Source organism: Duncaniella muris, from assembly GCF_003024805.1.
Classification (GTDB): domain Bacteria; phylum Bacteroidota; class Bacteroidia; order Bacteroidales; family Muribaculaceae; genus Duncaniella; species Duncaniella muris.
On sequence record NZ_PUEC01000023.1, the window covers coordinates 1 to 57671 of the forward strand.

Annotated in this window: 45 protein-coding genes and 1 pseudogene (1 of these 46 running past the window's edge); 31 read left to right on the forward strand and 15 right to left on the reverse strand. The window is 47.9% G+C overall.

Features of this window, described 5'->3' with window-relative positions; all coding sequences use genetic code 11:
• The first annotated feature begins 520 nt into the window (after positions 1–520).
• Both C5O23_RS10035 and C5O23_RS10045 read left to right on the forward strand, forming a co-directional pair.
• Positions 521–1765, forward strand: a complete 1245-nt coding sequence (locus C5O23_RS10035; RefSeq protein ID WP_107032812.1) for a tyrosine-type recombinase/integrase — start codon at positions 521–523, stop codon at positions 1763–1765.
• A 761-nt stretch (positions 1766–2526) separates the two neighbouring features.
• Complete coding sequence (locus C5O23_RS10045) at positions 2527–4617, forward strand: TonB-dependent receptor (RefSeq protein WP_107032814.1); 2091 nt, start codon at positions 2527–2529, stop codon at positions 4615–4617.
• A gap of 66 nt (positions 4618–4683) precedes the next feature.
• Here C5O23_RS10045 and mobV read toward each other — a convergent pair whose 3' ends face one another.
• The 5 genes from mobV to C5O23_RS10070 form a co-directional block, all read right to left on the reverse strand.
• On the reverse strand, positions 4684–6309 hold the full coding sequence (gene mobV, locus C5O23_RS10050) for a MobV family relaxase (protein ID WP_107032815.1): 1626 nt from the start codon (positions 6307–6309) through the stop codon (positions 4684–4686).
• Between the two features lie 398 nt (positions 6310–6707).
• Complete coding sequence (locus C5O23_RS10055; RefSeq protein ID WP_107032816.1) at positions 6708–8252, reverse strand: DUF3987 domain-containing protein; 1545 nt, start codon at positions 8250–8252, stop codon at positions 6708–6710.
• Positions 8249–8635: a helix-turn-helix domain-containing protein gene (locus C5O23_RS10060; RefSeq protein WP_124031007.1), complete on the reverse strand. Its 387-nt coding sequence runs from the start codon at positions 8633–8635 to the stop codon at positions 8249–8251. Before C5O23_RS10060 ends, C5O23_RS10055 begins: the two co-directional genes overlap by 4 nt.
• A 683-nt stretch (positions 8636–9318) precedes the next feature.
• Entirely contained in the window at positions 9319–10122 is an 804-nt protein-coding gene (locus C5O23_RS10065) for a KilA-N domain-containing protein (RefSeq protein ID WP_107032818.1), read from the reverse strand.
• Between the two features lie 327 nt (positions 10123–10449).
• On the reverse strand, positions 10450–11709 hold the full coding sequence (locus C5O23_RS10070; protein WP_107032819.1) for a tyrosine-type recombinase/integrase: 1260 nt from the start codon (positions 11707–11709) through the stop codon (positions 10450–10452).
• A gap of 1317 nt (positions 11710–13026) precedes the next feature.
• Here C5O23_RS10070 and dcm point away from each other — a divergent pair.
• The 5 genes from dcm to C5O23_RS10095 are packed head-to-tail and all read left to right on the forward strand — an operon-like array spanning position 13027 to position 19557.
• Positions 13027–15597 (forward strand): DNA (cytosine-5-)-methyltransferase, encoded by a 2571-nt coding sequence (gene dcm, locus C5O23_RS10075; protein WP_205743444.1) that lies wholly within the window; start codon positions 13027–13029, stop codon positions 15595–15597.
• Positions 15594–16769, forward strand: coding sequence for a hypothetical protein (locus C5O23_RS10080; protein WP_107032820.1), 1176 nt, complete (start codon positions 15594–15596; stop codon positions 16767–16769). The genes dcm and C5O23_RS10080 overlap by 4 nt, the downstream gene beginning before the upstream one ends.
• 1 nt (position 16770) lies before the next feature.
• Positions 16771–17847, forward strand: a complete 1077-nt coding sequence (locus C5O23_RS10085) for a DNA cytosine methyltransferase (RefSeq protein WP_107032821.1) — start codon at positions 16771–16773, stop codon at positions 17845–17847.
• Positions 17823–18902, forward strand: a complete 1080-nt coding sequence (locus tag C5O23_RS10090; protein ID WP_107032822.1) for a DUF262 domain-containing protein — start codon at positions 17823–17825, stop codon at positions 18900–18902. Before C5O23_RS10085 ends, C5O23_RS10090 begins: the two co-directional genes overlap by 25 nt.
• On the forward strand, positions 18883–19557 hold the full coding sequence (locus C5O23_RS10095) for an MAE_28990/MAE_18760 family HEPN-like nuclease (RefSeq protein ID WP_128714370.1): 675 nt from the start codon (positions 18883–18885) through the stop codon (positions 19555–19557). Before C5O23_RS10090 ends, C5O23_RS10095 begins: the two co-directional genes overlap by 20 nt.
• A gap of 8 nt (positions 19558–19565) precedes the next feature.
• On the opposite strand, the gene C5O23_RS10100 is transcribed toward C5O23_RS10095, so the two are convergent.
• Positions 19566–20339, reverse strand: coding sequence for an IS5 family transposase (locus C5O23_RS10100; protein ID WP_107032824.1), 774 nt, complete (start codon positions 20337–20339; stop codon positions 19566–19568).
• A 959-nt stretch (positions 20340–21298) separates the two neighbouring features.
• Here C5O23_RS10100 and C5O23_RS10105 point away from each other — a divergent pair.
• From C5O23_RS10105 to C5O23_RS10185, 17 genes and pseudogenes are all read left to right on the forward strand, one after another.
• Complete coding sequence (locus tag C5O23_RS10105) at positions 21299–24367, forward strand: hypothetical protein (RefSeq protein ID WP_153062495.1); 3069 nt, start codon at positions 21299–21301, stop codon at positions 24365–24367.
• 290 nt (positions 24368–24657) lie between these two features.
• Positions 24658–24804, forward strand: a pseudogene (locus C5O23_RS10110) (OB-fold nucleic acid binding domain-containing protein); the annotation flags it as partial.
• Positions 24805–25232: 428 nt separating this feature from the next.
• A complete protein-coding gene (locus C5O23_RS10115) occupies positions 25233–26378 on the forward strand; it encodes a phosphatidylserine decarboxylase (RefSeq protein ID WP_107032826.1) in 1146 nt (381 codons plus the stop codon).
• Positions 26379–26514: 136 nt separating this feature from the next.
• A complete protein-coding gene (gene gadC, locus C5O23_RS10120) occupies positions 26515–28218 on the forward strand; it encodes a putative glutamine/gamma-aminobutyrate antiporter GadC (protein ID WP_107032827.1) in 1704 nt (567 codons plus the stop codon).
• A 104-nt stretch (positions 28219–28322) separates the two neighbouring features.
• Positions 28323–29663: an MFS transporter gene (locus C5O23_RS10125; protein ID WP_107032828.1), complete on the forward strand. Its 1341-nt coding sequence runs from the start codon at positions 28323–28325 to the stop codon at positions 29661–29663.
• Between the two features lie 21 nt (positions 29664–29684).
• Entirely contained in the window at positions 29685–30989 is a 1305-nt protein-coding gene (locus C5O23_RS10130) for a porin (RefSeq protein WP_107032829.1), read from the forward strand.
• Positions 30990–31205: 216 nt separating this feature from the next.
• Positions 31206–32966: an aspartate--tRNA ligase gene (aspS, locus tag C5O23_RS10135; RefSeq protein ID WP_107032830.1), complete on the forward strand. Its 1761-nt coding sequence runs from the start codon at positions 31206–31208 to the stop codon at positions 32964–32966.
• 12 nt (positions 32967–32978) lie between these two features.
• Positions 32979–33782 (forward strand): Nif3-like dinuclear metal center hexameric protein, encoded by an 804-nt coding sequence (locus tag C5O23_RS10140; RefSeq protein WP_107032831.1) that lies wholly within the window; start codon positions 32979–32981, stop codon positions 33780–33782.
• A 26-nt stretch (positions 33783–33808) separates the two neighbouring features.
• Positions 33809–34582, forward strand: a complete 774-nt coding sequence (locus C5O23_RS10145) for a zinc ribbon domain-containing protein (RefSeq protein ID WP_107032832.1) — start codon at positions 33809–33811, stop codon at positions 34580–34582.
• A 57-nt stretch (positions 34583–34639) separates the two neighbouring features.
• Positions 34640–35209: an FKBP-type peptidyl-prolyl cis-trans isomerase gene (locus C5O23_RS10150; RefSeq protein WP_107032833.1), complete on the forward strand. Its 570-nt coding sequence runs from the start codon at positions 34640–34642 to the stop codon at positions 35207–35209.
• A 71-nt stretch (positions 35210–35280) separates the two neighbouring features.
• Entirely contained in the window at positions 35281–35847 is a 567-nt protein-coding gene (efp, locus tag C5O23_RS10155; protein WP_107032834.1) for an elongation factor P, read from the forward strand.
• Positions 35848–36083: 236 nt separating this feature from the next.
• A complete protein-coding gene (locus C5O23_RS10160; RefSeq protein WP_107032835.1) occupies positions 36084–37280 on the forward strand; it encodes an FprA family A-type flavoprotein in 1197 nt (398 codons plus the stop codon).
• A gap of 41 nt (positions 37281–37321) precedes the next feature.
• Positions 37322–37915: a uracil-DNA glycosylase family protein gene (locus C5O23_RS10165; RefSeq protein ID WP_107032836.1), complete on the forward strand. Its 594-nt coding sequence runs from the start codon at positions 37322–37324 to the stop codon at positions 37913–37915.
• A 119-nt stretch (positions 37916–38034) separates the two neighbouring features.
• Positions 38035–38673, forward strand: a complete 639-nt coding sequence (locus C5O23_RS10170; RefSeq protein ID WP_107032855.1) for a DedA family protein — start codon at positions 38035–38037, stop codon at positions 38671–38673.
• A 160-nt stretch (positions 38674–38833) separates the two neighbouring features.
• The gene (rpe, locus tag C5O23_RS10175; RefSeq protein ID WP_107032856.1) at positions 38834–39487 is read left to right on the forward strand and encodes a ribulose-phosphate 3-epimerase; all 654 of its coding nucleotides are present in this window, start codon (positions 38834–38836) and stop codon (positions 39485–39487) included.
• Complete coding sequence (locus C5O23_RS10180; RefSeq protein WP_107032837.1) at positions 39484–40716, forward strand: S-adenosylmethionine:tRNA ribosyltransferase-isomerase; 1233 nt, start codon at positions 39484–39486, stop codon at positions 40714–40716. The genes rpe and C5O23_RS10180 overlap by 4 nt, the downstream gene beginning before the upstream one ends.
• Positions 40717–41003: 287 nt before the next feature.
• Entirely contained in the window at positions 41004–41402 is a 399-nt protein-coding gene (locus C5O23_RS10185; RefSeq protein ID WP_107032838.1) for an FKBP-type peptidyl-prolyl cis-trans isomerase, read from the forward strand.
• A gap of 80 nt (positions 41403–41482) precedes the next feature.
• Here C5O23_RS10185 and C5O23_RS10190 read toward each other — a convergent pair whose 3' ends face one another.
• The 8 genes from C5O23_RS10190 to C5O23_RS10225 all read right to left on the reverse strand — a co-directional run bounded on the left by C5O23_RS10190 (position 41483) and on the right by C5O23_RS10225 (position 49865).
• On the reverse strand, positions 41483–42463 hold the full coding sequence (locus C5O23_RS10190; RefSeq protein ID WP_107032839.1) for a hypothetical protein: 981 nt from the start codon (positions 42461–42463) through the stop codon (positions 41483–41485).
• A 207-nt stretch (positions 42464–42670) separates the two neighbouring features.
• Positions 42671–43249: a hypothetical protein gene (locus tag C5O23_RS14185; RefSeq protein WP_133166546.1), complete on the reverse strand. Its 579-nt coding sequence runs from the start codon at positions 43247–43249 to the stop codon at positions 42671–42673.
• Between the two features lie 210 nt (positions 43250–43459).
• Positions 43460–43846, reverse strand: coding sequence for a hypothetical protein (locus tag C5O23_RS14190; protein ID WP_133166547.1), 387 nt, complete (start codon positions 43844–43846; stop codon positions 43460–43462).
• Positions 43847–44231: 385 nt separating this feature from the next.
• The gene (locus C5O23_RS10205; RefSeq protein WP_107032842.1) at positions 44232–45878 is read right to left on the reverse strand and encodes a tetratricopeptide repeat protein; all 1647 of its coding nucleotides are present in this window, start codon (positions 45876–45878) and stop codon (positions 44232–44234) included.
• Between the two features lie 61 nt (positions 45879–45939).
• Positions 45940–46980 (reverse strand): MBL fold metallo-hydrolase, encoded by a 1041-nt coding sequence (locus C5O23_RS10210; protein WP_107032843.1) that lies wholly within the window; start codon positions 46978–46980, stop codon positions 45940–45942.
• A 54-nt stretch (positions 46981–47034) separates the two neighbouring features.
• Positions 47035–47775, reverse strand: a complete 741-nt coding sequence (locus C5O23_RS10215) for an SAM-dependent methyltransferase (RefSeq protein ID WP_107032844.1) — start codon at positions 47773–47775, stop codon at positions 47035–47037.
• Positions 47772–49247, reverse strand: a complete 1476-nt coding sequence (sufB, locus tag C5O23_RS10220; RefSeq protein WP_369699876.1) for a Fe-S cluster assembly protein SufB — start codon at positions 49245–49247, stop codon at positions 47772–47774. Before sufB ends, C5O23_RS10215 begins: the two co-directional genes overlap by 4 nt.
• A gap of 48 nt (positions 49248–49295) precedes the next feature.
• Complete coding sequence (locus C5O23_RS10225) at positions 49296–49865, reverse strand: CvpA family protein (protein ID WP_107032846.1); 570 nt, start codon at positions 49863–49865, stop codon at positions 49296–49298.
• A 341-nt stretch (positions 49866–50206) separates the two neighbouring features.
• Between C5O23_RS10225 and C5O23_RS10230 the strand changes: the two genes are divergently transcribed.
• From C5O23_RS10230 to C5O23_RS14325, 7 genes are all read left to right on the forward strand, one after another.
• Positions 50207–51424 carry an OmpA family protein gene (locus C5O23_RS10230; protein ID WP_107032847.1) on the forward strand — a complete coding sequence of 406 codons (1218 nt, stop codon included), beginning with the start codon at positions 50207–50209 and terminating at the stop codon, positions 51422–51424.
• Positions 51425–51800: 376 nt separating this feature from the next.
• On the forward strand, positions 51801–52898 hold the full coding sequence (locus C5O23_RS10235; RefSeq protein WP_107032848.1) for an acyltransferase family protein: 1098 nt from the start codon (positions 51801–51803) through the stop codon (positions 52896–52898).
• A 155-nt stretch (positions 52899–53053) separates the two neighbouring features.
• A complete protein-coding gene (gene tsaD / locus C5O23_RS10240) occupies positions 53054–54070 on the forward strand; it encodes a tRNA (adenosine(37)-N6)-threonylcarbamoyltransferase complex transferase subunit TsaD (RefSeq protein WP_107032849.1) in 1017 nt (338 codons plus the stop codon).
• A gap of 26 nt (positions 54071–54096) precedes the next feature.
• Complete coding sequence (locus C5O23_RS10245) at positions 54097–55356, forward strand: CinA family nicotinamide mononucleotide deamidase-related protein (protein ID WP_107032850.1); 1260 nt, start codon at positions 54097–54099, stop codon at positions 55354–55356.
• 12 nt (positions 55357–55368) lie between these two features.
• Positions 55369–55755 (forward strand): thioredoxin family protein, encoded by a 387-nt coding sequence (locus C5O23_RS10250; protein WP_262497267.1) that lies wholly within the window; start codon positions 55369–55371, stop codon positions 55753–55755.
• Between the two features lie 66 nt (positions 55756–55821).
• Positions 55822–56865: a vitamin K epoxide reductase family protein gene (locus C5O23_RS10255; protein WP_107032852.1), complete on the forward strand. Its 1044-nt coding sequence runs from the start codon at positions 55822–55824 to the stop codon at positions 56863–56865.
• Between the two features lie 87 nt (positions 56866–56952).
• On the forward strand, positions 56953–57108 hold the full coding sequence (locus C5O23_RS14325) for a hypothetical protein (protein ID WP_161553591.1): 156 nt from the start codon (positions 56953–56955) through the stop codon (positions 57106–57108).
• A 31-nt stretch (positions 57109–57139) separates the two neighbouring features.
• Here C5O23_RS14325 and C5O23_RS10260 read toward each other — a convergent pair whose 3' ends face one another.
• Positions 57140–57671: the 3' portion of a hypothetical protein gene (locus C5O23_RS10260; RefSeq protein WP_133166548.1), read on the reverse strand. The gene runs 56 nt beyond the window's last position; only the last 532 of its 588 coding nucleotides appear in the window; its start codon lies beyond the right edge, outside the window; it ends in the stop codon at positions 57140–57142.

Here is a 57671-nt window from a genome sequence, read left to right on the forward strand (position 1 = left end):
TGGCCAAATTTTCATTGCACTTATTTTCTTGAAAATCAGAGGTTAAAGCCTCTCCGCCCGTACTGCTCTCGCTATAAAATAACACATTTGTCGAGAATGAGACGAAATCTTAAATGAAAGAGCCGTGGCTGAAAATCAGAAATATTTTCTCCGCCCTATTGCCGAAATGAAAAATACTCCATATCTTTGCCAACGCATATCGTCCGCAGAAGCCCGATATGGGTCACGTGGGCGGGAATGCAAAAGACATAATTGAAAAGCGTTTATCCGCGCTGATTCTTGACGTTCAGAAATTCTCGCAAGAGTTAGGAGGGATTATTTGAGGATTTGCCATCTTTTTCTTTCCGTTGCTAATCAGCATATTATAAGATTTTGGATTTTGCCTGAATTGGGCCTATTTGGGGAATTTTCGCATTCAGTACACAATTTGTACGATTCAGTTGTTAATAGTTGTATAGGGCGATTTTTGCGGATTATTAGTTCGCACTAACTTTGCGTATAAACACAAAATTAGGCTCTTATGGCAAAAATCGAAACAAAGAACAAACAGAATCCGAAACTCGTGCAAACTACCCTCAAGGATGGTCGTGCAAGTCTTGCGTTGGAGTATTATCTCGGTCGCTCGGAGTCGCCTGTCCTTGATGACGAGGGTAATCAGGTATTCTATACTTCCGGCGCAATGTCAGGCAAACCGAAATACAAAGTCAAGCACAACCGCAAGCGCGAGAATCTGAATCTTTATATATGGATTCATCCGCGCTCACCTCAGGAGCGCACACAAAACCGCAATACTCTCGCTCTCGCCGAAAAGATACGTTTTGAGCGTGAACAGGAATTCCTTGAAGACCGCGAGGGATACCGACTGAAAAAGGAGAAAGAGGTGGACTTGCTGCGCTACTTCCGCAAGCATCGCGAAGATGAGGTATATGCCCGTTCCACCCGTATCGGCTTCGGCACGGCTTATCGCCGTTTCATTGACTTTCTTGGCAGTATGCCAAAATACAAGAAGTATGTCGATTTTCTCCGCATGGATCTTCTGACTCCTGAAATGGTCGGCGGATATGTGGAGTATCTGAAAAAAGTGTCTGTCGGAGATGGCGGCGCACGAACTTACGGACTATTTAAGAAAGTCATCACCACTGCTGTGGAAGAAAGCTTGATGAAAAAGAATCCGTGCAAAGGTATCGCCATGCGCAAGGATGCCTATGCAATCAAAAAGCAGATTTTGACGCTTGATGAGATAAGGAGGCTTGCCTCAACTCCCTTTGCCGGGAGTTATCCCGACATAAGGAGAGCGTTTCTTTTCAGTCTCTACACAGGTATCAGATGGCGAGATGTAAGCCAGCTCACTTATGAGAATGTCGATTTGTCTTCCGGCTTATTAAAATTCGAGCAGAGCAAGATTGCAGGGCGTAGCAAAAGTAGTAGTGTGGTTACACCGTTGAGTCCGATGTTGCATAAGATTATCGGAGAGCCTGAAGTGCATGGAGATTGCCGACAGCTTATTTTCTCGCTGCCCACATGGTCAACTTGTGTGAAACAGTTAGACGCTTGGGTAAAGGCGGCAGGAATAGGAAAGCATATAACATGGCATTGCGCCCGGCATTCTTTCGCCGTGAACATCCTTAACGGCGGAGCGAACATCAAAACCGTCCAATCATTGATGGGCCACGCCAGCATAGAGATGACGGAAAAATATCTGCGTGTGGTCGATGAACTGAAACACAAGGCTATCAACAGCCTCCCCGAATTGGATTACGAGTGATAATGCGCAGACAGTATATTGGCATGAAGATGGCAGTGTGCTGTCAGTGCATTATCCTGTGTTTCGTTGTTCTTCAATTGAAATCGCCCTATAAACAAAAAACACAATCTTTCGGTCGTGCAATCTTCGTCACTACAAGACGATGTTTGCACGGCTTTTTCTTTTCGCCGCCAATCCCAATGAAAACAAAAAAGAAAAATGGAGTGTGAAAATCGGCAATGGGGATTACGACTTTGGAGTAAGACCAACCTAACATTCGGCAAGGGTTTTGAGCAGCTAAATCTATTTCGCGCTGCTCAAAACATACCTTATCTAATTTTATTGTTCGTAACTGTACTGAAATACAAGATATTATAAAATTGATGGTGTACTCGTGGTGTACTAATTAGTTGGAGAAATCGAAAATCAGATGCTCAATTTTAGGATTTTTAAGGGGCGTTAGTTATATTTAATTCGATTCTTTTTCTCTTAGACGCCGTAGATTTGAGGCTCTGAACAGCGGTTCATTGAGAAAAAATCGCTAATTTTGCAGTCGGATTGACACAGGTCATTCCACTACATTTTGGAAACGAAGCATTATGTTTATCTTATGGTAGGAAACCTGAGAAACTTTCAACCGAGCAGAGAAAGCATAGTGGTTCTCACGCATATAGCGTGGGCTGCTATTGTTATATCTGCTCACAGGCTTTCTCAGGGCCTCCTATCAAGACGTGACATAGTTGCTCACGCTTCTTGTAAGGTAAATCATTAACCGAATTATTATGCGTAAAGTAATACTAACTTCGTTGTTTCTTATTCCTCTTTTGGGATATGCTCAAACAGAAATTCCGGATAGCATAGAGGGAAAAGAACTTAATGAGGTGGTTGTGGAAGCCTCCAATCAGCGGACTTCGTCGAACATATCCACCTATATTCCAATGGCTCGTCAAAAGAACGCTGCTGCCGATGCAATCTCCCTTTTGAGCCAGATGGCGATTCCCCAAATTGAGGTCGATCCTATCGGTCAGGCAGTGAAGACTGCTTCTGGGCAGGGTGTCTCAATATTTATTGACTTTCTCCCTGCAACCGCCCAAGACCTGCAAGGAATGAGGACTCAAGATGTGAAAAAGGTTGAGTATTATCTGCACCCGACTGACCCACGATTTCAAGGCGCACACTACGCCATTAACTTCATTATGCAGAAGTATGAATGGGGTGGATATACCAAAGTCACAGCCAATAAATGGTTCGGTGTAAACCGAACTGAAGGAGAAGTTTACTCCAAAATGGCATACAAGTCGATGATTTTTGATTTGTATGCCGATGAAATATATCTCACAAACCGTCATGGTGGCACTGCCTCGACTGAAACATTCAGGTTTGAGGATTTATATGGCAATGGTCCGCAGACTATTCAACGGACTTCCGAAACCAACTCTTCTCTATACCGCAACAACAGCAACGATATTGCCTTGCGAGCCTTATATAACAGCGACAAGGCAAGAATCTCAAACCGCATTTCTTATAGCCTAACAAATGTACCTCACAATGATGCGGTCAATTCACTGCTCTATTCCTCCGAATTGTTCCCTAATGCAAGCGCCACATCTCTGAAATCAAGCCACAATTGGGCCCTCTCATATAATGGTAATTATTCCTACAGATTTTCTCCTAAGTTATCATTTGAAGCTGTGGCAATCTACACTTACGGCAAAAATAAATCCTACTCTTTTTATTCTTCCGGTAAAGATTTATCCATTACAAACAACGCCTCTGAAGATGCACATCACCTTCAGATAAATCCTCGTTTATATTGGAGACTTAATAAGAGAAATACTTTTATTTTCTACCTGGCTTCCATACAAAATTGGAATACCATTGATTATTCCGGCGACTCCCCATCTCGTCAGAAATATAATGTCGGAGGATATTCTGCCGGCGCACATTATAATTTAAGTCTTGAAAAATGGGATATTGGAGGAGAATTTTGCTGGGTATGGGAACGCAACCATATTAGCAACAGCCGCATGAACGATAATTTTCCACGTGCGATTGCGTATGCCACTTACTCTCCCAATGACAAGCATCAGTTTGAGGTTAACTGGAATTATAGCAAGGATGTTCCCGACGCATCGCAGAAAAGTCCTAATATGCTTCAACAAGACGAACTTATGTGGTATCAGGGCACACCTACACTTTCAGATTATTCTTACCATAATGCAGGTTTGACCTATACTTGGCTCCCGAACAACAGATGGCAACTTTCGGCTGACGGATACATCTATATGCTCGGCAATCGTTGTGTAACTATATATTCACCTACCGCTCCCGAAGGAACTATGTTGCGTAAATATGTCAACGACGGGAATTATCGTAGCGGTATGTTAGGAGTTTCCGCAACCGCCAAATTCTTCGGAGGTAAACTTGTAGCCAAACTGCGCCCGCAATACTGGCTGCGAAAGACTACCGGAGCATACGCAAGCACAAGAAATGAACTTACATGCACCGCACAACTCACATATTATTTTGATAAATTCTATCTTTGGGGCTGGTATATGACACCAAGTCATTATCAGGAAGAACAAAGCGGTATAGTCGAGCGTACCCCAGCAAAATATCAGATTCAGTTTGGCTGGGGCGACAAGGGTTGGAACATCAGAGCCGGGGTTTACAACTTTCTGCGTACATCGTGGGAATCATCGCATCAGACCCTTACAAGCGAATATTACACTTTTGACCGCAAAGAGTTCTCAACCGCCCAGCATTGGCGCATCACGTTAGCTGTATCATACACTTTCGGCTACGGCAAGAAAGTTGACCACCACGATGAAGTGAGTGGTTCAGGGACTGTCGGGTCTGCAATCTTGAAATAACAATATCTCTCAAATCATATTAAAAAATGGAGCCACAAGTTTTTTGCCTGTGGCTCCTTTTTTGAATTATTTAATTCCGAAGCCTCGCTTTACCGTCTGTGTCAGCCGTTGCCATTGGTCTTTGAGCCATTGGAATATCCGGATGCCATTGACATGGAGATGGAATTTGTTGTCCGTGGGGTCTCGCTTGATTTGTACCTTTGCCCCCGAAGCGTCCACCTCTCTCCGCTGGAACGGATAATAGAGTGTCGTGCCTGACTTTAAGACATATTCATTCATTGAGAGAAGCCCCTTTATGGAGTTGTCATTCAATCCCACGTCCTGACATTCCTCTATCGCCGGAAGCATAGCAACAGCATCGGGAAAGAACTTGACGAAGTTACCAATCTTCCATTCATAGCTGCGGACGGTGTCTGCCTCATGTTCTTTCTGCCGTCTCAGGCTATCCGATAGATTGGATATTTCACGGTGTAAATCCCGCTCCCGCGCCTCTGCACGGTCTTTCATCTCGCGGATTTCATTATCCTTTCTGACAATCTCGGCTTCAAGCCTCTTGGTCTTGCTCCCGGTGAATATATTGGCGATGTTGCTGCCGAGTTCCTTGCGTTGCGCATCCCGCTCGGCTTTCGCCTCATCGCGCTCACGGATGGCGTTCCGGGCTTCTTTTCTCGCCTCGTCAGTCTGAGCCTCGTATGCCTTTTTCTCGGCGGTCAGCCTGTCGGTATCCTCTGCAAGCCCTTTCCGTTGCTCCGCAAGTCTGACGGATTCCTCCGACAGTCCTGCGTTGGTATCGGCAAGCGATTTGTTTTCGGCGGCGAGAGAAGAATTAGCCTCGGTCAACCTGGAATTTTCGGAATAGAGTTCATTGTTCTGCTGCCGTATCTCCTCGTTGACCTGCGTGAGCATTTTCTTCCGGGTGTCGAGGGCGGTTGTCCGGCACTCAAGGCTCTCCACTTTGCTCTCAAGAGATTTTTTCTCTTTATCGAGTTTCCTTTTCTCAATGGAGAGATTGCCGATGTCTTCTTCAAGACCTTTCTTCTTCACCATGCAGTCGCGGTAATATTCGTGCTGCCCGATGTGCCGCGCCTCGGAACCACGGATACCACGCTCCAGACCGTATTTCGCCATAGCCTCGGCATAGATGTCCTGATAGCGGCTCATCTTTCCGCGCTCCATTATGTCGTCGGCGCACAGCCTCGGACGGTTGGCGGCTTTTGTGCGGTAACGCTTCTTTGCTGTCGCCTCCCTCGCTTTCTTCTTTCTCTCGGCGGTCACTATCGGAACGACGGCGATGTGAAGATGCGGAGTGCGCTCGTCCATGTGCAGTGCGGCTCCGACAACATTGTCGCCGCCGAATGTGTCGCGCGCCCACTTTATGTTGTCGGCAATCCACTCGTCGAGCTTGCCGCTGTCGATGATTTTCTGCATACCTTCGTTGTCGGAGGTCATAACCAAGTTGAGGCACCGAACCTGCCTGTCGGAGATTTTGCGGGTAATCCCTGCATTGGATATACGGTGTTCGACAGCCGCCGCAAGCCCGGTTATCCCGTCGGGATATTCGACCAGATTGTAGCGGTTGAGATGCGTCCTCGCCAGGTCCGCGTTTTCGGGATGGGCGGTGCGCTCGATATGCTTGGCTATCGAGTTCAGTGACGAGTTCGCCTTGATGATGTGTAACACTGCGTAGCTCATAGGCGGACGAGTTTAAGTTGCGGAGCAATCGGAGTGTACGGCTTTCTGTTAAGCCGTTCCGGGGTTTCCAAAGGGGTTGACCTCTTTGGCATATTGGGGACATTTTCAGCGTATCGGAACGATATGCGGCTCGGAAAATTCCCTAATATGCTAAGGAATTTCCGGATGGCGTAATTTCCGTGCCGCCACTGCACGGATGGTACTGCACTGCCATAGCAGTGATGCACCGCTATAACCACTGCACTGAATGCAATGGTTTCTTCAATGAAAAAAGAATGTTTCACGGGATTTCAGTTTTGGATTTACCCCCTGGCACTTTCGGCATTTTGGCATAAAGGGAAGCGTAAGCATCTCCGTCAGAAATGCCAAAGTGCCAATAATGCCAAGGGGTAGATGGGTTATAACTTGGTGTAATTTCCGTGGGTGTTGCGGGTGAAAAGCACTCCCTTTCTGTCTCTGAGGAATCTCTTGAAACTGCGCTCGGGCATACCGCATTTCCCGGCGATCGCCACGCCCTCGGCGGTGGTGAAGCCGTCGGGAAGTTCCGAAAGGACGGCAAGCTGCAGCTCGGTCAGGGCATCCTCGCTGATGATGCCCTGCACCTTTGAGGCACTTATGCGAAAATACTCCGCAAGGCGTATCGCCCTCTCCACAGTGTCCACATCTATCTGTTTTTTCTCACTGCCGCACGCCCAATCGGAGAGGGCCAGCAAGAGAGAAAAGCGGATAGCGTAGATTTCGAGTTTGCTTGCAATGGATGTAAGGGTATCACTCCCGTCGGCGTTGCAACGGTCGGTCTGCTCGTTCTGCCACTGATAGAGGCGGTCGAGAGCGTCCGATGAAAATGGAACATCTTCGGATATTATCTCTCCGTCTGCGTCCACCTTGGGAACAATGTCGATAAGCCGGAAAAGGATGCCGTGCCATTCTGCGGCGATGTCAAAAGAAGGCATCCGGCGACTCCGGTTCCATTTAGGTTTCGTCTGGTCGGACGGGAATACATAGAGTATGCGCTCCATGAATCCGTTGGCGTTGCGGTTCCCGGCGGCAAGGTCGGTCAAAACCTTCGGCTGGATAGTTCCGATTACGCAAAGGAACGGATTGCGGATAAACACGCCGCTCTGACTGCCTTTGCGGTCAGACATGGCAACCTTGTGGTTGAACACCGACATCCAGAACTCCGATTCAGAGCCGTTGTTGTAGCGGTTGAAGTTCTTGACCCATCCGGCAAGCTCGTCATACATCAGGATCAGTCCACGACTGTTTTCCGACAATATGCGGTGAACCGCCTCGTTGGTCACATCCTGCATCATGAAGCGGATGCGGTGCGGCTCAACGGGATTGAGGTTGTAGCCGTTTGGAACACGTTCTTTCGGCGGCAGCTCCATCGCAGCGTTGTAGCGTTTCAACGCCTCTGCGAACTGTGCCGCTTTCTCCGCGTCGTGGTCGATGAGCGGTTGCATGACATAACTCAGCGGATGGCTCTTGCACACTCCGGGACATCCGACAAGGGCAACGAAAAGAATAGCATATTCTTTCCATCCTGCCATAGCCTCGGCGTGATGGGTGTTGCCTATTACCGCCGCCATTGCCGAAAGCATCGCTCCAGCCATGTAGTCAACAGGGAAACCGAGAGTGGCGTTTGCCTCCTTGATGATTTCCTGTAATCTTGACGGCAGGACATCAATCGGGAACTGATTGGTTTTCTTGCTGTTGTCTGTGTCTGCAATCAAGTACTCGGAGGTTGACGGAGGTACAGACTGACTGTTCAGTCGGTCAGGAGCATGATTTGTCACTTCCTCATTTTCGTGACAAGTCACTTGTGTATCTGTGATTGCAGGTGTATCACTGACATCATTGTTTTTCTTTTTGACGGAGGTTTTCTTCTTATTGCCTTTTGGCTTTGAGGCTGTCTTTACTGATGATTCGGTTTCTTTTTTCATCGGCTACCTCCTTTCTTCTTTGGTCTGTCTTCCGCATTCAGCACGCCTACGGCTTTGCCGTTGACAAGTCTGCTTTCAGCCCAGCTCAGCAACTCTGATTCCTTGAAGTGAAGCTTATTGTTGAATTTCCAGTGCGGTATGGTCCCGTTGCTCGTTTCCTTGTAGAGCTGCCCGATTTTCATGGGATAGCCGTTTTCGTTCAGGAACTCGAGTGCTTCGGTCACTTTCAGCCCATCGGGATCCCGCTTTTTTGATTTTGCGGAAGCGTTGGCGAGTGTCGCCAGCACTCCCGATTCAGCAAGGCAGTCCTTGACCGCGTCTTTCAGGAGGCGCTTCAGAACCTCGATGAAAGGAAGATTCAGGTAATCTGTAATTGTGTTCATTTGGATAGGGGGATTAGTGGTTTGGGGATTTGTTTTTTTCTCACGCATCAGTTTTCGGATGATAAGTGATATGCCGTATGTTCAACATACTCTTGGTGGGTGTCGTCAGATCATAGTGATAGCGTCTGTCAGCCCGATGACTACACCCGGAGGATTAAAGGCTGGCGGACACTGCAAAATTAATACAGGACTTGCGTCCTTCTGAGGTGCGTAAAGGCGAATATCATTGAAATGTCTACGGGCTATATGTTTTGTTGCCCTTCCGGACGAGCAATAAAAAAGCGGGGCCGCGCCGATATGTCTTTCCTGACATGCCTTTGGCGAGGTCTCGTTATTATGTTTTCAGTCCTTACTTGATATATTTCCGATTAATGAATAATCGCCCTTGTCGCAAGGGGTGTGGCAGGGGTGCGTCAACCGTCACCGCCCTGCCGGGTCGGTGCTTCGCGTTGCCGCGTGGGGTCAGGGCTACTGCCACCTAACCACTTTGATATTTTTCCAACAAAAGAAAAAACGGAATTGTTCAGCGGTGTCCGGTTTATTCCGGCGATTGCCGATGTGTGTCTTTCTTTCCTGACGGATATGATTCCGTCACGGCCGCGAAGTTACGAAACGGGGTCGATATATGCAAGTTTTTTGAACCCAGGAGGGCCAATCTGCGTAATGAAGCTGTTTTTGACGGGCTATTTCAGCAGTTTTCTGTCGTTGTCGCCGCTTTCAAGTACGCTCATCTGATGGATGGCGATTTGATTGAGCTTGATGAGCCGCTCATGCTGTGGCATTCCCTGTTCAATGAATACAGCGTTGAGATTCTCCATGTTGGAAAGGCATATAAGTTCGTTTATGGAGGCGTAATCCCGGATATTGCCTTTGAGGTCGGGATTGGCGTCACGCCACTGTTTTGCAGTCATGCCGAACATGGCTACATTCAGCACATCGGCTTCATTGGCATAAATGATGCTCGCCTGAGCCTTTGTTATCTCGGCAGGTATGAGATTATGCTTGATGGCATCGGTGTGAATTCTATAGTTTATCTTGGACAGCTCACGCTTAGCAGACCAGCCGATAAGACGCTGTTCTTCCTCTTTGAGACGCTGAAATTCCTTGACGATATAAACCTTGAATTCAGGACTTATCCACATTGCGAACTCAAACGCAATGTCCTTATGGGCATATGTGCCACCATAACGCCCCGCTTTTGCTTGCAATGAGACCGCGTTGGTCCTCGCAACGAATTCCTTTACGCTTATTTTGAAGTTATTAAGACCTGCATGATTTCTAATTGTGGCGAATTCGCCATAATTAAAATTTGGATTATATACCTTTTCCCAAATGCCGATAAACTCCAAGGTATTTCGGTTGCGCAGCCAGTCGGTGATGAAGAAGTCCCCATCTTTGGCACGCATCATGTCAGTAAGACAGATGTAATCTTCTCCGTTGACTTTCACAACGTTGACCTCAGTATCTTTTACTGTGATTTTTGTCATCTCTCGTAAATTTTAATGTATCGAAATCGGTACTTTTGGCAGATTGGACTGAAAGTATTACCTTTGCAGTGTTGATTCCCGGTAGCCCCTGACTCGTCAAGCTATCGGGTTTAGTTTTTTGTATCTGCAAAGATAATCATTTTCATCGGATTGGGCAACAGTGAGAAAAAGGACACCGGGTATCCCTCCCGATGTCCAACCACTAATCCGCGTCAGGATGAAACAATAACATGATGACTGCGAATCTTGATGCAAAGGTAGTGTTTTTCAGCCGTATGCACAACTCTATAACAACATAAAGAGCCAAAGCGCCGGAAATGCCATGGGCTATTTTGCCGTTTCCGTGTCAAACGCGACTTTGCCGAGTTTGTTTATGGCTTTCTGTTTGCGCTGGTCGATCACATGAAGATATTTCTCAGTCATCTTGATGCTCGCGTGTCCGAGAAGAGAGGATACTGTCTTTATGTCGGTTCCGGCATTCAGAAGATTTACGGCGAAACTGTGCCTGGCGCAGTGCCATGTGATGCTCTTCTTGATTCCTGCGTTCTTCACCCATCGGGCGAGATGCTTTCTCGCCGTACCCTTGTGAGGCAGGTCGAATATTCTCTCCCTCGGGTTATCATCATCTTTAGGCTGTCCAATCAGCTTTATAAGCTCATCGTTGAGCGGCATCACTACGGCGGCATGTGCGCTGCGTCCCGCGCTTTTCTTCTGGTTAAACCTCATCACCATGCTCTCGTAATCGACATTGGCGAATGTCAGTTCCGACACATCGCAGTACCGCAGTCCGGTGAAACAGCAGAAGATAAATGCCCGCTGCACCTCTCGGTGTTCGCCGTCATATCGGAACGCCGCGAGGGTGTTTATCTCTTTCGGTGTGAGAATCTCCTTCAGCATAATGTTTGTGTCGTACACTATGCGGATTCCACGGCAGGGATTCTTTTTTATCAGTTCTTCATCGACAGCATCTGCAAGCACCTTCTTGAACCAGTGGTAATTCTTTCGCGGTCCCTCTCCGGTGCATTTCTTCCGGAGATAGTTGGTGAATCCGAGAACCATGTCCGGAGTGACGGCATCCATCGGCAGGACATCCTTGTATTTTGAGAACTGTGGAGTTAGCTCAAGATACTCGATGAAGCGTGTCAGAGAATATTTGTAAGACCTGCGGACTGGCAGTGTGAACGCTTCGTTGTCCCGGTGTTGCCGGAAGTACCTGAGGAAGTTACTCTCCTTCTCCCTTTTCAGGCGGTAACCCTTTCGGTCTTCAAGCATCTCCTGCTCTTTCTCAAACCGTATCTTCTCGGCGAGGGCGATGGTGTTCTTGTTCTGCTGCCGTTCCTGAGCCGAGCGGGGATGAACCCATACATACAGATTAAGAGCCTCCTTCTTGCGCAGGTGCTGCACCTTGTATTTAAGTTTTCCTTTCATCGCCCCGGATTCATACACGACATGGTTGCCGTCATCGTCATAGACGGGCGATTCGCTACGGCCGAGATAGTATTCCAGCCATAGACTCGCACGTCCGTCTGACATCTCCCTCTGGATGAGCTTGGGATTTTGTTTCTGTTTATTTGGCAGTCTGCCCATAATGAATTAATTTTGTGTTTGTGGAGCAAAGGTAATAACGGATTGTGAGACACGAAAATCGCCCACAACATCTATTAACAATCGAAATGGGCAAATGGTGTACTTATGGTGTACTAAATGCGAAAAAAGATACAATCAGGAGAAACTGAATAGAAAGCCTGATTTATCTAATATGCTGATATTCACCGATAATAGTTATAACGGGTTATATCGGTTTTCCCTATGAAAAAACATACCTTGCCGAATCCCGACGGATTCCGTTGTACGTTAAGTAATTATATAAGGTTGTGGAATACGGGACCCCGGATTTTATGCCGGATTCATGTCTGAAATCGGGAAAATTGGCATTTCAGTCTGTTTGAATGTAAAATGGATATAAAAATTCGGGATGGCAATGAGGGAAGAATAAGATTTTGCAAAGGATAGTTAAGGTCGTTTCGGACTAAATATGTAATGAAGTTATGGTTTTAAAAGGAATAAACCGCAATAATACAGATAGTTAACGATAGCGGTCTTGATTGCAAGACGGCTGAAATGATGTAATGACGTAATGACGTATTGACGTATTTATTTATGAATGTCATGACGTAATGATGTATTTACGTGTTGATGTGCTTATGTATGATTGTATTGGAATATTTTAGTCTGAATGTATGGATAGATGACTGAATGACTGGGGTTTCAAATGATTGACTGATTGAATGACTGAATGATTGAGTGATTGTTCATTCAGATGATTGGCTGATTGAATGACTGAGTGATTGAGAGACTGATTGACTGACTGGTCATTCAGTTGATTGAATGATTGAATGACTGACAGACTGAATGATTGATTGGCTGAGTGATTGGTCATAAAACAAGCCTTATGACTGCCCAATTGAAGTAAAGACCGTCCAATCTGTCCGTTGATTTTCAGCCATTAGATTTTTCATCATGCAATTTTGAAATCAGAACTTCCAAGCTTGTTTTAGAGAAGTTGACTTCCGATATTGAGATATCCGATTTTAGATAATACCAATGGCATCTAATCTTTAGGTCTGTTGATGATTTTTATTCGGATTGAGTTTCGCTGATTTTACGAGTCTTAAAGGATTTTGAGGTTGTGAGCCTAAAATTTAATTTGCTCTTCGCCATAGAATCAAACGAAATTTTTTGTAACTTTGCAATCTACTATGCGTAGTAGACTGACAAAGACCACGACATGATAAAATAGATTATCTCAACATATAAAGGAGCTTCCTTGTAGTCGCATAAAGGCTTGGTCGCCTGTCAGAACTATAAGGAGGCTCTTTTGTTTTCGCCAAAGGACATCTTACCGTGAGCAAAAAGACGAAAACATACGACATACCCGATGAGGTAGCCGAAGCAATTGTCGCAGAGCGAAAGTCGCTGTACGGCATAAAATCTTATGTCAGCCTGTTTAGTAGTGCTGGCATTGGTTGCTATGGCTTCAAAGAAGCAGGGTATAGCTGTATTGCCACGGTCGAATTATTAGAACGTCGCCTGAAGATTCAGAAGTACAACAATAAATGTATGTTGTCATCTGGATATATTTGTGGTGATATGACTCTTCCTGGGACAAAAGATAAAGTTTTCCATGAATTGAAAGTTTGGAAAGAGTGCTTTGGTGTTGATGATTTAGATGTTCTGATTGCAACTCCACCATGTCAAGGAATGTCCGTTGCTAATCATAAGAAAGGTGATGAGCTTAAACGAAATTCTTTGGTGGTAGAATCCATAAAGATAACACAAGAAGTAAAGCCAAAATTCTTTATTTTTGAAAATGTACGCGCATTCTTAAATTCAATATGTACTGATATTGATGGAAAGGATAAAACAATTCAAGAGGCAATCTCTATGAATTTAGGCGGTCATTACAATATCCTTTATAGGATTGTGAATTTCAAAGATTATGGTTGTCCGTCAAGTAGAACGAGAACACTTGTAATTGGCGTTAGAAAGGATTTGCAAGACATCGCCCCATTTGATATTTTCCCTACGCAGACATCAGAAAAAACCTTGCGAGAAACGATTGGTCATCTCCCTGAACTTACTGAGATGGGCGAGATTTCTACAGATGACATATATCATAATTTTAGAAAATATGCACCCCACATGGAAAGGTGGATTTCTGAAATTAAGGAAGGTCAATCTGCATTTGACAACGAGGATATTACAAGAATCCCTCACACCGTCAAGAATGGCGTAGTTGTTTATAATGCTAAGAAAAATGGTGATAAATATACACGCCAATATTGGGATAAAGTTGCGCCCTGCATCCATACTCGCAATGACATTATGGCGAGTCAAAATACTGTACATCCAACTGACAACCGCGTATTTAGTATTCGAGAGGTAATGCTTATGATGTCAGTCCCTTATTCCTTTCAGTGGACTGATATACCATTCGACCAATTAAATGCTCTTCCATTAAAAGAAAAGCAAGCTTTTCTTAAAAAGGAGGAAATGAATATAAGACAAAATCTTGGAGAAGCTGTTCCGACGATTATATTCAGACAAATTGCAAACAAAATTCGTAAATATCTTGAACGTCCAACATTTACAAATGCTGATGCGCTTGCATTGGTAAAAGATAACCAATTATGGACTCAGGAAAGAATAATTAGATATATTCGTCAAAGCCAGTCATCTTTCTCTCGCCTTTCTCGAATAGTTGAAATGGCAAATTCAGAGAGAGATAATACTGCCGCATACTATACTCGCCAAGATATTTGTTTCAGCATTGTCAACAACTTACCTGAAGCAAAGAATTTTTCCACACTATCTATTTTAGAACCGTCTATCGGAGTGGGGAATTTTTTGCCGGCTTTAATTGATAGATATGCTAATGTTTCTAATGTAACGATTGATGTTGTTGATATAAATCCCACATCAATTCAATTGCTAAAAGAAATGCTCCTGCATATCAATATTCCAGCCAATGTCAAGATTAATTTTATTGAGGGCGATTTCTTGTTACTTGAGTTTGATAAAAAATACGATATTGTAATCGGTAATCCTCCATACATGAAATTGACTAAAGAGAAATCTTTAGCCACTAAGTATAAGGCTGGTGCAATCAATAAAGACACGAATAATATCTTTGCTTTCTTTGTTGAAAAAGCCATAAAGTTGGGTTCGTATGTTTCTCTAATAGTTCCTAAAAGCATAATAAATGCGCCCGAATTCAATAAAACACGTGAGATAATGAATTACCATTCAATATCCCATATCATTGACTTTGGGGAAAAGGCATTTAAAGGCGTTAAAATTGAAACTATCTCTTTCACAATAAATACTACCCGGAAATCCGGTGAAACTTTGGTATCTTCATATATCAATAATTCGGTTCGTCTGCTTCCGCAAAAATATATTACTGATTCTTTCTTCCCTTATTGGCTTCTATATCGAAATGAGGATTTCGACAGGGTGGCAAATTCTATGAGTTTTGGTATCTTCAAATCATATCGAGATAGAGTAATCACCAAAGCCGTTACTAAGTCGAGAGGGAAATTTCGGGTGCTTAAATCAAGGAACATAGGTAATAATGAGGTTATTGACATCCCGGATTATGATTGTTATGTGGATGATATATCATCTTTTGATGTATCAAAATTTCTGAACCATACGGAATGTGTTCTACTTCCTAACTTAACATACAATCCAAGAGCTTGTTTTTTACCAAAGAACTGTATTGCAGATGGCTCTGTCGCTATTTTATCCTTGTCTGACCCCGATGTAACAGTCACGGCAAAAGATCTTGAATTTTATGCCACTGATGAATTTATCCAATTTTATGCCATAGCGCGAAACTTGGGTACACGTTCTTTGAACATTGACAATAATTCCGTATTTTTCTTTGGGAAACAAATAATAACAGAATCATGAGAGAAGTTATAAACGAATATTTGAACAAGTTTGATTTTGACATACGAAAGTCGCATGATTCGAGGTATGTTGACCAAAAATGTACACCAGACATCGTTTGTTTCTTGGCAGATTGCATACTAAACATCGCAGCCTCCCACCCAACATTTACGGCTAATGATATATGGCAAAGTCAATATTTCAAGCATAATTGCCGAGTGGTATTCAACAAGCCGTATGCTGATGACAAAAGAGCAAAGAATGAATACAATAAATGGTTTTCGCAGCCATTAAAGTTATTCCATACTGCTGGAATTCTTGATGCAGATTTTTCGACACGCCCTGCCACATATTCAATAAAGAATGAGGAGTTATTGGATTATATTTCCCGGCGTGAAAGAAACTCGTACAACTTTCTATATTGTTACTTTTCAAAGGTTCTGAAGGATAGTGGCTTTTGGCGATATTTTGAAGAATATTTGCATAATGTAACTGATAATCGCATTGCTGCCAAAAATGAGTTATATGATAGATATTATCGTTTGATAAGTGGGAATACTCCAACACAATCCAAATTGGACATATATCGAATGTTTCACAAGGTGTTGAATGTGTTGGCGACTGAACATAATGTTCCCGGTAGCAGTGGAAAGGAGGCACGAATGTTCTCTGATTTGATGTACAATCGTAAGAATTGGCGGGATTTGAACAAGGAGAAATCCATTACACGGCAGGAAGCGGCTGAGGAGCATATTGATGAACAACAAGAAGCATATAATTCCTACTATGTTCAGAAAGCAACGAATCTGCTGAAGAAAATTCAAAAAGAAAGTGAGGTGCATGATTCATGGGCAAATGGGTCAGCAACCCATGCTCACCACATCTTCCCTAAAGCACAGTATCCTCAGATTGCTCACTATATTGAGAATCTTATTATGTTGACAGCAACCCAGCATAACACAAAAGCACATCCAAACAACAATACTCAAATGATTGATAAGGATTATCAATTAGTTTGTTTGTTGGCGAAAGCGGATACAATTGAGCAATCGTTAAGGCGAATGGGCGAAAGGTATTATCGCAAAGAGTCTTTCCTATTTGTGATAAAGACTGGCTTAGATTGTGAGTTGAGTATGCAACTCTCATTCCAAGACATTAAGAATTGTTTAATCCAAATATATAATAGAGCTTAAAATGGCTAAACGAGGAATAAAAGTCATAGACCTATTTTGCGGCATTGGAGGACTCTCTCAGGGCTTTGTCCAAGAGGATTTTAATGTCGTTGCAGGCTTTGACGTTGATGAAACCTGCCGTTTTGCATATCAAGCCAATAATAACTCAAGATTCTATAATACTGATATAACCGCATTAGAGGGCAAAAAATTAAAAAAATTATATGGGAAATCATTGAAAATTTTAGTAGGATGCGCTCCGTGCCAACCATTTTCTTCCTATAGTTTCAAGATTAAGGAAAAAGATTCCAAAAAAGTGAATTTGCTGTATTCTTTTCTTAAGCTTGTTCAAGAAACAGAACCAACTATTATTTCAATGGAGAATGTTCCCCAATTGACCAGATTTGACAATGGTCAAATTTTTAATGATTTCTGTATTGGTCTTGAAGCATTAGGTTATAAATATTCCTATCAGATAGTTTATTGTCCTGATTATGGCATTCCACAAAGGCGTCGTCGCCTTGTATTATTGGCGTCAAAACTTGGGGGAATTAAGCTTATGTCACCTACCCATGAAAAGTCATCCTATGTAACTGTTAGAGATGTCATTTCAGATCTTGCTCCAATAAACGCGGGGGAAACAGATCCTAATGATTCCCTACATAAAGCGCGTGTCCTTTCTGAAATTAATTTAAGACGAATACAGGTATCTACGCAAGGAGGAAGTTGGAGAGATTGGCCAGAGGAATTGATTCTGACTTGTTTTAAGAAAGAATCAGGAAGAACGTATAGTAGTGTTTATGGCAGGATGAGATGGGATGAACCAGCTCCAACAATGACAACACAATGTACTGGATTGGGTAATGGTCGCTTTGGTCATCCAGAACAAGATAGAGCTATATCTCTTAGAGAAGCTGCTCGATTTCAAACATTTCCAGATACATACAAATTCTATGAAGATGACGCGAACTTCAATCCCTCAGTTATTTGTCGTCAAATAGGAAATGCAGTTCCTCCTCTCTTAGGGCGTGTTATAGCAAAAAGCATTAAGAAACATCTACAAATTCATGGTATATGGCGAAGAAAAAAAGACAACTGACACCTGAACTCGCGGCTCAATTGGAAGATCAATTGGCTTCCGCAAGTATGCCATACAATTACGATACAAAAGAATATCCAATTGAGGTAATCTTAGCAAAATATGCTAAGGAGGAAATATTTGTACCTCCCTATCAACGAGATTTTATATGGAAAGCGAGTCAGAAAGCTTGTTTTATAGAATCACTATTTTTAGGAGTCCCAATAATGCCGATATTTGTTTCAGTCTCCGGTGATAATGCAGAATTGGAGGTTATAGATGGATCTCAGCGTATTCGTACAATTGTAGAATATTGCAATAATAATCTGAAATTGCAAGGATTGGAAGCATTGACGATGTTGAATGGGACATATTTTTCTGACCTACCAATATCACGACAGAATAAATTTAAATTACGTGATATCCGTGTCCATGTTGTAACAGACAAAGCCGATGCCGCTACTCGTGCCGATATATTCAAAAGAGTCAATACAAGTAGCTCACGTTTAACTCCAAGTGAAACAAGAAAAGGAGCCTACCAAAGTGAGTTCTATCAATTTATCATTGATTCTGCAAAAGATCCTTTGTTGAGAGAACTTTGTCCTATCTCAGAAAGTAAGATAAAACGTGGTGAATATGATGAGTTGGTTCTTCGATTCTTTGCATATTCAGAAGAATATCTGAAGTTTAAACATGATGTAGCACCATTCTTGGATGCTTTTGTCAAGAATCATAAGGACAACTTTGATAAAGATGCACTTAGCTCGAAATTTCAACGAATGCTTAGTTTTGTAAAAAACACATTTCCGAAGCCATATTTTGCTCGGTCTATAAATGATGGAAGTACGCCTCGCGTTAGATTCGAGGCATTATCAGTAGGCGTTCATCTTGCATTGGAGGAAGATAGTTCAATTCATCCTACGAATTTTGAATGGCTAAATTCAATAGAATTTAAACGACATACAACTTCGGATGCCAGTAATAATCCGGGCCGTCTGCGTGACCGGGTCGAATTTGTAAGAGATGTCCTTTTAGGTAGAATTACATCCTTTACTTATGCTGACAACGAGGAGTGAATTTGCACGTCGCTTAAGCGAAATTGATTCCTACTTTTCTGTTCTATCACCATTGGACAGCTGTTCTTGTGTCTTTGAAAGTCGAGATTTATCTGGAACTGTTAGTAGATTGACAATTGATGAAGAATTGAGCAAGATATTGAAAGCTAATGGATTTATTCTTCTATATAATCTTTTGGAGGCAACTGTGCGCAATTCAATTAAAGCAATTGGCAATGTTATTGAATCAGAGGGCATAAAATATCAAGATTTTTCGGAAAATCTTAAGAAACTTTGGATAAACCATTCCTTTAAAAGTGTTGACGCACAACGCATCAAGCATGAAACTATTGGTCCAATATTAGATCAGATTGTCAATAATGAATTTCTAAGATTGGAAGAAGATGCGATTTCGTTTAGTGGAAATATAGATGCTCAAAAAATCAGAGAAATTGCAAAACGAATAGGATATAAAGCTCCTAAAGATGGTCGAGAACTTGTGACAATAAAAGAAAAGAGGAATCAACTTGCTCATGGAGAAAAGACATTTTGTGAAATTGGCCGAAATTTTACTGTAGGTGAATTAGTGAGATTGAAAGATGCCATGACTTCATACATATCTGAAGTTCTTGATAATGTCCAAGATTATATTGATACAAAAGCATATAGGATCTAAGAGATTGTCTAAATTTTATTGATTAAAAATTTTATGGCAGCGAAATCAATCATTTCTTCCGCTGATTCATTTGATATTTCATAATTTCGAGCGAGTCTGCGGCAAGAATCAAGCCATGCGAAAGTCCTCTCAACCACCCATCTGAGCGGCTTTGGCAGGAATCCCTTAACTCCATTGGGGGTATTGGATACCTCAAGCTCGATGCCGAAGTCTTTTTCAATGTCTTTGTCCACGTCTCCCCGATACCCTCGGTCGGACAATACCTTGCGCAGGTCTTCCCATACATCATCCGCCAGTCCGCATAGCTCATGAGCCATTTTTGAATCGTGAATACCGGCGTTACAGACTTTCCTCGCAAGGATGAAGCCATTGCGGTCGGTGATGATATTCCTTTTGACACCCTTGACTTTTTTGTTGTCGTCATATCCGTTATCTCCTTGTCTGCTACCCCATTTGACACTTTGGGCATCCATCGCGCCAACACTCGGACTTGATGCCTGGCCGCGTTTGCGACGTATCTTTCTGACGAGTTTCTCAAGGAAATGCTCGACACGACCCTCTTGTCTCCATTTATGGTAGTAATAATAGACACTTTTCCACGCGGGATAGTCGTGAGGCAACCTTCGCCATTGGCAACCGCTGACCAATAGGTAGAGGATAGCTTCAAAAACTGATTGTAGTGAATATTTTCTCTTGCGTCTATCATTTTCAAGGAATTCTTTGTTTATATAAGACCACTGACCCTCGGTCAGATGTGTTTGATAGAGATTGATTTCGTGCATAATATTAGCCTTTTCTCCTTCAACACTCTGATTGAGGGTTTGTTATGCCTAATAACATTATTTCGCACTAATTTTTAGACAATCTCTAACTAAAATCCACCAAAAACGGATATTTTTTCTTGGTGGTTTTATTACAGATTGATGCCATATACGTTTGGATTGCCCATTATTTTTTGAACATCTCTTATCAAGTAAAAATAGGCAAATCAACTCAGCTAAAGATTCTTAACATATTATAAATATCGCAAATTTCTTTGTCTGTGGTTGCTGTCATCTTCTTATAAAGTACAAATTTAGTACAATAACTAACCTGCTATGCGCTGATATATAGGAACTTATATGTCCTAATGGAAATTCTCGCAAAATTTCATAATAAAGTCAAGGATTGAGCAACGGTAGATGCCCGTGGATGTGTAATATCCTGCATCCGGCATCGTATTCCGAGAGGAATATGGCCGGGGCATTTATTGCATATACAAGCGTGGGCTTCTGCGTTGCCGTCCGACTTTATTAGGGCAATGCGAGAAGCCTCTGAACGTAGGACGGTAACAGATACAGACTCCTACGCTTTTTTTGTATGAACCAATAATAATATGGCTATCAAGGGGAGCATAGTAGCGACAATTGCAATATAAATGCAGTATGAATAAAGTAGCTCGGATATTTTATCTAATACTTATTGGATCGTTTCAGATTGTCTTATACCCACTTTTCGCTCTTGTTACTGATATCACTTGTCATTGATAACAATGGCGTTAAGGTCGATTTTACTAGGAAAATTCAGGGTTACGAATATCTTTTTACTCTATGCTAACGGGATATTATAAGTTATGTTTCAATGATGCATAGGGATGCCATCATAGATATAAAAATCGACATTGAGCCTTACATAATCCAATGAATCTTTCCAACTCAACGAAAATATCTTTTGTGTATGCACAAATAACATTCTCATTTATTTGCGCTACAAATATATTAATATTACTTACTTCAATAATACCTTAGCAAATTATTTAAATATATTGAATATGATGTCCATTACGAAACAATTACCCAAATTTTTGCTCCTGTTTGTAGCTATCTTTTTCTCGGATAATAGTTATGTAAATGCTGCGAATATTAACGAGAATAAAAAAACTTATGAGATAACCTCATCAAGTGATTTTTCCGAATTTTATGGGATGTTGTGTGCTGGTAACACGTTTGCTGATTATACAGTTGTCCTAACAAAGGATATTTCTTTTGAGACAGGAGGCAAAGTAGGAAATAGGATTTTTGAAGGTAAATTTGAAGGACAAGGTCACAAAATAAATGATATAACGACACCTCTGTTCACAGATAACCGAGGAGACATTTATAATCTCCATATTGCATCCGGTTTATTGAGGCAGTCTGGAACTTTTTGTATTAAAAATCATGGTTGTATAAAGGATTGTAAAAACTCTGCCAATATTGTTTTTTCATCATCATCAAATGAAGGGATTCATGCAGGAGCTTTCTGTGATTCTAATTATGGTGATATTATTAATTGTATTAATGAAGGAAATGTCACGTTAGAGTTAGAAGCAATTTATGGATCATGGAGTAAAGCAGTATCCAGTTGCGGTGGAATTTGTGCATATTCTGGGCCTAGATCATCAATAGTATACTGTATTAATAAAGGGGCAATAAAGAATTCTGGAATATATTCAGCAGTGACAGGTGGAGTTGTCGCTAATGCTGAATATTGTTCAATTGTTGGATGTGATAACAAAGGTGAGGTTTATAGTTATTTACTAAACTCATCTCCAAGTAAGGGCAATATAACCGTGGAGTCCTATCAATTACAACATGTGGGTGGCATCGCCGGTCATGTGCTGTATTGTGTTCTTAACCGTTGCCGAAACTATGGAACAGTGCAAAGCAATTTTCAATATCTTGGCGGCATAGCAGGATATGTGGGCAATACGGATGTATATAATCTTGAAAATTTTGGTGACTTATATGGATTTGAAGGCTATGGATTCCATTCTGTTTCAGGAATAATCCCATATTATAGCAATCCGTATAAAAGGCAATATTTCATTAATTGCATAAATCATGGCGATATTTTCGTTGCTGCAAAATATGGCGTTGCTACTGGCGCTGGTATTAGTGCTGAAATTAAAAATGCCTATATAGCAAACTGTTATAATCTGGGGGCCATTTCAACTATACATACGGGTAACATGAGTGCGGAATTTAGCATTCCTCAATATAATTGTGAAAACAGTGAAGAATTGAATACGGAAATTAGTAATATAACCGATGCAAATGCATTTATTGCATTATACGATAGCCCCGTAACACTATTGAAATGGGTTTATGATACAGGTATAATTACTTTAAGTAGTAATTATTTGTCGCATCCGATTGCAAAACATGGGAGTTGCTGGGTTTATGTCTATCCTGAGGATTCGGATAAGCAATACAGATTGAAAATTTGGGCAAAGGATGAAACATTGGTCGAAACGATATCGAAGACATCGAGATCACCAATAATGATCATGGGGCTTCAGCCAGATACTGAGTATTATTTTGAAATATATTCAGAGGATAATACACAATTTCTTGACAATGGAAATTTCAAAACATTGAAACCAAATATTGCAATTATAGCATCATCTATTGGATATGACAAAATAGAATTCAAACAATCTTGTGATGCAAAGGGGATCTCTGACATAGATGCGTATTTACTTTTTCACGATAAAGAACAGAATTCCAAAAAGATTGAAGTTATTGATTCAACAATTATAGTGGGTGGACTTGATGAAGAAACAGAATATTTTGCAGAGTTAATATATACACTTAACGGGAAGGTGTATAAAAGTAACCAAATAAATGTCACAACCAAGCCTATAATACCACAGTTTAGCTTAATATCCAGAACTCCGTACTCATTGACCTTAAAGTGTGATAATTTTGAAGAGTTAAAAGACTTTGTTCCATGTTTGTATGCGGAAGATCTCAAACTTTATGATTTTGGCGGATTTAAGACTGTGGAAAATAAGATTTATGAATTAGATAATGAGGGTAAAATTACTTTAGATAGTTTGCTTTATAGTTACTCTCCACAGTTACATAGCAAATATATTATTCGCGGAGAAGAAAGATTTAGAGAGGTCGATGCATTTTCAACATTGAATTGGGGAGGAGAAGGGATAATACAATTATCACCTAATGCAGCAATGGTGCATGGGCTTTTTTATGGGATGGGACAGTCTGTCAATGGTAGTAATAACCGTTATGATACAGCCCGATTTTATTTTAGGGATGCGACTGCTGTGGATGACAATACAGAGACGTCTGTTATAGGTGCTTGCATTGATAATAGAAATGATTATGCCGTAACGATACCAATAAATAGTATATTATATCAATATTATATTAGTTTACAGTATAGTAGATATATAGATCCAAAGAATAATTCAAAAAATGGAGAATGGCAAATAATTGATGCTCGAAAACCGACAGTTGAGATTGTCGAACCTAGATTTTATAATATTAGATTCCAAAATAGCACACTATATTGCAGTTGTATAGCAGGAGAAGAAAAAATATCATCAAAGGAATTGCAATATAAAATAGAAGAAATGGATCATTATAATAGTATTACATTATCTACAAATACTCGTACTGAATCATTATCAAGAACTTTAACATCAATAGTTCCGCAATTAACTTACCTTATAAGAATGGTATGTTACACTGAGAATGGGAAAACATATTACAGTTCTATTTATAGATTAAAGAATGGAATATTGGAACTTGCAACTGATATCAACAACCAGCAATCAACTATAAATAATGTTGATGTAAGTAAGATACAAGTACATGCAATAAATGATCAGATAGTTATTGAAGGGAAGGGTATTAATGACATAGTTAAGATCTATAATGCATATGGAACATGTGTTTATATTGGACAAGAAAGTAACATTCAATTATCTTCAAAAGGTGTATTTATTGTTTTATTAGGAAATAAGGCATATAAATTGTTGTTGTAAAATAAAAATATAACAATTGGTCAGTAATTAAAAGACAACAAAAAATCATATAGATATATGAAGTGCGCCACAAAAGTTAGATACAAAACTTTTGTGGCGCACTTAAGTTCATTATTCCATTATGGCCTAAATCAAATATATTCTTAACTCCTCTTCCCCTCCTGCAATTTTTTTTGATTTTCTATGCGATTCTTTGTAATTTTGCACCTTTGAAGCTGAGGGCTTGCGTCTTGGGCAATGTCTGATGCAGATTTTTAACCGGATTAAATCAAAAACCATATCAGGTTCTTATGTATAGAACGAAAACATGCGGAGAACTCCGCCTTTGTGATGCCGGACAGGAGGTTACCCTCGCCGGCTGGGTGCAGCGCGCCCGAAAAATGGGTGGCATGACCTTTGTAGACGTGCGTGACCGCTACGGTTTTACCAAACTGATGAGATTTTTAAGCCAAAAATGATTTTTTTAAGATTTTGATAAAAAGTTAAACTGCTAACATGCAACCGATACAAATTACCCGGCTCAATGACGGACCGGGTAAGGGAACTATGACTTTATTTGCTGATTAAATGAAAGAGCCGTGGATTGACCCTTATAAAACAGGTTAAGAGTTCTTTATCCGAGGTGTGCGGGGCCGGATTCGGCCAATGTTAAATCAGGGGAGGATTAAGATAAAATAGCATTAAAAATGTGAAACCGAAAAGATTTTCAGCCGTTTGTGTGTTCATTAATCAATGCGAGGATAAAATATCCGCATTGGACGTGATTGAAACACACACAGCCATGACGGTGGCGGAGAATACTTCTTCCAAGCCTGATTGACTCAGATATAAATATTTTACAAACTTAAAAAACACATCAATTATTATGGCTGACAAGAAGTATTCTCCTGCAGTGCAGGAACTCGCTGACCTTATCAAGGAAAACAACTGGGAAGACAAGTTCAATCAGGCTATCGCAAATGTCGTGGCCTACAAGATTCCAGGCCTTTCCGACATGAAGACCATCGAAGACTATCTCGATTACCTTGAAGCTTACATGCACTGGGTACCTGCTGAAAACAAAGAAGGCACACACGTCTACCAGCACCTTTTCCGTTCATTCTTCCTCCTGGATCAGGAACCGGTCAAATCGCTCCAGACTCCGTGTGCGCCTGCCGACCGGCAACCCGAACTCACCCCGCTGTCAAAATGGATGACCAATTACTGCTATGCTATCGGCGACTGGCTTGACAGTCCTGAGTCAATCACTGATGACAGTGTCAAGTCGTTCTATGACTGCGCCGTCTACAACATGGACGAATATCTCGAACCACGTGGCGGATGGAAGACATTCAACCAGATGTTTGCCCGCCACGTGAAACCCGGCTACCGTCCTATCGCCGCCATTGACGATGACAAGATCATAGTCCATCCGGCCGATGCCTGCTTCGGAGGCCAGTGGGAAATCCGCCCTGACACCCATGTGCGCATCAAAGGTCTCGACTGGAGTATTGACGAGCTTCTCGAAGGCAGTCCATATAAAGATAAATTCAAAGGCGGCATGTGGTGCCACTCATTCCTGAGCTGGACCGACTATCACCGCCAGCATGCACCGCTTTCAGGTATCGTCCGTGAAGCCCGTGTCATCCAGGGCGCATGTTATGTCGACCTTGTCGCAGTGCCTGACAAGGTAAATCCCGCCACCAACCAGGTTGAGGCATGGCGTGCCACTGCTCCTGACCAGGCCGGCTACGAATTCATGCAGACCAGGGGGCTTATTGTCCTTGAAACCAAATACGGCTACGTGGCTGTCCTGCCTATCGCCATGCCGCAGGTTTCATCAGTGGTCATCACAGCCGAAGAAGGCATGGCTCTTAAGAAGGGCGATGAAATCTCTTACTTCCAGTTCGGCGGTTCGGATATAGTCTACCTCTTCTCCGCCAATATGAATGTCTCTATGTCAGCCCATCTCGGCACACACTATAAAGTCGGAACCAAGATCGGCGAAGTCTATCCCGTAGTGGAGCTCTGACGCGCCGGACTCTTATCGGCCTCTTGTTCTAAGGAATGACCGATTACTCATCTTATTGACAGACGGGGCCGGCATTACCGCCGGTCCTGTCTGTTTCCGTAAGTTTCCCGTTTCACATTTAATTTCTGATATATATATGGCTAATTCTAATCCCTCAAAGCCGGGTCCGCAGGCCAAAGGCGGCAAAGCGCCGCAGGCTTTGATCTCAACAGGTGCCATGACTGTGATGATCATCACCACTGTAGTAAGTCTGCGAGGACTTCCGTCACAGGCTGAGTTCGGCATCCAGTCCATATTCTACTATCTTTTCGCCGCAATCGTCTTTCTGATTCCGTTTTCGCTTGTCTGCGCCGAACTTGCCTCTACCTACACCCATTCCGGCGGTCTCTACCGCTGGGTCGCCGAGGCTTTCGGGCCGAAATGGGGCTGGACGGCTATGTATCTCGAATGGCAGACCCTCGTGATCTGGTTTCCGGCCGTGCTCATGTTCGCTGCGGTCTCGCTCGCATATATATTTTGGCCTGAATCATTTGACGCCAGGCTGTCGGCCAACAAGATATATACCCTTGTCGTGGTGCTTGCCGTCTACTGGATCACTAACTTCATAGCCTTCCGTGGCATGAAGTCATCAAAGATTCTGAGCACTCTCGGCGGTCTGTTCGGCACCATAGTCCCCGGCGCGATTCTTATAATACTCGGTGTGGCCTATCTCTGCATGGGCAAACCGATAATGCTTGCTCATGAGTCATTCTTCCCTGACTTCTCCAAGATAGGCACCATAGTGCTTGCCGCTTCCATCTTCCTCTTCTACGGAGGCATGGAGATGAACGCCGTTCATGTGCAGAACATGAAGAACCCTGCACGTCAGTTTCCGCGCGCCATCTTTCTTGCCGTGGCCGTGATCGTGCTCCTGTTCGTGTTCGCCACTCTGGCCATCGGTTTCGTGGTGCCTGCCAAGGACATCAACCTGCTGGCCTCGCTCCTTGTGGCCTACAATGATCTCTGGGCTGCTGTCGGAGTGCCTTGGCTCGGCAATGTCATGGCTCTGCTCATAACCTTCGGTGTTATCGGACAGGTCAGCGTCATCATCGCCGGACCGTCGACCGGTCTTGTGGCCGTCGGCGAGAGCGGTTATCTGCCACGGAGTCTTCAGAAAACCAATGCGCAAGGTGTCAACAAACCTATCCTTTATGTCCAGGCCATATTTGTCAGTCTTCTGTCGCTTGTACTCGTGGTGCTCCCCTCAGTTGAATCGGCCTATCAGGTAATGTCACAGATGGCCACCGTGATCTATCTGATACTGGTGCTGATGATTTATTTCGCCTTTATCCGTCTGCGTCACACCCAGCCTCAGAAACAGCGCGGATTCCGTATCCCCGGCGGTAAGCTGGGCGAAGTCGTGGTGGCCGGTATCGGTATCCTCGGCGCTGTCGTGGCTATGGTGCTGAGCTTCTTCCCGCCGTCACAGATCAACACCGGCAGTCCGGTGGTCTACGTGCTGATCATATTCTGCGGTGCGCTGCTCTTCTTCTGTGTGCCTCTGATCGTCTTTTCGAAGCGTAAACCGTCATGGCGAAACCCGAAAGCCAATTTCTATCCCTTCGACTGGCAGATAGAAAACCGAAGGCCATCGGAAGTGTCGAAATGGAGCCCGACCTATCAGCCCACGCCTGCTCAGATAGCCGGAACCGATGCCCGTATTCTTGCCGAGGAAAACGGCGCTTCGCCCGCCGAGGCCGAAAAGATTGCCGCCGAAGCCGAGAAAGCCTATGATGGATCTGAAAATCCCCAGGCCGAGGCTTATGATATATTGGATAAAGACAAAGGTACGGGGGCATAATACGGAATTTTCATACATGCCGGTGGGAGACTGCGGCCCGTTTTCGCGGAGCCGCAGCCCCCGCCCGCATCTTCCAAGGCTCTACCATCCACCTTCATAAAAACATGAATATGAAAATCAACACCGGAAAAGGCTCCATCTCCCTGATGACCCTGATTGCCATATGGTCAATCTCACTTACCGTCAATCTGCCGGGGCTTGCCATCACGCCGATGCTTGGCAACCTTGACAAAATATTTCCCCACACATCGGAACTGGAGATTCAGCTTCTCACCGTGTTGCCGAATCTTTTCATCATACCTTTCGTATTGCTCTCCGGCAGGCTGTCTCTGTCAAAGAGCAAGGTGGGAATAGTGGTGGTGGCGCTTGCCATCTACCTCGTCAGCGGACTCCTCTACTTCTTTGCCCGTAACATGATCGATCTGATAGTCATAAGCTGTCTGCTCGGCATTGGCTGCGGTCTGCTCATCCCGCTTGCCGCCGGACTGCTTGCCGACACATTCGTGGGAAAATACCGCATGCGTCAGCTCGGCATAAAATCAGGCATATCCAACATGGCGCTTGTAGTGGCCACCTTTGTGGTCGGCTGGCTCAACCACGGAAACTGGCGTCTGCCTTTTCTGGTCTATCTCATTCCGGCCATCCCGCTTGTGCTCTCAGTCTTCCTGCGGGGCATACCCAAAGCCGATCTGTCGCCCGCTCCGGCTACCCCTGATCCGAAAATGAAAGCATCGGCAAAGGCGGCTGCAAAGGCCGTGATTGCCGGATCGCCTGCCGGAGCAATCCACGCGGCTCCTCCGGCCTCTGCCGGCGGCTATGATCAGTATGGCTATATCGGTAAGATTAAAGGCGGCTTCATACTCTCCCGCACGTGGTCGCTGATAGCAGTCTATTTCTTTGTCTGCTATGCTACGGTCATCGTAAGCTACTACACCCCCTTTCTTATGCAGAGCGAGGGTCTCGATGATTCTGACGTAGGCACTGTCACTGCCATATTTTTCCTCGCTGTCTTTCTTCCGGGCTTCATCCTGCCGTATATTATCAAGACATTGCGTCAGGCCACCTTGGTAGTATCGTCGGTAGTAATGATCGCGGGGATCGTTTTGATGGTGGTCTGCCACCGTTTCGGACTGATGTGCATGGCGGCCTCCCTTGTCGGCTTCGGCTACGGAGTGTTTCAGCCGGTCATCTATGACAAGGCCACCCAGATAGTCACCGACCCTGCCAAAGCTACACTCGCACTTGCCATTGTGCTTGCCGCCAACTATATCTCGATAAGTGCCACGCCCTTTATAGTCGACTTCTTCAGAGATATCTTTGATCCGCACCATCTGAACAATGCCTTCGCCTTTGAATTCAACGCTATTCTGCTGGCCGCATTCACGGTGATAGTCATAGTGCTGCGCAAATCGTTCGTCTTCCGCATCGACAAGTCATATTATTAACAAAAATACGTTTTCAAAAAAATGAACAGCCTCATACGTTTCGCAGCTGTAGTTCCGGCCTTGTGCGCGTTTGCCGGAGCATCCTCCCAGAATCATCCCCTTACTCCTCAGGAGGGAGAGGTGACAATAATCAATCCCTCGGCCACTCGGTCTGATTCGGGCCTGACCGTGATAAACATCTACAATATTTTTCTCCAGAACGCCCCGAAATCACACAAGAAATCCGGAGTGCCTAATTTTGCCATAGAAGGCAAGAACAAGAAATTTTATCTCGGCATAGGAGGCACGGCAAAAGCCACCCTGTCATATGACTGGGGCGACCCCATTGACAACGGCTTCAACTTCACCACATCGTCGATTCCCATGAACCCGCGAAAGGGCGACGGCGGATTGGTGCAGTTCAGCGCTGCCACAAGCGGACTCTATCTCAACTTCGTGGCCCTTCCGGGCGACAAGAACCAGCTGGGTGTCTACATTGATTTCAACCTCACCGGCAACAGCTATGGCTTTGACCTGCAGTATGCCTACATAAAATACCGCGGATTCACCGCCGGTTATGACTACAGCCTCTTCTCTGACATGGCCGCCGCACCTCCGAGCATCGACAATGAAGGCCCCTGCGGATTCACAGCCATACCGAACGGAGTCCTCGACTACCGTCACAGCTTCGGGCAGCACTGGAGTCTTGGAGTAGGAGTCGAGATGCCTATGGTCTCCGCAACCACCGGCGAGAAAACCTATGTGGTCAATCAGCGTGTACCTGACATACCAGCCTATGTGCAGTATTCATGGGGCGGAGGCAAAAGCTGGATTCGCTTTTCAGGCATTGTCCGCAATATGCTCTATCGCGATGAGATCGCCGACAAGAACCGTGACCAGGTGGGCTGGGGCGTGAAGATGAGCGGAAGCGCCTCGCTCACACCGTTGGTGACAGCCTATTATCAGGCTGCCTATGGCGAAGGAATCACAAGCTACTTCCAGGATCTCTATGAAGGCGGCCTCGACATGGTGCCTGACGGAAGCGGCCGTCTAAAAGCTGTCAATGCCTGGGGCGGCTACTTCGGACTGCAATACAACATCTCTCCGAAAGTCTACGCCACAACCACCTACAGCCACCTCCGCAACTACGCCCCTGACTACTCCGGAGGCTCCACCGCATGGGACAGCCAGTACAAATACGCGCAATACGCCCTTGCAAACGTCATCTGGCAGATATCTCCCCACCTCTCCACCGGCCTGGAATACATCTACGGACGGCGTGTCGATATGTCGGGCCTCTCACACCACGACAACCGAATCCAGACCATGCTCCAGGTCACATTCTGACCTGCCACAAAGCACAGCCGGCATCCGGACCTCGGCAGGATGCCGGCTCAAACTACGTTGTGCGTGAAGTCCCTGCGCAGATTCTGAATTAATTTTTTTTGATTTTCTATCCGATTCTTTGTAATTTTGCACCTTTGAAGCTGATGGCTTGCATTTTGTGCATCGCATCAGTCCTCAAGTTTAACCGGAACAAATCAAAAACCATATCAGGTTCTTATGTATAGAACGAAAACATGCGGAGAACTCCGCCTTTGTGATGCCGGACAGGAGGTTACCCTCGCCGGCTGGGTGCAGCGCGCCCGAAAAATGGGTGGCATGACCTTTGTAGACGTGCGTGACCGCTACGGTATTACCCAGGTGGTGTTTAACGTGGAGAATGACGCGGCTCTCTGTGATGCCGCCAATCATCTCGGACGCGAATTCGTGGTGCAGATCACCGGCAAGGTGGCCGAGCGCACCAGCAAGAATCCCAATCTGCCCACCGGCGACATCGAGATCATTGCCTCGGATCTCAAAGTGCTCAACCGAAGCGACGTGCCTCCCTTCACAATCGAGGACGAAACCGACGGCGGCGACGATCTCCGTATGAAATACCGCTATCTCGACCTGCGCCGTAACTGTGTGCGTGCAAATCTCGAACTCCGCCACCGCATGGCCTTCGAGATCCGCCGCTATCTCGACTCGAAAGGTTTCCTTGAAGTCGAGACCCCGGTGCTCATCAAGTCGACCCCTGAAGGCGCCCGCGACTTCGTGGTGCCCTCGCGCATGAATCCCGGCGAATTCTATGCACTGCCCCAGTCTCCCCAGACCTTCAAGCAGCTCCTGATGGTCAGCGGTTTCGACCGTTACTTCCAGATCGTGAAATGTTTCCGCGACGAAGACCTCCGCGCCGACCGTCAGCCTGAATTCACTCAGATCGACTGCGAAATGTCGTTTGTCAATCAGGAAGACGTGCTTCAGATGTTCGAAGGCCTCGTCAAACACATATTTAAATATGTAAAAGACATCGACTTCACCGAACCCTTCCCCCGCATGACCTGGGCCGATGCCATGCGTCTCTACGGTTCCGACAAGCCCGACACCCGTTTCGGCATGGAATTCGTGGAGCTCAAGGATCTTACAGGCGGCAAGGGCTTCGCCGTGCTTGACGATGCCGAATATGTTGGAGCCATCGTGGCCCCCGGTTGCGCCGACTACACCCGCAAGCAGCTTGACCAGCTCACCGACTTCGTGAAGCGTCCGCAAATCGGAGCCAAGGGCATGATGTGGGTCAAGATCGAAGCCGACGGTTCGATCAAGTCGTCAGTATCCAAATTCTACAGCGAAGACGACCTCCGCACATGGGCCGACCGTGCCGGAGCCAAGGCCGGTGACCTCATGCTGATTCTTGCCGGACAGACAATGAAGACCCGCAAGCAACTCTGCGAACTGCGCCTCGAAATGGGCTCTCGCCTCGGTCTGCGCGATCCGCAGAACTTCTCTTGCCTTTGGGTGGTAGACTTCCCACTCTTTGAATGGGATGAGGAAACACAGCGTTACTACGCCATGCACCACCCCTTCACAGCCCCCAACCCAGATGACATCCATCTGCTCGACAGTGACACCGGCGCTGTGCGCGCCACTGCTTATGACATGGTGGTCAACGGCAACGAGCTTGGCGGCGGTTCGATCCGTATCCACGAAGCCGAACTCCAGGACAAGATGTTCCGTCTGCTCGGCCTCTCCGAGGAAGACGCCCAGTATAAATTCGGCTTCCTGATGAATGCCTTCAAATACGGAGCGCCACCTCACGGCGGTCTTGCATTCGGATTCGACCGCTTCGTCAGCATCCTTGCCGGCCTCGACTCGATCCGCGACGTCATCGCCTTCCCCAAGAACAACTCAGGCCGCGACATGATGATCGATGCACCCGCCGCGATCGACGATTCGCAGCTCGACGAACTTTGCATCCGTCTCGACCTCAAAGAAAAGGAATAAGCCACGTTGCCAATGACAGAGCCGAGTATCATTGAGATAATAGAGTGCATCGAAGCCTTTGCCCCGCGCTCGATTCAGGAAAAGTGGGACAACACCGGCTGGCAGCTCCGCCCTGCATCCGAACTTAACAGCTGTACAGGAGTCATGCTTTGTCTTGACGTGACTCCTGAGGTTGTTGATGAGGCTGTCAGTGAAGGCTGCAACCTGATAGTTTCCCACCATCCACTGTTGTTTCACGGGCTGAAACAAATTTCGCCTGACAGGCCTAACCAGCTTGCCCTGCTCAGGGCAATCACCCACGGGATATATATATACTCTTCCCATACGGCGCTTGACAACGCTCCGGAAGGAGTCTCCCATCAGTTGGGCAAGATGCTGGGACTGATGGATATTCAGGTCCTCTCTCCGCGTCAGACTGATCCATCGACCGGGCTTGGAGTGATCGGTGACTTCCACTACGCCCTTTCGGAAGATGACTTTCTCAAGCGCGTCAAGGAGGTCTATCAAACAGAATCGCTTCGAGTGTCAGACTCTGGCAGATCTTGGCGGGGAGTGCAGAATGTGGCCTTGTGCAGCGGGTCGGGAGGCGAATTCATCCCCGATGCAATAGCCGCCGGAGCCGACGCCTACATCACCTCCGACACCCGTTATCACGACTTTGTCGATTTCGGACGCGACATCCTGATAGTCGATACCGGCCATTTCGAAAGCGAAATCTGCACTAAGTCAATTTTTTCGGCCATTGTTTCAGAAAAATTTCCTAACTTTGCAGTCCGGCAGTCACGTGCCGAGCACAACCCTGTGCGCTACGTCTGAAAAATAAAAAATCCACATATACCAATATGGCGATAGAGCAAAACAAAAACGACCAGACCCTTTCTGTTGAGCAGCGACTCCGCGCTCTTTACGAACTTCAGACCATCCTCTCGGAAATCGACCGCATCAAGACCATCCGCGGCGAGCTTCCCGAAGAAGTCCGTGACCTGGAGGACAACATCGAGGGTCTTCACACCCGTGTCGATAAATTCAAAGCCGAGATCGAAGACCTCCGTCTGAAATCGGCCAAGGAGAAAAACAACATCGAGCAGGCCCAGGCACAGATTGCCACCTACAAGCAGCAGCTCGATAACGTGCGCAACAATCGCGAGTTTGATTTGTTATCTAAAGAGATTGAATATCAGACCCTCGAAATCCAGCTCTCCGAAAAGCGCATCAACCAGTATGCCCGCGAGATCGACAACAAGAATGCCGACATTGCCGCCGCCGAGGAAACCCTCACCGACCGCAATCACATTCTCGCCGACAAGCGCCGTCAGCTTGAAGAGATCGTCTCAGAGACCAAGAAAGACGAAGAGCGTCTCCGTCTGCAGGCCAAGGAACTCGAACCCCAGATCGACGCCCGCACACTCACCGCATTCAAGCGCATCCGCAAGAACGCCCGCAACGGCCTCGGCGTGGTCTACATCCAGCGCAACGCCTGCGGCGGCTGCTTCAACCGCATCCCGCCGCAGAAGCAGATGGAAATCAAGATGCACAAGAAGATCATAGTCTGCGAATACTGCGGACGCATCATGATCGACCCCGATCTCGCCGGTGTGACCGAAGGTGAAGCCTGAGACCCGTCCAAGGCTCCTGTCTGACGTTCAAACCGACTCTAAACAAAACTGAAAATTATGGAAAAGATTCTCCCCGGCAAATATGTCGAAATAAGCTACGACCTCTTTGAGGTTGCCCCTGACGGAACTGAAAACCTCGTCCACAGTGTCACTGAAGATGAACCCGAACGCTTCATATTCGGTGTGACCAAAGGCATGATCCTTCCCCTCGAACGCGCTCTCGACGGCCTTGAGCAGGGCAGGGAGTTTGATGTCCCCGTCAACGCCGGCGAGGGTTTCCCCTATAACCCCGACGACGTGGCCGAGCTCAGCAAGAGCATCTTCATGGTCGACGGAAAGTTTGACGCCGAAACCATCCGCGAGGGCGCATACATCCCCATGATGACAGCTGACGGCTACCGCATCACCGGAAAGGTGAAAAAGGTGACTGCCGACCATGTTGTCATGGACTTCAACCATCCCCTCGTAGGCAAGGATCTCCGTTTCAAGGGCAAAGTGGTCACCGTGCGTGACGCTACCCCTGAAGAACTCCACCCCTCATGCGGAGGCGGATGCTGCGGAGGTTGTGGCGACAATGGCTGCGGAGGCGACAACTCCTCATGCGGCTGTGACGGCTGCGGCAACTGATCCGTCTTGACGCCGGGCCGCACACCAACCCCAATCAATTGCTTAATAATCTCAACACATTACCACAATTCATGGCAACAACTGCTGATTTTAAAAACGGTATGTGCCTCGACATCGACGGCAACTACTTTTTCATCGTTGAATTCCTTCATGTAAAGCCCGGCAAAGGTCCGGCTTTCGTCCGCACAAAACTCAAAAACGTAAAGACCGGCCGTGTCCTCGACAAGACCTGGAACTCAGGCGTAAAGGTCAACGAAGTGCGTATCGAACGCCGCCCCTACCAGTATCTCTACAAGGATGACATGGGCTACAACTTCATGCACACTGAAACTTTCGAGCAGGTAGCCCTCCCCGGCGAAAGCATCGACGGCGTTCAGTTCCTCAAGGAAGGTGACATCTGCGAAGCTATGGTTCACGCCGCTTCAGAGACTATCCTCACTTGCGAAATGCCCACCAGCGTAGTTCTCGAAATCACCTACACCGAACCCGGCATCAAGGGCGACACCGCCACCAACACACTCAAGCCCGCTACTCTCGAAACCGGTGCTGAGATCCGTGTGCCCCTCTTCTGCAACATCGGTGACAAGGTGCGTGTAGACACCCGCGACGGTTCATACGTTGAACGCATCAAGGAATAATCAGACTGACAGCTGCATCCGGACCTTAGATGGCCGGAATCCATAATGTCAAATAACAATGACGAGCCGGGGGAATTTTTTCTTCCTGGCTCGTCAGATGTTTTGGGGCAACTCTGCCCGGAGGTGTCATTGCGCACACACGGGCTACAATATATACACATATACACACTCGCAACAATCTCTTACCTCCTCCTCCCGAAACCCTTTATCAGAATCAAGAAACAGTACAATAGGTTATGAATATCAAAGAAATCTGTGATGGAATATACTATGTCGGAGTCAATGACCGCACTACCCACCGCTTTGAAGCCCTGTGGCCGTTGCCTGACGGTGTCAGCTACAATTCATATATAGTGAAAGGCAGCGCGAAAACGGCGCTGATCGACGGCGTGGAACTGAGTGCCTGCGACCGTCTGCGTGAAAATCTCATCGCAACCATCGGCGATGTCGCTCCTGACTATCTGGTGATAAACCATATGGAGCCTGACCATTCCGGCTCGGTCAGAGTGCTCCGCAGCATGTTTCCTGACATGACAATTGTCGGCAACGCCAAGACTCTCGAAATGGTCAGAGGCTTCTATGGCATAGCTGACAATGTGATGAGGATAGCTGACGGTGACTGCATCGACCTCGGCGGCCTGAGTCTGAAATTCGTCATCACCCCGATGGTCCACTGGCCGGAGACAATGATGACATACGTAGCGGAGAGGAAAGCGCTTTTCACCGGCGATGCCTTCGGTTGTTTCGGCGCTCTCTGCGGAGCGGTGACAGACTCCGACATGAACACCGAGCCTTATTTCCCGGAGATGTACCGCTACTATTCCAATATAGTTGGCAAATACGGCATGTTTGTAGGTAAGGCTCTTCAGAAAGTGGCTAACCTTGAGATGGATTTCATCTGCCCGACCCACGGACCGGTGTGGCACGAACAGATCGACCGTGTGGTCTCGATCTATGACCGTCTGAGCCGTTATGAAGGTGAGGATGGTGTGACGATAGTCTATGGCTCGATGTATGGCAACACCGAGGATATGGCTGAGGCGATAGCCTCGCGGCTTGCCGAAAGAGGCATCAGGAACATACGGATGCACAATGCCTCGGTCTCGCATCTGTCATACATTCTGAGCGACATTTTCCGTTACAAGGGACTGATTGTCGGCGCTCCTACCTATTCCAATACGCTTTTCCCGCCGGTGGAGGCTGTGATGAACGCAGTGAAGACCCGCGAGCTGAAAAACCGTGTCATAGGCACCTTCGGATCATTCACCTGGGCTCCGCAGGCTGTCAAGCGCATCAACCAGCTGATGGACGAAAGCAAACTTTACTGCGACGAAGTTGTTTCAGTTGAAGCGAAGCAGGCTCCCGGAGCCGATGCGATAGCCGAGTGCCGCCGGCTGGCCGACTCGGTAGCCGACCGCATTCTCCGGAGCTGAATCAGTATATTTGACCATATTATAAAGCTGACAGACTGAAGATGAAGACAAGCGACAACCGGATAGAGCGACATCCTTTTCCGCCATTCATACCCACTGACGCGAAGGTGCTGATCATGGGCACTTTCCCTCCCAAGCCGCTGCGCTGGTCAATGGAGTTTTATTACCCGAACAAGACCAATGACTTCTGGCGTGTGATGGGAATAATCTTCTATGACGACGTGGACCATTTCCGTCTGCCCGACGGCGCTTTCGACGAGGCTCTCATACGCGCTTTCCTTGAAGAGAAGGGCATAGCGCTCCATGACACCGGTGCGGCTGTGATCCGTCTGAAAGACAACGCCTCCGACAAGTTTCTTGAAATCATCGAGCCGGTCTGCCTCGAAGCCTTGCTTGAGCGAATGCCCGACTGCCGCTTCATTGCCACCACCGGCGAGAAAGCCGCCGGAGTGCTCGCGGAGCTGACCTCTACAGCAGTCCCGAAGATAGGGGAGTGGACCTCGGCTGTGTGGCCGGCTGACGGGCGAGTGCTTCAGATGACCCGTATGCCGTCGACCTCGCGGGCCTATCCGCTGGCTGTAGACCGTAAAGCCGATGCCTACAGAGTGTTTTTCCGCAAGGCCGGACTTGTCTGAGACAATCTTCCCTCCTGTCAGTCTCCATCCAGATAATCGAATTTTTTAATTTTAGAGAAGTATTTAATCACATGTTAGATCTCATTCCGCTTCTGGCACTGTTTGACCCGGCCGGCATTATGGCCGACTTTTTCCGTGCCGACCCAATGACAGTCTACCTGCTTGTCCTTGGCTTCATGGTCATCGAAAGTTCCTTCATTCCCTTCCCTTCGGAAGTGATAGTCCCGCCTGCGGCCTATCTGGCCTGCACCAAGGGGGATGTCAACATAATAGCCGTTGTCGGCCTTGCGACAGTAGGGGCTATCATCGGTGCGCTGATCAACTACTATCTGTCAGTCTGGATAGGCCGTCCGATAGTCTATCGTTTCGCTAACAGCCGCATAGGCCATGCCTGTCTGATCGATGAGGCCAAGGTGCGTCATGCCGAAGAGTATTTTGACCGCCACGGATCCGCGTCGACCTTCATCGGCCGTCTGATTCCGGCTGTGCGCCAGCTCATTTCCATTCCTGCCGGACTTGCGCGCATGAATGTGGGCAAGTTTGTGCTTTTCACCGGATTGGGCGCTCTGACCTGGAACGTGGTTCTCGGAGCTCTCGGCTACTGGCTGGGCAAGATGGTGCCTCAGGAGCAGCTTTATACGAAGGTAGAGGAGTATAACGACTATCTGACCTACGTGGGGCTTGCCATCGGAGTGGTCTGCGTGGGAGTCATTCTCTGGAATGCTTTCAAGCCGCGCCAAAAGAGTGCTGGAGTCTGAGCGCATCGCCGCCGTCTCTCGCTCAGGAATGACTGGTATGACCCCCGTGCCGTCAACTTTTAGAGCCGAACCGACCCGAATTGAAAAATAAATGCGTACTTTTGTGGTGTCGTCCGTCAGCAGCGGGCGGCACCGCATTATTTTTTATTATATCACAGTCATGATTCAAGTCGCCCCCTCGTTGCTCGCAGCTGATTTCGCCCGTCTGGGCGAGGAAGTAAGCATGGTCAACAAAAGCCGTGCGTCACTCATTCACATTGATGTGATGGACGGGATGTTTGTTCCCAACATCACCATCGGTTTCCCGGTGATCAAATCCATCAGCCGTATTGCCGAAAAGCCTCTGGATGTCCATATGATGGTCTGCGATCCGGGCCGTTATGTAGATCAGGTCCGTGAGGCCGGAGCGGAGATAATGAATGTCCACTGGGAGGCATGTACCCATCTCGACAGCGTAATCCGCTCAATCCGCTCGGCCGGAATGAAAGCGGCCGTGACGCTCAATCCGGCCACTCCGGTGATGCTGCTGCGCGACGTGATCCGCGATCTCGACATGGTGCTTCTCATGAGCGTCAACCCCGGCTTCGGCGGTCAGAACTTCATCCCCAACACAGTCCGCAAAGTCCGTGAGCTGCGCTCGCTTATAGCCGAAAGCGGTTCGGAAGCCGTGATCGAGATTGACGGAGGAGTGAATCTTGAAACCGCGCCCGCGCTTATCGAAGCCGGTGCCGACATTCTTGTGGCCGGAAGCTATGTGTTCAGGGCTTCCGATCCGTTCAAAGCCATTTCAGACCTTATTGACCTCAGCGAATGAATATCCGCGATATCCGAATAGAGAATTTCGACTATCCTCTGCCTGACGAACGCATTGCCAGGCATCCTCTCGCTCAGCGCGACCGCTGCCTGTTGCTCTTCAAAGACAGCGACGGAGCTCTCAGCACCCGCAGTTTCCACGAACTGCCCGGTCTGCTCCCGGCAGGCTCGATGCTTGTCTACAACAACACCCGTGTCATCAACGCGCGCCTGCGTTTCCGCAAGGGCGAGGCTGCCGACGGAGCTCTGATCGAGATCTTCTGTCTCGAACCTGTAGAGCCGGCTGACTATGCCTGTAATTTCGCCTCTGTTTCGGGCTGCTCATGGACCTGCTTCGTAGGCAACTCCAAGCGCTGGAAAAGCGGCGAACTGCTGATGCCGCTGAGCATCGACGGCCATGATTTCACTCTGCGCGCCACCCGTGTGAGCCGTGAGGGCAACACTTCGGTGGTCCGTTTCGACTGGGATGACCGGGAGATTACCTTCAGCCGCATAATCTCGGCAGTGGGCGAGATCCCTATTCCGCCCTATCTCAACCGTGGAACGGAGGAGAGTGATTCCACGGACTATCAGACCGTATTCTCTCATATCGACGGATCAGTGGCCGCTCCGACCGCCGGACTGCACTTCACGCCTGAGGTGCTTGAGGCGATAGACGCCGTGGGGATAGCGAGGCGCGAACTGACGCTCCATGTGGGCGCCGGAACTTTCCAGCCGGTGAAGTCAGATACCATCGGCGAGCACGACATGCACAGCGAGTTCATAGCCGTGGACCGCAGTCTGATCGGCGAACTCGCCGCGATTGAGCGCCGGATCATAGCCGTAGGCACCACTTCGGTTCGCACTCTGGAGAGTCTCTACCATCTCGGCTGCCGTCTGGCTGCCGGACTGCCGGCCGATGTGCTGCCGCAGTGGTATCCCTATGACCCCTCGCATCCTGATCTTCCGGTTGCCGAAGCCATGAGGGCGATTCTCTCGCATCTTGACACTACGGGTGAGAATACGTTTGTGGCTTCGACCCGTCTGATGATAGCTCCTGGCTATCGCTATCGGGTGGTGAAGGGGATGGTCACGAATTTCCATCAGCCGAAGTCTACGCTTCTGCTGCTTGTATCGGCTTTTCTGGCTTCTGATCCGGCCAATCCGGACTGGCGCGCAATCTATGACTACGCTTTGGCTGACAGCCGTTACCGCTTTCTGTCATACGGCGACGCCTGCCTCTTTCTTTAGGCGGGTGGTTTTGCATTGAGTGTGTGGGAGTTAGAGGATTTTGATGTGCGGGTGTCAGAGGGTTTTGTTCTTGGTTCTTTCCGGGAGTGTTCTTTCCTTTTGCATTGACGGCAAGGCATCTTGGGAGTGGAGGAGTATGCAGGCGGTGGAGTGAAAAAGCTGCATTGCTGTCAACACTATGCAAAGATAAGGCCTGAAACCCGCCGAAAAGGTGCGATAATGCGGAGAGATCCACAATTTATGCGTAACTTTGCCGTCCTGACATTCAAAACAACGCAATAACCGCTATGGCAAAGCAGGAATATATCGACAAAAACAAAGAATGGCTTCGAGCCAAGGCCCAGGAGCCCGGAGTGAAACCGCTTGACAAGGGTATTTTCTATAAGGTGATCTCAAAAGGCCGCCCTGATGCTCCGAAGCCCAACCGCAACAGTGTGGTTGTGGTCCACTACACCGGCACCACCATCAACGGCAAGAAATTTGACAGCTCGCGTGGCGGCACGGCTCCGGCCATGCGTCTGCGGGATCTCATCCAGGGCTGGATCATAGCCCTGCAGCAGATGCGGGTAGGCGACCGCTGGGAGATATATCTACCTGCCGAAATGGGCTATGGCCGCTTCTCACAGCCCGGCATTCCCGGCGGATCGACCCTCATTTTTGACATTGAGCTTCTCGGTGTAGGCTGACAGAAAATCAATTAAGAGGATGTTTCATTAATGTTATGAAACACCCTCTTATATTGACGCCTCATGTCGGAATTGCGTGGTTAGAATGTGCGTTTGGAAATATCTTTCAGTATGTCGCGGTCTGAGAGATAGGCGCCGTTGGCATCGGAGTTGCCGATGGTTTTGGAAATGCGCCAATAGGCGATGGCGAGGCGGGCCTTGTTTTCCGTAATGGCATTTTGGATCAGATCGTATTCATCCGGCGAAAATACCGCACGCAGTGTTTGGGGACGGAATACTTCGAAAGATTTGCCTGAAAGAAAGTCGGAGGTGATTTGATCGCCTGCCTTATAGCTGTCGGCCAACAGTTTGGTCAGTCTGGCTTCCTGTGCGGGAGTGACGATGACTGCCTTTTTCAGCAGTTCGATGAACAGTGATATGGTTTCTTCCGCCTGACGGTTGCAGACAGCATTGAAGCGATAGTCGTGTTTAAGAAAGTCGATGGCCGCGCGGTCGCTGTTGAATCCGTAGAGTCCGCTACCGGGGCTGAAAAACGCATTGCCGAAGTGTTCGAGATATAGGCTTGTGAAATTTGCAACCGAGCCGAATTCGCTGACAATGAAGTCTGAAAGACTGTCAAATGTCCGGTCTGTACTCATGTAGCGGGTCTGTCCGCCGTCACGGTAGCCGATATAACGGATGTCCCGTGGTATGAATTCAAAGCGTATGTCGGGGCATGGATTGAAAATGAACACACTGTCGACCGTGTTGAGAATTTCAGTCTGAGAGTCAGACAGCGGTAGGCTCTTACTCATTTTTGACAGCTTGAACCGGCCTTTTTCCGAATAATCGTTGAGCCAGTAGAGTTCAGTGCCATTCTTCTGATCGGTCGTCAAGAAAAAACAATTCCTGTCATCTCCTGATCCGAAAGCTTTGCCGATGGCCGATTCAAAGCAGATGGGAGAATAATCCACCACGGGAATAATCTTTGCCGATGCGCGTATTTTCGCCACACTGACATCCTGCGACATGGCCCAAAGACTGCTCAGGGCCACTACACAGATGGAGAGAACTGATTTCATAATATAACTTATTTGAGTTGTGAGCAATGCAAATATAGGAATTAGTAGGCGGATTTGCAATAGTTTGTTGAAATTGATCAGAAAAGAGCGCAGCATTAGTTCATATCCGATTTTGAAAGTATGAGAAATTGACATATGCAATATTAGCTTATTCGGAGTCTAAGGATTATAAACAAATGCTGCACTCTTGAATTTTATGTTCTAAGTTTATTGTTTGGGAGTGATTATTCTCGGATCATAGACATTTTTGAAATAAACATAATGATCACCAGGATCTACAGGATCATAATATTTAAATTGTGATTTATAGGTATTGACTTCTATCAATACAACGGCGTGTGTAACATTGAAAACGCCATCCGGTTTAATTCGACAGCATGCTATTCGGTTGTTATACTTGATTTGTGATATTAAATCGTTCTGGCCAAGAGGGAGAGTTGCATTAAACCAATGGTTTAGACCATTATGCCAGTCTTCAGTGTTTAAGCTTATGCCTAAGATTGAGCCAGACTCACTCCTAATAATTTTGTCATCGAAGTAGTTGATAATGTCTTCACGGAAAATTTTCATTCCTAACTTTGAACCACAGTATTGGATCGCTCCGATCACGCATTCTCCATTCCCAACAGTAGAGATTTCTGAACGGGAATCAGAAAGAGATCTAATAGGGGCGTCTTCAAGAGGCATTTGCCATTGTGGTTCGTCCAACTCGTTTTGGCAACTTGTCACGCTTAATGAAAAAATGGTAAAAATGGTAAGCGTTTTTAATAAAGATGTAATTTTCATAAGTAACTCTGAAAAATTAATTTATACTATATGCGGGATTTATTCAGAGGCAGAATCGAGGACTGAAGAGGGAGTTTATAGACATAAACGACCGATGAAGAACTTGATTCTGACCGGAATAAAACCGCAGAGAGTATAAAAGATCATCCATAGGAGATACTAATGTACATTATATCGTTTAATTTTGAAGAGTTACTTAAGACGATGAATTTAATTGATAAAAAATAGAGTCCCTTCAAATATTTGGTTCTGGTCAGTCTGACATATGATTGTGTATTCTCCTAAAAGGCTGGGGATTTCGGTTTCCGGATTTGTACGCGATATAGTGCCGATCCATACAGGTCCGGTTTCATCGTTCAACGAAACGTCCATATAAGTAGCATCATCCGGAAATGACAGGCTTATATGACCTATGGAATATTGACATACCAAATAGATCTTGGCGGGAGATTTCGGGCGATGTCCTGGGTCTCGTTTGGTTTTTAGATAGGTTGTACTGAGATCGGCTGCATTTTCGCTTCGGCTATCGGCGAAGATATTACCAGAACAAGAAATACAGATGAGAAAAATTGCAATGTAGGTTGTTAATGTTTTCATAAATTTTTATTTGAACTCGATGCAAAGATACGGAATAGGCATCGAATAAATATAAAATGCGGTTAGGCTGAGCGATGATATAAATTATTGATATACAAACAAATAAAATCGCGTCTAAATTAATTATTAGGCGCGATATAAAATTGTATGGCTTAAAAGTATTTAAAGGACTATTTTTTAGGGGGCAGCTGCAAAAACAGGTTGAAATGTTAAAAACTATCCGAGTGTGAAATTTTTTTGACCACTCCGGATGGGTTGTCTCCGTATTATCGCACTTTTTAGGGGAGCGGGAGTCGTATCTTTGCAGAAGTCCTTTCCGATATGGATCTTAATAACCGCTTTTCTTACATAGATCCTTTTTTAGCAGCCGGAGGCATTCGGACGCTCATTTTATTTTGGTTGACAATGAGATGATGGTGAGATATTCAGCTTTATGTGAACTGTTGAGATTTTTGAGTTTTGCTTTCAGGCGCTTGCGGCGGTCGTAGATCGCTGTGATTTTGGGCTCACCGAGGAATAGAGCAATTGCGGTATTGGAAAATCCTAATATTGTATATAGTATTAAACGGTAGTCAGATTCATTGATAGTAGGAATGTCTTCTTTGATTCTGACCATTATATTGTTGTGGTGTTTATTTACGTATAATTCTAACTCATTAAGCTTTTCGGCATTTTGGGAATATTGAAAAATGATAAAATTTATTTCGTCGGATATTCGTTTCTTAGCAACTGATGAGGGACTTTCGTATAGTATTTTGCAAAGACTATCGAGAATTTCAAAACGGTCTGCGAGAAGAGTTTGTATAGTTTCCTGTGATTTACTGTCGTTGATGGCTATAATTTCGCGAAGATTCTGGGCTATTGCGATGTTATCTTCAATAAGTTTGTATTTGTTCCTGCGGTATCGGTAAAAAATAAATATGGCTATGGAGAGCGCAATAAAGGAACATGTCAGAATGAAAATGATAGTAAGATGTGAAAACCTTAGGTTCGCCATCTGGATTTTCCGTTGAGCATCATAGTATTCTTTTGTAGATCCTAAAAGATTCTGTGACATGACGGACCGAAGGATGCTGTCAGTATGCATTGCTATCCCCTGTAATACAGACAGGGCCGCCTGGGTGGAATCAAGAGCCATACATACATTATAATATAGCCATGAATTTGAACTACCTCTGCCAATTGATTGTCGGTTCAACAAAGTCAGAGCAGAATCAGGGAATTCAGATTTGAGATAGGCAAAACCTAAAAGGGCTGAGTCTGATTGATTTAATTGATTTGAGCTTCTGAGGGCTTTAAAGGATCTAATAGCGGCCAAATAGTCCTGATTGCGCAGATGGATTGTGCCAATTGTTCTTAAAGCTATGTGTTTAAGGTGATTGTCACTATATTTTGTCGCCGAGTCTGTTAGCTGGGTTGCCAATTGTGTTGCTTTGGGATATTCTTTAGCATCTGCATAGGTCTTTGCCAGGTCGAGGATCGCATAGTTGATATGTGGCTGGCGGTGGGCGAGGCGGAAGTTTTCGAGTTCGATTTCGGAGAATTCGATTTCCTCGGCAGTATGATAGTTTTCGTGATAGATGTCGGCGATCATGCGGGCCGACATGGCTATCCAGAATTTGTTGTCAAGCCGGACTGCGAGATCATAAGCCTTGAAAAGCGCCGTGAGGCTTCGGGCATAGGCCTTGCGGTTGAAATTCAGTTCTCCGAAATAGTGGAGGGCAAGCATGAGATGATGGCTGTCATCGGTCGACTCGAAATAGCTGACGGCGGTTGAGATCAGCGAATCGTTTGTCTCGGTTATGTAGTTTTTGGATCGGGCCTGAGTGAGCAGGAGGGCGTGGAGCGCACGGGCTTGGCTACCGCGGAGCTCTTCGCGCGGAATATCTTCGAGGATGGAGAGTGCAGAATCAGGATATTGGTCCATGATGCCCTCGGCCTCCTGAATGGTATGGGTGTGAGGTGAAGAGCAGCTGTGAGACAGCAGCGAAAGCAGCATGAGCAGTATGAAGTGGAAAAGATGTCTGTGCATGTGGAAGAGAGTGGCGGGCTATGTGTCTGTAGAGTGGAGCTGCGTCTCTGTGCCGGTTGGGTCAGACGCCGAGGGTGTAGAGAGGCGAGGGATCGAAGCGGGGGAGTGCCACGAGGTGGACGCGGGGTTCGTCAGTGGGGATGGCTGTGTCCTTGAGGTCGATCATGCCGTTGCCGATACGGGGCACTCCGATGCCGGCGAGAGCCGACGATACGGCGCGCAGGGCGCGGTCGGGGCTGTTGTTGTCGTTGGAAAGGTGGCAGAGGAAGATGTTGCGTAGCTGCGGGGTGTAGATGCTTGCGAGAAACTCGGCGGCCACGCGGTTGTCGAGATGGCCGTTGGAGGCCTCGATGCGGGCTTTGAGATATTCGGGGTAGCGGCCTTCGCGGAGCATCCGCAGGTCATAGTTGGCCTCGATCATGATGTAGTTGGCCAGGCGCATGTAGTGGTCCACACGCTCGCTGATGCAGCCGAGGTCGGTGGCGACGGCGAAGCGGCAGTCGCCGTTGGTGATGAAGAAGCCGGCATTGTCGGCGCCGTCGTGCATCACCTCGAAGGGGGTCACCTCGAAGTTGCCTATGCGGAATGGGAATTCCTTGTAGACGGGCGAGTGATAGTCTTTGATGCGGCGCGAGACGTTGTGGCGGCGGAGTATGCCGTTGAGGGTCTTTGGAGTGCAGTAGACGCGCAGGTGGCGGTAGCGCCTGAGCAGCGGGTAGACGTCGCGTATGTGGTCGCCGTGGTCATGGGTGAGGCATATTCCGGCCACACGGTCCATCGAGATGCCGTTGAGGCGCAGGCCTTCGACCACCTTGGCCACTTCCACTCCGGCGTCGATGAGGAAGCCTCCGCTGCGGTCGCCTATGTAGGAGCAGTTGCCTGAGCTTCCGCTGCCGAAGCTCATGAAGAAGATGCGGTCAGAGGCTTGGAACTCAGGGAGTTCGTCGATCGCCGGCTGTTCGCGGCGGTATTTGCGCGCGATTTCGTCCATCTTCTTGTCGGGTATGATGCTGAAATCGCTCTCGGAGCCTTCGTTGAAGTCGTCAAGAGAGTCGAAAAGTCCCGGCATAGGGAGTCTGGAGGGTTTGCGCGGATTTGCCATGAGCAGCGTGTGGGGTGGATTTTATGCTTGTTTTCTTTTTTTGGGGGGGATGGTTCAGGTGTAGAGGAGGAAGATGGAGGGAATTTTGTCGAAGTCATACTTACGGCGCGCCCAGGCTGAGAGCGGAAGGGTGACTATCGACTGGCGCGGGCCGGTGATGTCAGAGGCCACGCAGAGTCTCATGGACGGAGGTAGCGATGAGGCAAGCTCGGCGATGAGGCGGTTGTTGCGGTAGGGGGTCTCGATGAAAATCTGGGTCTCGCCCTCCTGGCGGATGCGTCGCTCCATGTCGCGCAGGCGCAGGCTGCGGGCTTTTGACTCGTAGGGGAGATAGCCGCGGAAGGCGAAGGTCTGGCCGTTGAATCCTGAGCCCATGAGCGAGAGCAGTATGCTTGACGGGCCTACGAGGGGCACAACTTCGAGCCCTTCGGCCTGGGCTATGCCCACAAGGTCGGCTCCGGGGTCGGCCACGGCCGGACAGCCGGCTTCGGAGATGACGCCCACAGGCTCTCCGGCGCGGAGAGGGGCAAGCATGGCGCTGACTTCGGTCGGAGCCGTGTGTTCGTCAAGCACGGTAAACGAGAGCGAGTCGATGTCGATCGAGCGGTCGCAGCGTTTCAGGAAACGGCGCACGGTGCGGACGTTCTCGACCACGAAGTGTCTGATGGCTCGGATCACCGCGAGATTTCTTTCGGGAATCACGTCGCTGACCGACGCATCGCTCATGGTCGACGGAATCAGATAGAGGGCCGGGCGCAGCGGCGAGGCTGCGGCTTTGCTTTCTTCGCTTGTCATCCTACTGATCCTTCAAGGGTTATCTGGAGCAGATTCTGGGCCTCGACGGCAAACTCCATCGGGAGCTTGTTCATGACCTCCTTGGCATAGCCGTTGACAATCAGGGCTATGGCTTCTTCGGTGGGAATGCCGCGCTGGTTGCAGTAGAAGAGCTGGTCTTCGGAGATCTTGGATGTTGTGGCCTCGTGTTCCACTATGGCGCTGTCATTCAGGATGTCGATGTAGGGGAAGGTGTGGGCACCGCAGTTGCTGCCCATCAGCAGGGAGTCACACTGGGTGTAGTTGCGGCAGCCTGAGGCATCGGGAGCCACCTTGACAAGCCCGCGGTAGGAATTCTGCGAATGTCCGGCCGAGATGCCCTTCGAGACGATGGTCGATGTGGAGTTCTTGCCGATGTGGATCATCTTGGTGCCGGTGTCGGCCTGCTGATAGTTTTTGGTGACGGCCACAGAGTAGAACTCGCCGCGCGAGTAGTCTCCTTTGAGCACACAGGAGGGATATTTCCATGTGATTGCCGAGCCGGTCTCCACCTGGGTCCAGGAGAGCTTTGAGTGGTCACCGCGGCAGAGTCCGCGTTTGGTGACGAAGTTGTAGATGCCTCCGCGGCCCTGGGCGTCACCGGCATACCAGTTCTGCACGGTTGAATATTTCACCTCCGCGCGGTCTTCCACAATGATCTCCACAATTGCCGCATGAAGCTGGTTTTCATCGCGCATGGGAGCTGTGCAGCCTTCGAGGTAGCTGACATAGGCATCGTCGTCGGCTACTATGAGAGTGCGCTCGAACTGGCCTGTGCCTGAGGCGTTGATGCGGAAGTAGGTTGAAAGCTCCATCGGGCAGCGCACTCCCTTGGGGATGTAGACAAACGAGCCGTCGGAGAAGACTGCCGAGTTGAGGGCGGCGAAGAAGTTGTCGCGGTAGCTGACCACTGAGCCGAGATATTTCTTGACCAGATCAGGATAGTCGCGGACGGCTTCCGAGATCGAGCAGAAGATTATGCCCTTCTCGGCAAGCTTCTCGCGGTGGGTGGTCTTGACGCTGACGGAGTCCATCACGGCGTCGACGGCCATGCCCGCAAGGGCTTTCTGTTCCTGCAGGGGTATGCCGAGGCGGTTGAATGTGTCGAGAAGCTGCGGGTCGACTTCATCGAGGCTTTCGGGGCCTTTGGCCTTGGAGCGCGGCTCGGCGTAGTAGCTGATGGCCTGGTAGTCGATCGGCGGAATGTCGAGATGGGCCCAGGTAGGCATTTCGAGTGTCTGCCAGTAGCGGAAGGCTTTCAGACGGAATTCGAGGAGCCACTCAGGCTCGCCCTTTTTTGCTGAGATGAGGCGCACCACATCTTCGCTGAGACCCACGGGTATGATCTCGGTGTCGATGTCGGAGGTGAAACCGTATTTATATTCGTCGGATGTCGCGCGGTTGAGCAGCGCGTCGCTGTCCGGCTTCTGGTTCAGTTTGTCTTTGTTGTCCATATTTTCCATGACTCGGAGGGTATTGATCAGAGGCTTTTCAGCGGCCTCTTATATGGTTGTTTCGGTTGGTTGGGGAGCCTTGTCGATGCTATTGATGTGGCAGCCGTCGTCGCCCGTGACAAAGGGCGACAGCGCACCGAGCACCCAGGGGGCGAAGCGGGCCGTGAGAAGCACCACCCGGCCCCCGCACAGATGAGATTTCTCTGACAGACGGGCTGAGGGAAACACGGCTATGTAGAGGTTGAGGAGCAGGCTGACGAGCAGAAAGTATTTTGCCACGGCAAAGGCCGCGCCGGTAATGCGGTCGAGCGGACCGAGCAGAACGGCATGGCTCACCATACGCATTACTTTGGCTATCAGGATTACTCCGTAATAGGCCACCAGATAGACCAGAGCGTTGGCTATGATCGAGACGGTGGCACGGCTGACGGCTGATGCCTGCCAGTCGGGATTGCTGCCTGAGAGCATTTCGGCAACCGGCTGGCCGAGGGTGCGGCAGGCTATGATGGCGACCACGATGGCCGCCAGAGATCCTAACTGCTTGATGATTCCCTTGCGGAAGCCATACCAGGCCGAGCCGATGAATATCAGCAGCAATATGATATCGAGAACTGTCATGAGAGGGTGTGGTTGTTGGTACTTATATATTTGGATGCAAATTTAACAATTTATTTGCAAAGAGTGTTGAAATGCAGACAGGAAAACGGTGTCGGCACCCAGCTACCACCCGGCCCTCGGCGGTTTCCCGCAACCCGAAATGTTAAAAACGATTCGAAAAAGAAGGGGAGATGAACAAATAAAAATGGACTAATGTTATAAAATCAAAATCGGCAAACCGAACACTACAAACCCCCAGGGCAAGCGTGTCCGGGATGAATATTCATAGTGATCTTACTAAAAGACTATTTAAAAAAGAGAGTTTACTAAAAAATCGTGTTTCATTTTAATTTTGTGAGAGAATGAAAAAGAATTTATTAATCGTGGCAGCTTTAGGCGGCATGTTCTGGAGCGCCAGTGAGGCTAATGCACAGGAGACAATCACCGGTGTGGTGGTAGAAGAAACTCCAGTATTGGTTCAGGACGTAGAGTGCAAGGACATCTACACTCCCGGCTCATGGAAAGACAACTGGTTTATCCAGCTCGGCGCCGGTATCCGCTCGCCATTTGTGGAAAATGTCCGCTCTGACGGCAAAAGCGACGACCGCCATATTACCGCCATATATAACCTCGGTGTAGGCCGCTGGATCTCACCATACTTAGGCTTCCGCTTCTCTGCCTATTACGGCTCGATGCACTGGAATAAAGGCGTGACCGCTTCTGCCCGTGTAGCCAACCTCAACGTTGACTTCATGTGGGATATGTTCAATTCCATCGGCGGTTACCGTCCCAAACGAGTGTTCTCGATCGTGCCTTACATCGGACTCGGCGGATCTTACGTCTACCACTTCCATCCTGTGGTTGGCAACATCCAGGACCGCAAGGGCAACGGCATCAAGTCAAACCAGTGGCTTCTCCCCGTGTCGGCAGGTCTGCAGCTCCGCTTCCGTCTCAGCGAATATGTTGACTTCTTCGCAGAAGGCCGCGCGATGTTCTACGGCGACAACTTCAATAACGAAGCCTACGGACGCCCCATCGACATCGATCTCTCAGCAGTTGGCGGTTTCACCTTCCACCTCACAGGCTCGAAGTTCAAACGCTACAATCCCTGTGACTACGTTGACTACATCAACAACGCCAACGCCCAGATCAACGACCTTCGCGGTGCTCTCGCCACCACTTCTGCAGCCCTTGCAGCAGCCCAGGCCCAGCTTCCCTGCCCCGATGTCACTGTCGTAGAACCTGCACCTGCCGTGACACTCCTCCCCACCGTGCGCTTCAAAATCAACTCAGCCTACGTATCTTCAGAGGAAATGGTCAACGTCTACAACGTAGCCGAATACCTCAAGGCCAACCCCAACACCTCTATCGTGGTCCGCGGCTATGCTGACGAAGACACCGGCACATCTGAATACAACATGAAGCTTTCAGAACGCCGCGCCCAGGCTGTAGCTGACATCCTCGTAGGTGACTACGGTATTGACTCTTCTCGCCTCGTGCTTGAAGCCGCCGGCAGCAACACCCAGGTTTACGACACCAACGACTGGAACCGTATCGTGATCTTCGCCGTTCCCGAATAACGGACCATAACCTTTCAGCTGCCACTGCACATAGGAAAGATATTCCTCTCCCGCCTCGACTTTAGAAAACCGAGTTTTCTTTCAAAACAATAATTGACGTTTGCGACCCGCCTGGCCCTCCGCCGAGCGGGCCGCTTACATTTGCTGCGGGTTCTTTGACCGCTCAGGCGTGATCCGGACAGCGATGCCTCGTAGGGGCTATGTTTTCGAGTCATTTAGGAAAGTTACGATTCCATCCGTAACATGTTTTCATATCGGAAGTTTGACTGATGAAGTTCGGGATGTGGTGACAGGATGATGTATAAACATTGCAAATTTGAATTAAACATGTTATTTTTGTGTCTTATCACAGAATATAATATACGAATTTGAAATCATGAATAACTCTCCTGATAGAGCGTTGACCGAAAAAGGTGAAGGCTTGACGGGCTGTGGCGCCGGAAGTGGGCGCATTCAGTTTGTCGATACGGCAAAAGGCATCTGCATTTTATTGGTGGTCATGTATCATGCGGGACTGGTGGACAATGATACTCCTTGTTTAAGTATGCTGAGAATGCCGTTTTATTTTACATTGTCAGGTCTGTTCTTTAAAGATTATGGCGGATTCAGAACCATTCTGAAGAAAGTCAATAAGCTGTTGGTGCCGTTTGCTTTTTTCTACACTCTCAGTTATCTGTCATTCGCCGCAATCAGGGTTATGGCAGGACATGAGGTGGAGATTCCGTTTTTCGCATTCGTCACATCGAAAGAAATGGTCAATGTGGCATTGTGGTTCCTGTTGGCTCTGTTCTGGACCAACGTCTGTTTCTTTATGATATATAAGGCAAGCGCAAACCGTTATATGGCGGTATTGCTGAGCCTTGCAGTGGGGATCGGCGGTATGATCTGTTTTGATCATTATGCTGTCAGACTTCCGTTGTTCATTGATTCCGGCATTGCCGCTGTGCCATTCTATTGTCTGGGATATATGCTGAAATCGACAGACATATTGTATCCGAACCGTTATGACAGATATGCCCTTCCGGCGGCTGCGGTGCTGGTAGCGGCAGCGGTTTTGTGTTTTTTCCTCGGTGACAGGCCCTATGTCAGTTTCAGGACATTATACATAGGGGAAAATTTCCTGCTTTACTATGTAGGGGCGATATCGGTGGTGATAGCTTTTATGCTGCTCTGTAAAACGGCCGGGGCTGTGGCGGGACTCAGGTATGTAGGGCGTTATTCCCTGATCGTGCTGGGCGTACATGTTGCGGTAATGTCGGTTGCCTCACGCGGACTGGAGTTTTTCGGGATGAGCCCGGATGATGCATATCACAGTCTCGCTGTATTTCTTCTGACTGCGATGCTCAGTATCGCCCTGATTCCGGTACTGAAAAGACTGTTTCCGAGGTTTACGGCTCAGAGAGACCTGATAACAGACAACATGCTTCGGAGACTCGGATCCGGCAGGTCGGAGACACGGAGTGTGGAGGGCTGACAGATGTGGCTCTGCTGCGCTGTGACGGCGCTTTGGGATGAAGTTGGCAATCTTGGGCTGATTGATGTGGTCAAACCCAAGATATTTTGCTAATTTTGCAGGGTAAACGGGGAGCCGGGGCGTGAGAGCCGGCCGGTTCCGGAATCAATCAGAATATGAGTGTTATCATTTTAGGTATAGAGTCGTCGTGCGATGATACGTCGGCGGCTGTCATCCGCGACGGGGTGCTGCTGAGCAATGTGATTGCCTCGCAGCAGGTCCATGCCGAGTTCGGAGGTGTGGTGCCGGAACTGGCGTCGCGCGCGCATCAGCAGAATATCGTGCCGGTGGTCGACACGGCGCTCAAACGAGCCGGTGTGGCCAGGGAAGAGCTCAGCGCCATCGGTTTTACACGCGGTCCGGGCCTGCTCGGCTCGCTGCTGGTGGGTACGAGTTTTGCCAAGGGCATGTCGCTCGGCCTGCGCATCCCTATCGTCGATGTCAATCATCTTCATGGCCATGTGCTGTCACATTTCATCCGCCGTAATGAGGATGACCGTGTGCCTGAATATCCTTTCATCTGCCTGCTGGTGTCAGGCGGTAACAGCCAGATAATACTTGTCAGGAACTATAATGACATGGAGATCCTCGGCCAGACCATCGATGATGCCGCCGGCGAGGCTTTCGACAAGTGTGCCAAGGTGATGGGGCTGCCTTATCCGGGCGGTCCGCATATCGACCGCCTGGCCGCCGAGGGCGATCCGAAGCGTTTCCGCTTTGCCAAGCCCCACATTCCGGGTCTGGACTATAGTTTCAGCGGGCTGAAAACGTCGTTTCTCTATACTCTCAGAGACGAGATCAGGAAGAACCCCGATTTCATAGAGCAGAACAAGGCCGATCTTGCGGCTTCGCTGCAGCGTACAATCATCGAGATACTTATGGACAAGCTTGACAAGGCTGTCAGACAGACCGGCGTCACTACGGTGGCTATCGGCGGCGGTGTGTCGGCCAACTCCGGTGTGCGCGATGCCGTGGCTGACTACTGCAGCCGCCGCGGCCTGACTGCGTTTATCCCTGAGAGGGTGTTTACAACCGACAATGCCGCTATGGTGGCTATAGCTGCCTATTACAAATATCTCGACCGGCAGTTCTGCCGCTACGATGAGGTGCCTTATGCCCGCGTGAAGGTCTGAGGTTAGGTCTAATTTCTATAAAGCAAATGAAAGTATCAGTAATAGTGATAGGCGACGAGATTCTGCTCGGCCAGGTCACAGACACGAATTCAGGTGACATTGCCCGCCATATGGCCCCCTACGGATGGGAGGTGGGCGATGTGCAGGCTGTGGGCGATGAAGCTGACGAGATCCGTCTGGCCATCGACCGTGCGTTTGAACTGAGCGATGTGGTGCTTACCACCGGTGGCCTCGGCCCGACCAAGGATGACATTACCAAAGGGGTGATGCGGGACTATTTCGGAGGTGAGTTGCGCGAGGACCCGGCTGTGCTTGACAATGTGAAGGACGTGGTGAGCCGCCGAGGGTTTAGGATCAATAACCTGACGGCTGCGCAGGCCATAGTGCCGACTTCGTGCAGGGTTATCCAGAACCGTGTGGGCACGGCGCCGATAATGTGGTTTGAGAAGGGCGGGAAGGTGCTTGTGGCTATGCCCGGAGTGCCATTCGAGACCCGCGAGATGTTTACCTCTGAGGTGTTTCCGCAACTGCGCGGGAAGTTCAAGACTGATGTCGACATAGAACATGCCGTGCTGATGGTCACGGACTATACCGAGAGCGCTTTGGCCGAGAAGATTGCTCCCTGGGAAGAGGCTCTGCCTGAGTATCTTCACCTTGCCTATCTGCCTAAGCCCGGTCTGATACGCCTGCGCATCGACGGTGCCCATCGCGATCGTGATTTCATAGCGTCGGAGGTGAAGCGTGCGGCCGGCGAGCTTGCCGCCATGCTCGGTGATGCGGTGATCGCGACCGAAGATCTGACTCCGGCTCAGATTCTGCTGCAGCGCTGCCGGGAACTGGGGCTGACTTTGGCTACTGCCGAGAGCTGCACAGGCGGAAACATCGCGCATGAGCTCACACTGATCCCAGGCTCGTCAGATGTGTTTGCCGGTTCGGTGGTGAGCTATAGCAACGATGTGAAGATGGGGCTGCTCGGCGTGGAACGGGAGACTCTTGAAGCCAACGGAGCTGTGAGTCTGCCGGTGGTCCGCGAGATGGCCGAGGGTGCGCTGAGGGCTGTCGGTGCTCATGTGGCTGTGGCCACGAGCGGTATAGCCGGCCCAGGAGGGGGTAGCGAGGAGAAGCCCGTGGGCACTGTGTGTATGGCTGCCGCGGTCACTGCTCCTGACGGCATGACGGTCTGCGAGGCCGAGACCCATCACTTCCCCGGCAACCGCCAGAGGGTGATAGAAGCATCGACCACACGTGTGCTCATAAAGGCCATAAAACTGCTGCGCGCTATGTAGGGGCTGCGAACCATCGGCTTTTCAAAGACGTTTTACAGACAGACGGCCTCCGCCCGGAGATCCGTCTGTCTGCATTTTTATCAACCTTTAAAATTATCGAATATTATGACTTACGATCAGGAAATCCGCAGCTCGAAAGTGGTATTGATGGAGTTTTACGCATCATGGTGTCCTCACTGCCAGAGGATGATGCCTGTTGTGGCCCAGGTCAAGGAACTGCTTGACGGAAGGGCCAATGTGTGTCAGCTTGACATTGACAATAACAAGGAAGCGGCTGAAGCGGCTGATGTCAGGTCGATACCCTCGTTTCTGATCTATGTTGACGGCAAGGAGGCCTGGCGCCATACCGGTGAGATTGACGGCGAGGTTCTGCTGAGCAAAATTGAATCGTTTCTTTAGGCCGGACTGACTAATTTTTTTCGACTGTCAAATTGAGTTGCTTAACGAGAATAGAACTGCATTACTATGGCTGCTACCGCTACACTGATGAGCGATTTTCTGAAAGAATTGGGCGTGAGACACACGGCCGCTTATACTGACCGGCGTTTCAGCGAGATGCCTTTCAAGTCGCTTTTCGGGCTGTCGAAACTGCTCCAGGAGTATGGCGTTGACAATGAAGCGCTGCGCCTTGCCGAGAAGAGCGAGATCGGTAAGCTGCCGGTGCCGTTTCTTGCCGGAACAGACGGCGGTTTTGTGATTGTCACATCTGTCGGTGCTGACCGCATAGGCTATCTGACCCAGGGCGTGGCCGAGGCCATGCCACCGGATGAATTCAAGAAAGCCTGGAGCGGAGTGGTGCTGCTGGCCTATCCCGATGAGAAGTCGGTTGAGCCGGGCTATGCCGCACACGCGCGTGACCTGTTCATCGGTGAGGCTAAGAAGTGGGTGCTGGCCGCAGGCGCTGTTTTGCTGTTTCTCTATCTGTTTGTGTCGAACCGGATTTATGCCGCATGGTCTACGGTTGGGCTGACGCTGATTGATCTTGCCGGACTGTGGCTGACTTACATGCTTGTGCAGAAGTCGCTGAAGATCAAGAGCCGTGCGGCTGACCGCGTCTGCGGGGTGTTGCAGGAAGGGGGCTGCGACAGTGTGCTTGAAACCAAGGCTTCGAAGTTTTTCGGGATCTTCGGCTGGAGCGAGGTGGGCTTTTCATATTTTTCGGTGAGCCTGCTCACGCTGCTGATCTTTCCGCAGTGGATCTGCTATCTGGCTCTCTGCAATGCCTGCTGCCTGCCGTTTACGTTCTGGAGCATATGGTATCAGAAGTTCCGGGCCAAGGCGTGGTGTACGCTCTGCGTGAGTGTTCAGGCCTCGTTGTGGCTGCTGTTTTTCTGCTACCTTGGCGGCGGATGGTTCAGGGGCGTCTTTCCGCTCAGGATCGAATTTTTTGTGCTCGGCCTGACTTATCTGACCGTTCTGTTGGGACTCAACCGCATACTACCGCTGATTGGCCGGCAGGAGAATGCCGGCAGCGCCAGCGGCGGGGCCGACCAGGCGGATAGGGTCTGACTCCGGAACCCGAAAATGGTTCTGACATAAGAAGTTGAGATGTGATTAAGCCCATAAAATGTCATATGTTATAAAATAACATGCACTATGAAAAAGATACAGCGTCCGCAACTGACCAATGCCGTCAGGCTCTCCGCCCGCGAGATGAACAGCCTGCACTTCTCGCCGAAACACACCGTCCTCACCCCCGCCTTGCTCGAAAAAATGGCGGGAGGGAGGACGGATGCTGATAAGGGGGCATAGAGTTTTGCGTAATAGCTAAACTATAATGACATTATCTGTAAATTGTGTCATCTGATTCGACCAGATGCGTTCCGGTATAAAAAAGAAACATTGTGCCGGCGCCGTTTGCTGTGTCATAGCAGATAACGAAATCACCTGAGACTTTATAGCGATAGATCCTTGACGATTCCTCGTCATAAAATCTGACATTATCTTTCGAAAAACTGAGATGGTAACCTCCGCCTGACCAAGTTTTGCTCATGAGGATTTCTTGGGTAAGGTTGCCGGTTTTTTTAGCATATTCAGCTACCGGGACATTCAGTATCTGGCTTCTTCCGAGCAGAACGTCGTCGACGGTTGCCGAGATGTAGAATGGCAATTTTGACCAGTCGGCATTTTCGAATGTAGAGGTATTTCCGATGGTCAGAGAGAGCACGCCGAAATCATCAGAAGTGGCCGATTTGGTCTCGGAGCATATTAACGAACCTGAGGAGTCGGTTATTTCGACTTTTACACTGACTGTCTCGTCGGCTCTCGGCTGTCCGGTTGCAGCATCAAGGAGCGAGACCTGATAGCCTATCTGG

Bases quoted from the DNA above. Each gene is read 5' to 3' on its own strand.
- C5O23_RS10145 (WP_107032832.1), top strand. From the start codon at position 33,809: ATGGCGATAGAGCAAAACAAAAACGACCAGACCCTTTCTGTTGAGCAG.
- C5O23_RS10055 (WP_107032816.1), bottom strand. From the start codon at position 8,252: ATGAAAAAAGAAACCGAATCATCAGTAAAGACAGCCTCAAAGCCAAAA.
- C5O23_RS10230 (WP_107032847.1), top strand. From the start codon at position 50,207: ATGAAAAAGAATTTATTAATCGTGGCAGCTTTAGGCGGCATGTTCTGG.
- C5O23_RS10060 (WP_124031007.1), bottom strand. From the start codon at position 8,635: ATGAACACAATTACAGATTACCTGAATCTTCCTTTCATCGAGGTTCTG.
- C5O23_RS14185 (WP_133166546.1), bottom strand. From the start codon at position 43,249: ATGAAAATTACATCTTTATTAAAAACGCTTACCATTTTTACCATTTTT.
- C5O23_RS10115 (WP_107032826.1), top strand. From the start codon at position 25,233: ATGGCTGACAAGAAGTATTCTCCTGCAGTGCAGGAACTCGCTGACCTT.
- aspS (WP_107032830.1), top strand. From the start codon at position 31,206: ATGTATAGAACGAAAACATGCGGAGAACTCCGCCTTTGTGATGCCGGA.
- C5O23_RS10100 (WP_107032824.1), bottom strand. From the start codon at position 20,339: ATGCACGAAATCAATCTCTATCAAACACATCTGACCGAGGGTCAGTGG.
- C5O23_RS10190 (WP_107032839.1), bottom strand. From the start codon at position 42,463: ATGAAATCAGTTCTCTCCATCTGTGTAGTGGCCCTGAGCAGTCTTTGG.
- C5O23_RS10255 (WP_107032852.1), top strand. From the start codon at position 55,822: ATGGCTGCTACCGCTACACTGATGAGCGATTTTCTGAAAGAATTGGGC.
- efp (WP_107032834.1), top strand. From the start codon at position 35,281: ATGGCAACAACTGCTGATTTTAAAAACGGTATGTGCCTCGACATCGAC.
- rpe (WP_107032856.1), top strand. From the start codon at position 38,834: ATGATTCAAGTCGCCCCCTCGTTGCTCGCAGCTGATTTCGCCCGTCTG.
- C5O23_RS10035 (WP_107032812.1), top strand. From the start codon at position 521: ATGGCAAAAATCGAAACAAAGAACAAACAGAATCCGAAACTCGTGCAA.
- gadC (WP_107032827.1), top strand. From the start codon at position 26,515: ATGGCTAATTCTAATCCCTCAAAGCCGGGTCCGCAGGCCAAAGGCGGC.
- mobV (WP_107032815.1), bottom strand. From the start codon at position 6,309: ATGAGCTACGCAGTGTTACACATCATCAAGGCGAACTCGTCACTGAAC.
- C5O23_RS10045 (WP_107032814.1), top strand. From the start codon at position 2,527: ATGCGTAAAGTAATACTAACTTCGTTGTTTCTTATTCCTCTTTTGGGA.
- C5O23_RS10140 (WP_107032831.1), top strand. From the start codon at position 32,979: ATGACAGAGCCGAGTATCATTGAGATAATAGAGTGCATCGAAGCCTTT.
- tsaD (WP_107032849.1), top strand. From the start codon at position 53,054: ATGAGTGTTATCATTTTAGGTATAGAGTCGTCGTGCGATGATACGTCG.
- C5O23_RS10125 (WP_107032828.1), top strand. From the start codon at position 28,323: ATGAATATGAAAATCAACACCGGAAAAGGCTCCATCTCCCTGATGACC.
- C5O23_RS10095 (WP_128714370.1), top strand. From the start codon at position 18,883: ATGCTGACAACGAGGAGTGAATTTGCACGTCGCTTAAGCGAAATTGAT.
- C5O23_RS14325 (WP_161553591.1), top strand. From the start codon at position 56,953: ATGAAAAAGATACAGCGTCCGCAACTGACCAATGCCGTCAGGCTCTCC.
- C5O23_RS10170 (WP_107032855.1), top strand. From the start codon at position 38,035: ATGGCCGACTTTTTCCGTGCCGACCCAATGACAGTCTACCTGCTTGTC.
- C5O23_RS10150 (WP_107032833.1), top strand. From the start codon at position 34,640: ATGGAAAAGATTCTCCCCGGCAAATATGTCGAAATAAGCTACGACCTC.
- C5O23_RS10090 (WP_107032822.1), top strand. From the start codon at position 17,823: ATGGCGAAGAAAAAAAGACAACTGACACCTGAACTCGCGGCTCAATTG.
- C5O23_RS10130 (WP_107032829.1), top strand. From the start codon at position 29,685: ATGAACAGCCTCATACGTTTCGCAGCTGTAGTTCCGGCCTTGTGCGCG.
- C5O23_RS10180 (WP_107032837.1), top strand. From the start codon at position 39,484: ATGAATATCCGCGATATCCGAATAGAGAATTTCGACTATCCTCTGCCT.
- C5O23_RS10210 (WP_107032843.1), bottom strand. From the start codon at position 46,980: ATGGCAAATCCGCGCAAACCCTCCAGACTCCCTATGCCGGGACTTTTC.
- C5O23_RS10160 (WP_107032835.1), top strand. From the start codon at position 36,084: ATGAATATCAAAGAAATCTGTGATGGAATATACTATGTCGGAGTCAAT.
- C5O23_RS10065 (WP_107032818.1), bottom strand. From the start codon at position 10,122: ATGACAAAAATCACAGTAAAAGATACTGAGGTCAACGTTGTGAAAGTC.
- C5O23_RS10245 (WP_107032850.1), top strand. From the start codon at position 54,097: ATGAAAGTATCAGTAATAGTGATAGGCGACGAGATTCTGCTCGGCCAG.
- C5O23_RS10225 (WP_107032846.1), bottom strand. From the start codon at position 49,865: ATGACAGTTCTCGATATCATATTGCTGCTGATATTCATCGGCTCGGCC.
- C5O23_RS10165 (WP_107032836.1), top strand. From the start codon at position 37,322: ATGAAGACAAGCGACAACCGGATAGAGCGACATCCTTTTCCGCCATTC.
- C5O23_RS10205 (WP_107032842.1), bottom strand. From the start codon at position 45,878: ATGCACAGACATCTTTTCCACTTCATACTGCTCATGCTGCTTTCGCTG.
- C5O23_RS10215 (WP_107032844.1), bottom strand. From the start codon at position 47,775: ATGACAAGCGAAGAAAGCAAAGCCGCAGCCTCGCCGCTGCGCCCGGCC.
- C5O23_RS14190 (WP_133166547.1), bottom strand. From the start codon at position 43,846: ATGAAAACATTAACAACCTACATTGCAATTTTTCTCATCTGTATTTCT.
- C5O23_RS10185 (WP_107032838.1), top strand. From the start codon at position 41,004: ATGGCAAAGCAGGAATATATCGACAAAAACAAAGAATGGCTTCGAGCC.
- C5O23_RS10235 (WP_107032848.1), top strand. From the start codon at position 51,801: ATGAATAACTCTCCTGATAGAGCGTTGACCGAAAAAGGTGAAGGCTTG.
- C5O23_RS10085 (WP_107032821.1), top strand. From the start codon at position 16,771: ATGGCTAAACGAGGAATAAAAGTCATAGACCTATTTTGCGGCATTGGA.
- sufB (WP_369699876.1), bottom strand. From the start codon at position 49,247: ATGGACAACAAAGACAAACTGAACCAGAAGCCGGACAGCGACGCGCTG.
- C5O23_RS10070 (WP_107032819.1), bottom strand. From the start codon at position 11,709: ATGGGCAGACTGCCAAATAAACAGAAACAAAATCCCAAGCTCATCCAG.
- C5O23_RS10080 (WP_107032820.1), top strand. From the start codon at position 15,594: ATGAGAGAAGTTATAAACGAATATTTGAACAAGTTTGATTTTGACATA.